General features: G+C 67.3%; 43 protein-coding genes (1 of these 43 running past the window's edge). 19 read left to right on the top strand and 24 right to left on the bottom strand.

Translation table 11 applies throughout. The features are described from left to right. Positions 1-3,318, bottom strand: the 5' portion of a protein-coding gene (gene hrpA / locus ACE3SS_RS00760) for an ATP-dependent RNA helicase HrpA (protein ID WP_374590253.1). It extends 582 nt beyond the left edge of the window; 3,318 of the gene's 3,900 nt are visible here — the first part of the coding sequence; its start codon is at positions 3,316-3,318; its stop codon lies off the left edge, out of view. A gap of 213 nt (positions 3,319-3,531) precedes the next feature. Between hrpA and ACE3SS_RS00755 the strand changes: the two genes are divergently transcribed. The 3 genes from ACE3SS_RS00755 (at position 3,532) to ACE3SS_RS00745 (ending at position 6,843) form a co-directional block, all read left to right on the top strand. Continuing rightward, positions 3,532-5,016 (top strand): amidase, encoded by a 1,485-nt coding sequence (locus tag ACE3SS_RS00755; RefSeq protein ID WP_374590251.1) that lies wholly within the window; start codon positions 3,532-3,534, stop codon positions 5,014-5,016. Positions 5,017-5,113: 97 nt separating this feature from the next. Next, positions 5,114-6,463, top strand: coding sequence for an amino-acid N-acetyltransferase (argA, locus tag ACE3SS_RS00750; protein WP_374590249.1), 1,350 nt, complete (start codon positions 5,114-5,116; stop codon positions 6,461-6,463). A gap of 104 nt (positions 6,464-6,567) precedes the next feature. Beyond that, complete coding sequence (locus ACE3SS_RS00745; protein WP_374590247.1) at positions 6,568-6,843, top strand: oxidative damage protection protein; 276 nt, start codon at positions 6,568-6,570, stop codon at positions 6,841-6,843. A gap of 7 nt (positions 6,844-6,850) precedes the next feature. Here the strand turns inward: ACE3SS_RS00745 and ACE3SS_RS00740 are convergent, their stop codons facing one another. From ACE3SS_RS00740 to ACE3SS_RS00710, 7 genes are all read right to left on the bottom strand, one after another. Further along, positions 6,851-7,807, bottom strand: coding sequence for a PA2778 family cysteine peptidase (locus tag ACE3SS_RS00740; RefSeq protein WP_374590245.1), 957 nt, complete (start codon positions 7,805-7,807; stop codon positions 6,851-6,853). Positions 7,808-7,814: 7 nt separating this feature from the next. Then, positions 7,815-8,225, bottom strand: coding sequence for a PA2779 family protein (locus tag ACE3SS_RS00735; protein ID WP_374590243.1), 411 nt, complete (start codon positions 8,223-8,225; stop codon positions 7,815-7,817). A gap of 118 nt (positions 8,226-8,343) precedes the next feature. Continuing rightward, positions 8,344-9,309 carry an alpha-E domain-containing protein gene (locus ACE3SS_RS00730; protein ID WP_374590241.1) on the bottom strand — a complete coding sequence of 322 codons (966 nt, stop codon included), beginning with the start codon at positions 9,307-9,309 and terminating at the stop codon, positions 8,344-8,346. A gap of 112 nt (positions 9,310-9,421) precedes the next feature. Beyond that, on the bottom strand, positions 9,422-10,864 hold the full coding sequence (locus ACE3SS_RS00725) for a circularly permuted type 2 ATP-grasp protein (RefSeq protein ID WP_374590239.1): 1,443 nt from the start codon (positions 10,862-10,864) through the stop codon (positions 9,422-9,424). 59 nt (positions 10,865-10,923) lie between these two features. Next, the gene (locus tag ACE3SS_RS00720; protein ID WP_374590237.1) at positions 10,924-11,892 is read right to left on the bottom strand and encodes a transglutaminase N-terminal domain-containing protein; all 969 of its coding nucleotides are present in this window, start codon (positions 11,890-11,892) and stop codon (positions 10,924-10,926) included. Positions 11,893-11,906: 14 nt separating this feature from the next. Then, the gene (locus ACE3SS_RS00715; RefSeq protein ID WP_374590235.1) at positions 11,907-14,432 is read right to left on the bottom strand and encodes a circularly permuted type 2 ATP-grasp protein; all 2,526 of its coding nucleotides are present in this window, start codon (positions 14,430-14,432) and stop codon (positions 11,907-11,909) included. 111 nt (positions 14,433-14,543) lie between these two features. After that, the gene (locus tag ACE3SS_RS00710) at positions 14,544-17,120 is read right to left on the bottom strand and encodes a DNA internalization-related competence protein ComEC/Rec2 (protein ID WP_374590233.1); all 2,577 of its coding nucleotides are present in this window, start codon (positions 17,118-17,120) and stop codon (positions 14,544-14,546) included. A gap of 90 nt (positions 17,121-17,210) precedes the next feature. Between ACE3SS_RS00710 and ACE3SS_RS00705 the strand changes: the two genes are divergently transcribed. Genes ACE3SS_RS00705 through pabB form a run of 3 tightly spaced genes read left to right on the top strand, consistent with a single transcriptional unit; the run spans position 17,211 to position 20,043 of the window. Then, positions 17,211-17,669, top strand: coding sequence for a RidA family protein (locus tag ACE3SS_RS00705; RefSeq protein ID WP_374590230.1), 459 nt, complete (start codon positions 17,211-17,213; stop codon positions 17,667-17,669). Position 17,670: 1 nt separating this feature from the next. Next, positions 17,671-18,159 carry a disulfide bond formation protein B gene (locus tag ACE3SS_RS00700; RefSeq protein ID WP_374590228.1) on the top strand — a complete coding sequence of 163 codons (489 nt, stop codon included), beginning with the start codon at positions 17,671-17,673 and terminating at the stop codon, positions 18,157-18,159. Between the two features lie 33 nt (positions 18,160-18,192). Then, a complete protein-coding gene (gene pabB, locus ACE3SS_RS00695) occupies positions 18,193-20,043 on the top strand; it encodes an aminodeoxychorismate synthase component I (RefSeq protein ID WP_374590226.1) in 1,851 nt (616 codons plus the stop codon). A gap of 48 nt (positions 20,044-20,091) precedes the next feature. Here pabB and ACE3SS_RS00690 read toward each other — a convergent pair whose 3' ends face one another. Beyond that, positions 20,092-22,083 carry a FimV family protein gene (locus ACE3SS_RS00690; RefSeq protein WP_374590224.1) on the bottom strand — a complete coding sequence of 664 codons (1,992 nt, stop codon included), beginning with the start codon at positions 22,081-22,083 and terminating at the stop codon, positions 20,092-20,094. Between the two features lie 273 nt (positions 22,084-22,356). Between ACE3SS_RS00690 and ACE3SS_RS00685 the strand changes: the two genes are divergently transcribed. Then, positions 22,357-23,148, top strand: a complete 792-nt coding sequence (locus tag ACE3SS_RS00685) for an oxepin-CoA hydrolase, alternative type (protein ID WP_374590222.1) — start codon at positions 22,357-22,359, stop codon at positions 23,146-23,148. A gap of 3 nt (positions 23,149-23,151) precedes the next feature. Here the strand turns inward: ACE3SS_RS00685 and ACE3SS_RS00680 are convergent, their stop codons facing one another. Then, positions 23,152-23,913, bottom strand: a complete 762-nt coding sequence (locus tag ACE3SS_RS00680; protein ID WP_374590220.1) for a hypothetical protein — start codon at positions 23,911-23,913, stop codon at positions 23,152-23,154. 62 nt (positions 23,914-23,975) lie between these two features. Between ACE3SS_RS00680 and ACE3SS_RS00675 the strand changes: the two genes are divergently transcribed. Then, positions 23,976-24,668: a glutathione binding-like protein gene (locus ACE3SS_RS00675; RefSeq protein WP_374590306.1), complete on the top strand. Its 693-nt coding sequence runs from the start codon at positions 23,976-23,978 to the stop codon at positions 24,666-24,668. A gap of 19 nt (positions 24,669-24,687) precedes the next feature. Here the strand turns inward: ACE3SS_RS00675 and ACE3SS_RS00670 are convergent, their stop codons facing one another. Genes ACE3SS_RS00670 through ACE3SS_RS00660 form a run of 3 tightly spaced genes read right to left on the bottom strand, consistent with a single transcriptional unit; the run spans position 24,688 to position 32,214 of the window. Next, the gene (locus tag ACE3SS_RS00670) at positions 24,688-29,136 is read right to left on the bottom strand and encodes a translocation/assembly module TamB domain-containing protein (RefSeq protein ID WP_374590218.1); all 4,449 of its coding nucleotides are present in this window, start codon (positions 29,134-29,136) and stop codon (positions 24,688-24,690) included. Positions 29,137-29,149: 13 nt separating this feature from the next. Further along, positions 29,150-31,045 carry an autotransporter assembly complex family protein gene (locus ACE3SS_RS00665; RefSeq protein ID WP_374590216.1) on the bottom strand — a complete coding sequence of 632 codons (1,896 nt, stop codon included), beginning with the start codon at positions 31,043-31,045 and terminating at the stop codon, positions 29,150-29,152. Beyond that, the gene (locus ACE3SS_RS00660) at positions 31,042-32,214 is read right to left on the bottom strand and encodes a VWA domain-containing protein (RefSeq protein WP_374590214.1); all 1,173 of its coding nucleotides are present in this window, start codon (positions 32,212-32,214) and stop codon (positions 31,042-31,044) included. Before ACE3SS_RS00660 ends, ACE3SS_RS00665 begins: the two co-directional genes overlap by 4 nt. Before the next feature lie 108 nt (positions 32,215-32,322). On the opposite strand from ACE3SS_RS00660, the gene ACE3SS_RS00655 reads away from it, so the two are divergent. Beyond that, positions 32,323-33,519, top strand: coding sequence for a GGDEF domain-containing protein (locus ACE3SS_RS00655; protein WP_374590212.1), 1,197 nt, complete (start codon positions 32,323-32,325; stop codon positions 33,517-33,519). Positions 33,520-33,549: 30 nt separating this feature from the next. Here ACE3SS_RS00655 and ACE3SS_RS00650 read toward each other — a convergent pair whose 3' ends face one another. The 4 genes from ACE3SS_RS00650 to ACE3SS_RS00635 all read right to left on the bottom strand — a co-directional run bounded on the left by ACE3SS_RS00650 (position 33,550) and on the right by ACE3SS_RS00635 (position 41,305). Continuing rightward, positions 33,550-34,392: an AAA family ATPase gene (locus ACE3SS_RS00650; RefSeq protein ID WP_374590210.1), complete on the bottom strand. Its 843-nt coding sequence runs from the start codon at positions 34,390-34,392 to the stop codon at positions 33,550-33,552. Positions 34,393-34,511: 119 nt separating this feature from the next. Further along, positions 34,512-34,943 (bottom strand): DUF1841 family protein, encoded by a 432-nt coding sequence (locus ACE3SS_RS00645; RefSeq protein WP_374590208.1) that lies wholly within the window; start codon positions 34,941-34,943, stop codon positions 34,512-34,514. A gap of 54 nt (positions 34,944-34,997) precedes the next feature. Beyond that, positions 34,998-36,560: a diguanylate cyclase gene (locus ACE3SS_RS00640; RefSeq protein WP_374590206.1), complete on the bottom strand. Its 1,563-nt coding sequence runs from the start codon at positions 36,558-36,560 to the stop codon at positions 34,998-35,000. Further along, positions 36,557-41,305: a DUF4347 domain-containing protein gene (locus ACE3SS_RS00635; protein WP_374590204.1), complete on the bottom strand. Its 4,749-nt coding sequence runs from the start codon at positions 41,303-41,305 to the stop codon at positions 36,557-36,559. Before ACE3SS_RS00635 ends, ACE3SS_RS00640 begins: the two co-directional genes overlap by 4 nt. 55 nt (positions 41,306-41,360) lie before the next feature. On the opposite strand from ACE3SS_RS00635, the gene ACE3SS_RS00630 reads away from it, so the two are divergent. Next, a complete protein-coding gene (locus ACE3SS_RS00630; RefSeq protein WP_374590202.1) occupies positions 41,361-42,323 on the top strand; it encodes an IS5 family transposase in 963 nt (320 codons plus the stop codon). A gap of 101 nt (positions 42,324-42,424) precedes the next feature. Here the strand turns inward: ACE3SS_RS00630 and ACE3SS_RS00625 are convergent, their stop codons facing one another. The 5 genes from ACE3SS_RS00625 to ACE3SS_RS00605 form a co-directional block, all read right to left on the bottom strand. Beyond that, positions 42,425-42,622, bottom strand: a complete 198-nt coding sequence (locus ACE3SS_RS00625) for an LEPR-XLL domain-containing protein (RefSeq protein ID WP_374590200.1) — start codon at positions 42,620-42,622, stop codon at positions 42,425-42,427. A 3-nt stretch (positions 42,623-42,625) separates the two neighbouring features. Continuing rightward, positions 42,626-43,591 (bottom strand): efflux RND transporter periplasmic adaptor subunit, encoded by a 966-nt coding sequence (locus tag ACE3SS_RS00620; RefSeq protein WP_374590198.1) that lies wholly within the window; start codon positions 43,589-43,591, stop codon positions 42,626-42,628. A 101-nt stretch (positions 43,592-43,692) separates the two neighbouring features. After that, positions 43,693-45,792, bottom strand: a complete 2,100-nt coding sequence (locus ACE3SS_RS00615; RefSeq protein WP_374590196.1) for a hypothetical protein — start codon at positions 45,790-45,792, stop codon at positions 43,693-43,695. Positions 45,793-45,817: 25 nt separating this feature from the next. Next, entirely contained in the window at positions 45,818-48,001 is a 2,184-nt protein-coding gene (locus ACE3SS_RS00610; RefSeq protein WP_374590194.1) for a biotin/lipoyl-binding protein, read from the bottom strand. Positions 48,002-48,013: 12 nt separating this feature from the next. Next, complete coding sequence (locus tag ACE3SS_RS00605) at positions 48,014-49,423, bottom strand: HlyD family efflux transporter periplasmic adaptor subunit (protein WP_374590192.1); 1,410 nt, start codon at positions 49,421-49,423, stop codon at positions 48,014-48,016. Positions 49,424-49,580: 157 nt separating this feature from the next. Here ACE3SS_RS00605 and ACE3SS_RS00600 point away from each other — a divergent pair, with 157 nt between their 5' ends. The 5 genes from ACE3SS_RS00600 to ACE3SS_RS00580 all read left to right on the top strand — a co-directional run bounded on the left by ACE3SS_RS00600 (position 49,581) and on the right by ACE3SS_RS00580 (position 54,553). Continuing rightward, the gene (locus tag ACE3SS_RS00600) at positions 49,581-51,149 is read left to right on the top strand and encodes a malonyl-CoA synthase (protein ID WP_374590190.1); all 1,569 of its coding nucleotides are present in this window, start codon (positions 49,581-49,583) and stop codon (positions 51,147-51,149) included. Positions 51,150-51,361: 212 nt separating this feature from the next. Continuing rightward, positions 51,362-51,979: an AAA family ATPase gene (locus ACE3SS_RS00595; RefSeq protein WP_374590188.1), complete on the top strand. Its 618-nt coding sequence runs from the start codon at positions 51,362-51,364 to the stop codon at positions 51,977-51,979. An 85-nt stretch (positions 51,980-52,064) separates the two neighbouring features. Next, positions 52,065-52,580, top strand: a complete 516-nt coding sequence (locus tag ACE3SS_RS00590) for an N-acetyltransferase family protein (RefSeq protein ID WP_374590186.1) — start codon at positions 52,065-52,067, stop codon at positions 52,578-52,580. Between the two features lie 89 nt (positions 52,581-52,669). Further along, positions 52,670-54,004, top strand: a complete 1,335-nt coding sequence (locus tag ACE3SS_RS00585) for a ferric reductase-like transmembrane domain-containing protein (RefSeq protein WP_374590184.1) — start codon at positions 52,670-52,672, stop codon at positions 54,002-54,004. Between the two features lie 234 nt (positions 54,005-54,238). Continuing rightward, positions 54,239-54,553 carry a hypothetical protein gene (locus tag ACE3SS_RS00580; RefSeq protein WP_374590182.1) on the top strand — a complete coding sequence of 105 codons (315 nt, stop codon included), beginning with the start codon at positions 54,239-54,241 and terminating at the stop codon, positions 54,551-54,553. A gap of 74 nt (positions 54,554-54,627) precedes the next feature. Here ACE3SS_RS00580 and ACE3SS_RS00575 read toward each other — a convergent pair whose 3' ends face one another. Beyond that, the gene (locus tag ACE3SS_RS00575) at positions 54,628-54,813 is read right to left on the bottom strand and encodes a hypothetical protein (RefSeq protein WP_374590180.1); all 186 of its coding nucleotides are present in this window, start codon (positions 54,811-54,813) and stop codon (positions 54,628-54,630) included. Between the two features lie 72 nt (positions 54,814-54,885). Between ACE3SS_RS00575 and ACE3SS_RS00570 the strand changes: the two genes are divergently transcribed. Both ACE3SS_RS00570 and ACE3SS_RS00565 read left to right on the top strand, forming a co-directional pair. Continuing rightward, positions 54,886-55,521 carry a hypothetical protein gene (locus ACE3SS_RS00570; protein WP_374590178.1) on the top strand — a complete coding sequence of 212 codons (636 nt, stop codon included), beginning with the start codon at positions 54,886-54,888 and terminating at the stop codon, positions 55,519-55,521. Between the two features lie 76 nt (positions 55,522-55,597). Continuing rightward, positions 55,598-56,215, top strand: coding sequence for a class I SAM-dependent methyltransferase (locus tag ACE3SS_RS00565; RefSeq protein WP_374590176.1), 618 nt, complete (start codon positions 55,598-55,600; stop codon positions 56,213-56,215). A 25-nt stretch (positions 56,216-56,240) separates the two neighbouring features. Here the strand turns inward: ACE3SS_RS00565 and ACE3SS_RS00560 are convergent, their stop codons facing one another. Then, entirely contained in the window at positions 56,241-56,594 is a 354-nt protein-coding gene (locus ACE3SS_RS00560) for an FKBP-type peptidyl-prolyl cis-trans isomerase (RefSeq protein WP_374590175.1), read from the bottom strand. Positions 56,595-56,787: 193 nt separating this feature from the next. Between ACE3SS_RS00560 and ACE3SS_RS00555 the strand changes: the two genes are divergently transcribed. Then, positions 56,788-57,135: a zinc ribbon domain-containing protein YjdM gene (locus tag ACE3SS_RS00555; RefSeq protein ID WP_374590173.1), complete on the top strand. Its 348-nt coding sequence runs from the start codon at positions 56,788-56,790 to the stop codon at positions 57,133-57,135. 22 nt (positions 57,136-57,157) lie between these two features. Beyond that, positions 57,158-57,610, top strand: coding sequence for a DUF4124 domain-containing protein (locus ACE3SS_RS00550; protein WP_374590171.1), 453 nt, complete (start codon positions 57,158-57,160; stop codon positions 57,608-57,610). The last annotated feature ends 61 nt before the right edge of the window (positions 57,611-57,671 follow it).

Here is a 57,671-nt window from a genome sequence, read left to right as displayed (position 1 = left end):
CAGCGTCATGTAAGCCATCGCCATCTTCTGCAGATCGGGGATGTTTTTCTCGAGGTACTTCAGCGGCTCCTTGATCTGCAAGGCGACCAGGCGACGCAAGCCCGCTCGGTGCTTGCTGGCCGCCGCCTCGGGTTCGTCGAACACCTCGATCTCGACGTGCGCGCCCTTGTCGATCAGCGCCGGAAAGCCCACCAGCGTCTGGCTGCCCTTTTGGATCTCCATCAGCTCGGGCAGCTCGCCGAACGTCCAGTCGGTATAGGTGGCGGCCGCATGGGTCTTGGTTGGCGATGCACTGGCAGGCGGGTTGGACTTGCCCGAGGCGACGCGCGCAGCGCCGCTCGTTGCGGCTCGCGGCGCCTCGACAGGCTCGCTTGCCGGCTCAGCCCGCACCGCACCTTTCAACGCCGCCAGCGCCTGGAACGCACCCCGGGCTTGTGCGCCCAGCTCGGCCTTCAGGCTCGCCAGGTTGCGCCCCTGGCCCAACTGGCGGCCGTGCTCGTCCACCACGCGGTAGTTCATGAACAGGTGCGGCTGCACGAGTTCGAGCTTGAAGTCAGCGCGCTTGATGTCGAGCTGGGTCTTGTCTCGCACGGCCTTGAGCAGCGCGTCGAGCAGGCCGCCGGCCTTGACGTAGTCGTCGAAGGGCTGGGCCGCGATGAAGCTGTCCACGTAGTCGGGCAATGGCACCAGGCGCGCACGCGGCTTCTGGTGCAGGCTTTTCACCAGCGCCAGCACCTTGTCTTTCAGCATGCCGGGCACCAGCCATTCGCCGCGCTCTTCGCTGACCTGGTTGAGCGCGTAAATGGGCACCGTCACGGTGACGCCATCGCGCGGGTCTCCCGGCTCGTGCAAATAGGTCGCCGCGCAGTCCACGCCGCCGAGGCGGATGGTCTTCGGGAAGGCCGCGCTGGTGATGCCGGCCGCCTCGTGGCGCATCAGCTCGTCGCGCGTCAGCATCAAGAGCTTGGGCTCGCGCTTGCTGGCCTCGCGAGCCCAGCGCTCGCAGCTGGCGCCCGACACCACGTCGGCCGGCAACTGGCTGTCGTAGTAGGCGTAGATGAGTTCATCGTCAACCAGCACGTCTTGCCGGCGCGATTTGTGTTCGAGCGCCTCGACCTGCGCGATCAGCTTGCGGTTGTGGGCGACGAACGGCAGCTTGGTCTCCCAGTCGCCATTCACGAGCGCCTCGCGGATGAAGATCTCGCGCGCCTGCGCCGGCTCCACCAGCCCGAAGTTCACACGCTTGTTGTTGTAGAGCACGATGCCGTAGAGCGTGGCGCGCTCGAAGGCCACCACCTCGGCGGCTTTCTTTTCCCAGTGCGGCTCGAGCAACTGCTTCTTGATGACGTGCGCGGCGATACCGGGCAGCCACTGCGGGTCGATCGACGCCAACCCGCGGCCGTAGAGCCGCGTGGTCTCGACCAGCTCGGCGGCCACCAGCCAGCGCCCGGGTTTTTTCGACAAGTTGGCCCCGGGGTGGCGCCAGAACTTGATGCCCCGCGCGCCGAGGTACCACTCGTCTTCATCGCTCTTGCAACCGATGTTGCCCAGCAGACCGGCCAGCATCGACAGATGCAATTGATCGTAGGTGGCGGGCTGCGTGTTGAAACGCCAGCCGTGCTCGGCCACCACGGTGTGCAGTTGGGCGTAGACGTCGCGCCATTCGCGCACACGGCGCGGGTTGATGAAGTTCTCGCGCAACAACTGCTCTTGCTTGCGATGCGAGAGCTTGTGCTCGGGCGCTGCCGCCCCGCCTTCGGCTGACTTGCCCCGCGCGTGCTCTAGCCATTTCCAGAGCTTGAGCGTGCCCATGAACTCGGACTTTTCGTCATCGAACTGCTTGTGCTTCTGGTCAGCGGTCTGGGCATGCTCGGTCGGCCGATCCCGCACGTCCTGCACGCTCAAGGCCGACGCGATTACCAACACTTCGCTGAGCGCGTGGCGGCTGCGCGCTTCCAGGATCATCCGGCCGACGCGCGGGTCGAGTGGCAGCTTCGACAGTTCGGCGCCGATGGGCGTGAGTTCGTTTTGTTCATCGACCGCGCCCAGCTCGGCCAGCAGTTGGTAGCCGTCGGCAATGGCCTTGCGCGGCGGCGGTTCGATGAACGGAAAGTCGTCCACCAACCCCAGATGCAGCGCCTTCATGCGCAGGATCACGCCGGCCAGCGACGAGCGCAAGATTTCGGGGTCGGTGAAGCGCGGGCGGCCGGCAAAGTCCTTCTCGTCATACAGCCGGATGCAGATGCCGTTGGCCACCCGGCCGCAACGACCGGCGCGCTGGTTGGCGGCCGACTGGCTCACCGACTCGATCTGCAGCTGCTCGACCTTGTTGCGGTAGCTGTAGCGCTTGACGCGTGCCGTGCCGGCGTCGATCACGTAGCGGATGCCCGGCACCGTGAGCGAGGTCTCGGCCACGTTGGTAGCCAGCACGATGCGGCGCGCGCCGTGCGGCTCGAAGACGCGGTCTTGCTCCTGCTGGCTCAGGCGAGCGAACAGCGGCAGGATCTCGACGCCCGCGTGCTGCTTCTTGCGCAGGTGCTCGGCCGCGTCGCGGATCTCGCGCTCGCCGGGCAGGAAGACGAGGATGTCGCCCCCACCGCCCGCGCCACCTTCGCGCCACAGCTCATCAGCCGCGTCGGCAATGGCGTCGTTCAGGTCGTACTCGCGCGACTCTTCGAACGGCCGCCAACGTTGCTCGACGGGGAACAGCCGCCCCGACACCATGATCACCGGCGCCGGGCCCTTGCGACTTTCGAAATGGCGGGCGAAGCGATCAGCGTCGATGGTGGCCGAGGTGATGATCACCTTCAGGTCAGGCCGACGCGGCAGCAACTGCTTGAGGTAGCCGAGCAGAAAATCGATGTTCAGGCTGCGCTCGTGGGCCTCGTCGATGATGAGGGTGTCGTAGGCGCGCAGGTCGGGGTCGCTCTGGGTTTCGGCCAGCAAGATGCCGTCGGTCATCAGCTTGACGCTGGCGCCGGGCTGCAGGCGGTCTTGAAAGCGCACCTTGTAGCCCACCACCTCGCCCAGCGGCGAGTTCAGCTCTTCGGCAATGCGCTTGGCCACGCTGGACGCGGCAATGCGCCGCGGCTGCGTGTGGCCGATGATCTGGCGCCGCTGCCCCGGCTCGCGCGGCTGACCCCAGCCGCCGCGCCCCATCGCCAGCGCGATCTTGGGCAACTGCGTGGTCTTGCCCGAACCCGTTTCGCCGCAGACGATGACGACCTGATGTTCGCGCAAGGCCGCTTCGATGTCGGCCCGCTTGCCGCTGACGGGCAGCGATTCGGGGAAGGTGATGGGAGGCAAAGAGAACGACACGCTGCTGAATGACCGATGAAGGCTTGCTCGCCAAACCGGCCATTATCTTTTGATGTCCAGGTAGCCCGCATCAACCCCAACTCGCCACACCGCCCTCCGTTGGTACATTGGCGTACCAGCCAGCGAGTCTGGCATCGGGGAGTACCCGGGCGGCGTCCACGGCGGTATCCATCACGGCAGAACCAGCCTTTCGGCTGGCGGAGACAACATTACATGCGATTCGACGAATACGTCCACTACGACGCGCTGGGGCTGGCTGATCTGATACACCGCCGAGACGTCCTGCCGCTTGAACTGCTGGAGCTGGCCATCACCCGCGCCGAGCAAGTCCAACCCCGGATCAATGCCATGGTCCTGCGGATGCACGACGCCGCCCGGGCGCGCTGCACCCAGCCTTTCCCGGCCGACGCGCCCTTTGCCGGCGTGCCCTTCTTGCTGAAAGACCTGTTTCAGGACGTCGCCGGCCTGCCCACCTCGTGCGGCAACCGCGCGCTGGCGCGCTTGCCCATGCCCACCACGAGCGACACGGTGCGCCGCTGGCAAGCAGCTGGCCTGGTGATCTTCGGCAAGACCAGCGCCCCCGAGTTCGGCTCGCGAGCCGTCACCGAGCCTCGCGCATTCGGCCCCACCCGCAACCCCTGGAACACCCACCACACGCCGGGTGGCTCATCGGGCGGCTCGGCTGCCGCCGTGGCGGCGGGCATCGTGCCGACAGCCGGCGCCAACGACGGCGGCGGCTCCATCCGCATCCCGGCGGCCTGCTGCGGGCTGTTCGGCTTCAAGGCCGGGCGCGGGCGCGTCTCGATGGGCCCGGACGTCGGCGAAGCCCTCAGCGGCGCAGCCGTGCAAGGCGTGCTCACCCGCAGCGTGCGCGACAGCGCCGCCATGCTCGACGTGCTGCAAGGCCCCGAGCCGCACGCGCCCTACTACATGCCGCCGCCCGAGCAGCCCTATTTGCAGGCCATCCAGCAAGCCCCGCGGCCGCTGCGCATCGGCTTTTCGAGCGCGTCGCCGATCGGCACGCCGGTCGACCCGGAGGCTGTGCGCGCAGTTGAAGACGCTGCCAAGCTGCTCGAATCGCTGGGCCACCGCGTCGAACCGGCCAGCCCGCCGGTGGACGGCCAAGCCCTGGCGCACGACTTTCTGACGGCCTGGTTCGTGGCCCAGAGCTACCTGATTGATCTGGTGCGATCCGAAACCGGTTGCGGCCTGGGCGACTTCGAGCCCGACACCCGCATGCTCGCCGCCATCGGGCGCAGCATGTCGGCCACCGAGCTGATGAAATGCGAAGGCCGCTGGCAAGAACATGTGCTGGCGTTGAGCCAATTCCATTCCACCCACGATCTGTGGCTGTCGCCCACCCTGGCGGCCCCGCCCGTGCCCATCGGCACCTTCGACACCCCGCCCGCGCTCAGCATCGGCAGCGAGATCATCGCCCGCCTCGGCATGGCCGGCTGGCTGGCCCGCAGCAGCATCTTCAAGCGCATCGTCATCAACAACCTGGGCTGGACGCCCTACACCCAGCTGGCCAACCTGACCGGGCGCCCGGCCATGTCCGTGCCGCTGCACTGGACGGCCGCCGGCCTGCCGCTGGGCGTGCAGTTCGTGGGGCCGCTCAACAGCGAAGCCACGCTGCTGCAACTGGCGCGGCAGCTCGAAGAAGCCCGCCCCTGGTTCAACCGCCGCCCCGCGCTGTAAGCCACCCGCGCTTGATTCAGCCCAGGCGTGCGGTCAATGCCCTTACCATTGCGGTTGGTTCTCGCATCGCCCTCACCCTGCACTGACTCTGCCGCCCATGGATCTGGTTTTTCCGCACACCTTCGTCCCCTGGTTTCGCTCGGTGGCGCCCTACATCCATGCACACCGTGGCAAGACCTTCGTGGTGGCCATCTCGGGCGACCTGATCGCCGCCGGCAAGCTCGCCACCTTCGCGCAAGATCTGTCGCTGCTGCAGGCGATGGGCATCAAGGTCGTGCTGACCCACGGCTTTCGCCAGCAGGTTGAAGAACAGCTGCGCGAAAAGGGCCACGTCTCGCGCTACTCGCACGGCATGCGTATTACCGATTCGGTCGCGCTCGACTGCGCGCAAGAAGCCGCCGGCCAGCTGCGCTACGAGATCGAAGCCGCGTTCTCGCAAGGCCTGCCCAACACCCCGATGGCCGGCGCGCAGGTGCGCGTGCTGTCCGGCAACTTCATCACCGCCCGCCCCGTGGGCATCGTGGACGGCATCGACTTCATGCACACCGGCCTGGTGCGCAAGATCGACGCGGTCTCGATCCGCCGCGCCATCGACGCCGGCTCGATGGTGCTGCTGTCGCCCTTCGGCTTCTCGCCCACCGGCGAGGCCTTCAACCTGAGCGTGGAAGACGTGGCCACCGCCGCCGCCATCGCCCTGCAGGCCGACAAGCTGATCTTCGTGACCGAAGTGCGCGGTTTGCCCCAAGACCTCTCGCAGGCCGGCGAACCCGATTACGAGATCGACCAGGAACTGGCCCTGGCCGACGCCGAGCGCGTGCTGGCCTCGCTGCCCAACCCCACGCAACCCACCGACACCGCCTATTACCTGCAATACGCCGTGAAAGCCGGCAAGAACGGCGTGGAGCGCGTGCACATCATTCCGTACAAGCTCGACGGCGCGCTGCTCATGGAAGTCTTCACCCACGACGGCGTGGGCACCATGATCGTCGATGAAAAACTGGAAAGCTTGCGCGAAGCCACGGTCGACGATGTGGGCGGCATCCTGCAGCTGATCGAGCCGTTCGAAAAAGACGGCACGCTCGTGACACGCGACCGCACCGAGATCGAACGCGACATCGACCAATACACCGTGATCGAGCACGACGGCGTGATCTTCGGCTGTGCCTCGCTGCACCCCTACCCCGAGGCCAAGACCGCCGAGATGGCCGCACTCACCGTGTCGCCCGCCGTGCAAGGCTCGGGCGACGGCGAGCGGATCTTGAAGCGTATCGAGCAACGCGCCAAGGCCATGGGCCTGGACAGCCTCTTCGTGCTGACCACGCGCACCATGCACTGGTTCATCAAGCGCGGCTTTGCCCAGGTCGATGCCGACTGGCTGCCGGAAGCCCGCAAACGCAAATACAACTGGGATCGCCGCTCGGTGGTTCTCGTGAAGCCGCTCAAATAGGGCGCGCCCGAATAACCCGGCCCACCCGCAGTCACGGCCGACGTGGCATAACTGCTCTAGCCCCCTCTTCGACTCCACCGCATTCCAAAAGAAAGGACTCCGCCATGGCTCGCACCGTGCAATGCATCCACCTCAAGAAAGAAGCCGAGGGCCTCGACTTCGCCCCCTACCCCGGTGAACTCGGCAAGCGCATCTATGAAGGCGTGAGCAAGGAAGCCTGGCAGATGTGGCTCAAGCACCAGACCATGCTGGTCAACGAAAACCGCCTCAACCTGGCAGACGCCAAGGCCCGCCAATACCTGGCCCGCCAGATGGAGCAGTTCTTCTTCGGCGCTGGCGCCGAGCAAGTGCAAGGCTACGTGCCGCCGAGCCAAGCCTGACAAGGGCTCAGCGCAAGGCTTGAGCGGTCTCCTGGAGCGCATCCAGCCACTGCGGCTCGCTCTTTCGGGCTCGCTCAATCCCCCGCTCCACCGCCGCCCGGGCACCGTCGCGGTCACCGAGGTTGTCGAGCGTCTGCGCCAGATTGTTCCAGGCCGCCGCGCTGTCGTGCCGTTGGGCCGCTTGCGCAAAGGCGGCAGCGGCGCCCTTCCAGTCGCCCATGGCAAAGCGGGCATTGCCCAAGCCCATCCAGGGCAGCAAGGCACCGGGCCAGCGCTGCGTCAGCGGCGTCCAGGCCCTGGCAACCAAGCCGGGCTTGGCGACGCGCTCGAACCCCAGCACCGCCTGGGTGGCGTCGGCCTCGGTGGCTTGCAAGGGCAGCTCGCCCGGCTGGGTGACCACGAAAGCCCAGCGATCAGCGCGGGCCCAGGTGTATTCGAACGTCGCCAGCGGCATCAGCTCGCGCTCGGTCACGCCGCTGCGCAGCACCAGTTGGTCGGCGTCGAGGTCGTAGCCGACCAGCACGGCGTAATGCCAGCGTGGCAACCACGCCAAGCCCAGATTGAGCAGCACCACGGGCGGGTGCCCGGCAGCCACCTCGCGCAGCAAGGCGTCTAGACGTGGCGGCAGCCGGGTCGCCACGGCGCCACGGCGCCGAGCCGCAGCCAGCATTTCGACCTGCAGGCTGCCTTCGCGAGCCGGCAAGAACACATCGCCGGCCAATTGATCGGGTGCCGATGGCAAGCCCACCTGCGTCAGCACCGTGGCCAGCGCCGCCGGCCCGCAGTGATACGGCGTCTGCGGGAAGAACGGCACCTCGCGCAACTCGGCGCGGTGCGGCAGATCGACCGGCGCGGCCTCATGCAACGCCGCGGTCTGCGGCGGCGGCAACCACGCGGCGCAACCGCTCAACGCGAGCGCCACGCAGCCGGCCACCAGCCCGCGCCGCAGCGATGAGGCCTGCACGACCCGATCAGTGGCGAATCGAACGCGTGAACGGGAAGACCTTGGTGAAGCCGAGGATGTCGGTGACGAGCAGCACCAGGAAGACGAAGACGATGGTGCCCAGCACGTCGCCACCCGCCGGGGCCTGGTCGATCTGCGCGGCCACGGCGGTGGCTTCGGCGTCGGTCAGGGCGGCCACGCGGGCGCGGGCTTGTTCGACATCGACCCCACGGGCCTGCAGCGCGGCTTGCACGTCGACCCGGTCAAGCGTGGCCACCAGCAGCGCACGTCCCTGGCCGGCTTCAGCCGACTCGGCGGTTGCCTGAGCATCTGCCAATTGCTCGGTGGAAATCATGGTGGCTTGCACGCCGGACAGCAGCCCGGAGTACAGCAGCGAAGTGGTGACGACGTAGGCGATGGCGCGTTTGGCTCGGCTCATGTTCAGTCCTCGACAGCAGGTGATGTGAAACGGGCAACGATGATAGCCAGCCCCTCCGCACCAAGCCAATCGGCGTTGTGTCGGAGTGCTTCTGGCGCCGCGCACGACCTCGTCGCACTCAGCCGCCCACCGGCACCAGAAAGTCGCGGCTGATGCCGTAGCCGAGGCCGCCCACGCGATCGAGGAACTGCGTGAGGAAGGCATGCAGCCCCGTCGCCAGGATTTCGTCGATGCGACCGAATTCGAGGTCGGACCGCAAACGCCCGGCGCGGCGCAGCGTCTCGCCGCTCTGGTCGTTGGCCACCATCGCCAGGTTGGTGACGACCTCGTTCATGCAGGCCAGCAGCGAACGCGGCATGTCGGGCCGCAGGATCAGCAGCTCGGCCACCTTCTCGGGGCGGATCACGTTGCGGTAGACCTTGCGGTACACCTCGAAGCCCGACACGCTGCGCAGCACCGCCGACCAGTGATAGAAGTCCACCTCGTAGAGCTGCTTGGCGGGGCTCACGCCGAAAAAGTCGCCCTTCATCGACTGGAACTTCACATCGAGCAGCCGCGCGGTGTTGTCGGCACGCTCCAGAAAGGTGCCGATGCGCAGGAAGTGAAAGGCCTCGTCTTGCAGCATCGTGCCCAGCGTGACGCCGCGCGAGAGGTGCGAGCGAAATTTGACCCACTCGAAACACTCGGCCGGGTCTTTCTGAAAGGCCTTGGACTTGAGCAGCTTGTTGAATTCGAGCCAGGTCTGGTTCGAGGTCTCCCACACCTCGGTGGTGAGCGCGCCCCGCACGGCGCGCGCGTTTTCACGGGCGGCACGCAGGCAGCTGCAGATGCTTGAGTAGTTGGTCTCGTCGCTCACCATGAACTCGATGACGTTGCGCGCGTTGACCTCGTCGCCGTAGCGCTTCTCGAACTCGTGCGACAGCTCCGAGATGCTCAGCAAGCCGCGCCACGCCTGCTCGGCCGACGCCGCCGACTGCGGCAGCAACGACGTTTGATAGTTGACGTCGAGCATGCGAGCGGTGTTTTCGGCCCGCTCCATGTAGCGAGCCATCCAGTAGAGATGGTCGGCGGTGCGCGAGAGCATGTTGGACTCCTGGTGTGTCTGCGGGCGCAGGCCAATGGCCATGCGTGATGAATCGTCTGGGTTTGCGGGCTTGCCTGTGCCGCGATTGCCGGCGCGTCTCGCGCCGCCGCCTTCAGCTTTCGAGCACCCAGGTGTCCTTGGTGCCGCCGCCCTGACTGCTGTTGACCACCAGCGAGCCCTCTTTGAGCGCGACGCGGGTCAGGCCGCCCGGCACCATCTGCACGGTCTTGCCCGACAGCACGAACGGCCGCAGGTCGATGTGGCGCGGCGCAATGCCGCTTTCAACGAACGTGGGGCAGGTGGACAGCGACAGCGTGGGCTGGGCGATGTAGTTGCTGGGGTTGCCGAGCACGCGGGAGCGGAAGTCTTCGATCTCGGCCTTGGTCGAGGCCGGCCCGACCAGCATGCCGTAGCCGCCCGCGCCGTGCACTTCTTTGACCACCAGATCGCCGAGGTGATCGAGCACGTATTTGAGATCGTCCTTCTCGCGGCACAAGTACGTGGGCACGTTGTGCAGGATGGGTTTTTCGCCGAGGTAGAACTCGACCATCTTGGGCACGTAGGGGTAGATGGACTTGTCGTCCGCCACGCCGGTGCCGATGGCGTTGGCCAACGTGATGTTGCCGGCGCGGTAGGCGTCGAGCAGGCCGGCGCAGCCGAGCGTGGAGTCTTTGCGGAAGTAGTTCGGGTCGAGAAAGTCGTCGTCCACCCGGCGGTAGATCACGTCGATGCGCTTGGGGCCACGCGTGGTACGCATGTAGACGAAGTTGTCCTCGACGAACAGATCTTGCCCCTCGACCAGCTCCACGCCCATCTGCTGCGCCAAAAACGCGTGCTCGAAGTAGGCCGAGTTGTACATGCCCGGCGTGAGCACCACCACCGTGGGTTCGTTGATGCTGGCGGGCGCCACGGCCTGCAGGGTGTCGAGCAGCAGGTCGGGGTAATGCGCCACCGGCGCCACGCGGTGCTCGGCGAACAGCTCGGGGAAGAGCCGCATCATCATCTTGCGGTTCTCGAGCATGTAGCTCACGCCGCTGGGCACGCGCAGGTTGTCTTCGAGCACGTAGTAGGTGCCGCTGCCGTCGGGGTTGGCGGCGCGCACGATGTCGATGCCCGAGATGATCGAGTAGATGTCGCCCGGCACGTTCACGCCCATCATCTCGGGGCGGAACTGCGCGTTGTTCAGCACCATCTCGGCGGGGATCACGCCGGCCTTGATGATTTCCTGGTCGTGATAGACGTCGTGGATGAAGCGGTTGAGCGCCGTCACGCGTTGGCGCAGGCCCTTTTCCATTTCGCGCCACTCGCTGGCCGGGATGATGCGCGGGATGAGGTCGAACGGAATGAGGCGCTCGGTGCCCGAGCCGTCCTCGTCCTTCTCGCCATAGACCGCGAAGGTGATGCCCACGCGGCGAAAGATCATCTCGGCTTCGTCGCGCCGGGTACGCATCGCTTCTTGCGGCTGCTTGGCCAGCCAGCGGTCGTAGTGCGCGTAGTGGTCGCGCACCTGGGCGCGGTTGACGCTATCGGCGTGCATTTCGTCGTACATACGCATCGGACCTCGTTTTGTGTCTGCTCGTCTCAGCGTGGATGCAGGGAATGTGCCAACCCTGGTCAACCGGCGTCCGCTGGTTCGTGTTGCGCACCGTCAGCCGGCTGGGTGGTCACGCGCACCAGAACAGTGTGCTCGCCTCCGCCTCGGATCACCCCGCGCAGCGGCGTCACGTCGCCGTAGTCGCGCCCGATGGCCAGGCGCACATGGTCGGTCTGGGCCAGGCGGTCGTTGGTTGGGTCGAGTTCGAGCCAGGGGCCGGCAACCGGCGCGAAGCCGGGGTCAAGCGGCGGGCAGTAGACGCTGACCCAGGCGTGCGAGGCGTCGGCGCCAATCAGACGCGGCTGCCCAGGCGCCGGGTGCGTGAGCAGGTAGCCGCTGACGTATCGCGCCGCCAGCCCGATGGCGCGCAGACAGCCGATCATCACGTGGGCGAAGTCCTGACAGACGCCGTGGCGCTGCACGAAGGCGTCCAGCGCGGGGGTGGACACCTCGGTCGCGGTGGGCTCGTAGACGAAGTCCCGATGGATGCGCTGCATCAGCTCGGTGGCCGCATCGGCCACGCCTCGCCCAGGCGTGAACGAAGCCAGCGCGTAGTCGCGCAATTCGGCGTGCAGCGGCACGCAGGGCGAGGCAAACGCGAACTCGGACGCCCGCTCGAACGGCGCGCCAGCCACGTAGCGCAGACGCCGCCGCACGGCCTCCCACGGCATGCCGGGGCCGGGCTCGATGGTGCGAGGCGCGAGCCGGACGACGCTGCGCGCCACCACGCGCAACTGCTCGTGGGGCGCGGTGATCGAGAAGCTCGTGCGGTGGTTGCCGAACGCGTCGCGCTCGGCGCGCTGGTGGGCGGGCGTGGGCTCGATCGAACAGTCGAACAGCTCCACGCGTTGCGCGCCGTCGTCGAGCGGCCGCAGGTGAGCCAGGTGGTGCGCCTGCTCCACGGGGCTGTCGTAGTCGTAGCGCGTTTCGTGCTCCACGCTCAGGGTCACGGTGCCAGGCTCGATGGGGTGGACGATGACGTCGCTCATGGTGGCCAACCGGGTCAGGAGGCCAGCAGGCGATCGGGCGCCGTGGCATGCGAGAAGTAACACCGCCCGATCTCGTTGGACAGACGCGCCGCCGCCTGAGCCAGTTGATCGGTCAGGCGCGGAATGGGGTGCGCGGCCGCATCGACCTGCCACAAGGGTTCGCACAACTCGGCCAGCGAAACCCCCACGCCCTGCTCGGGCAAGATCGCCAGCAGACCCGCCACCGTGTCGGCACCGGCGTCGTCACGGCGGGGCAGCTTGCCCAGCTCGGTGCGCAGCCGGCGCAATATGCAGGCCAGGGCGCGCGGGTTGGATTCGTCCATCACCACCAGGTCGAGCAAGGCGGGCAATTCGAGCCGCCGCTGAAAGCGCGCCCGAAAGGTGATGGTGCTGTCGAACAGTGCCAGCAGCACGTCGAAGCCCTGCGGCTGCGCGGCAGCCGGCCGCTCGAAGAAGGCGCGCAAAACGCCGGCGTAGGCGATCAGGCGCTCGATGTAGCGGCCCACCGTGAGCAGCCGCCAGCCGACGTCGCGCGTCATGCGGTCGGCTTGCGAGCCGGTCACGGCCGCGAGCTGCACGCCCAGCCATTCGAGCGCCGGCACGGCCTCGGCCTCGCTGAGCAATTCAGGGGCAGCCTGCATGCGCTGGCTGAAGTCTTCGCTCATGTCGCGGATCAAGCGCCAATGCTCGGGCGACAGGCGGTCGCGCAGGGCACCCGCCGTGCGGGCCAGCGCCTGCAGGTTGTAGCCGACGCTGTAGGCGCCGGGCTTGGGCAAGGCCTCGATCAAGGCGCGCTCGAACAGTCGAGCCGATTGCGTCAGACTGGGCACGCCTGGCGGCACCAGGCCGCTGGAAACCGCCAGCCCGTTGAGCGTGTCGAGCACGTCGGGGCTGGCCTGCTCGTCTTCTTCGCCCAGCACGGTGAACAAGGTGCGCGCCAACCGGACGTTGTTTTCGGTGCGCTCGGTGTAGCGGCCCATCCAGAACAGGTTCTCGGCCGTGCGACTGGCCACCGGCCGCTGCTGCTTGACCAGATCGTCAACATGCAGAGGCCGCGGCAGCATCGAGAAGGTGTCGACCGGCCCATCGGTGAGCACCCAGGTGTCGAAGCTGCTGCCGCCGTATTGCATCGACACGGCAGCATGCGTCTCGGCGGTGCGGCCCATGCCGCCGGGCATGACTTGCCAGCCGCCATGGCCGTCTGCCACGGCAAACACGCGCAGCGTCATGCCGCGCGGCTGCACGGCGCCGCCAGACCACACCGGCGTCTGCGAGAAGGCGAACGCCCCCTGCACCGTGTGGCCAGCCGGGTCGCTCGCCACGCGTTCGCACCAATCGGCCACGGCGTCCGGCTCCACCTGCTGGGGCTTGAAGCCAGGGCGCAAGCCGCGCGAGGCACCCAGGCCGAACGGCGCGGGGTAGCTCGGGTGCATGATCTTGCCCGCCAACTCGGGCTGCACGGCCTGCCAGGCGGCCTCTTCGCCGCACCACCAGGTGGGCGGCGAGGGCAGCAGCAGGTCGTGCCCCAACCATCTGCGCGCCATGGCCGGCAGAAAGCCCTGCACGCCCGGCGACTCCAGAAAGCCCGTGCCCAAGGCATTGGCCATCACCACATTGCCGGCTCGCACGGCCTGCAACAGCCCCGGCACGCCGAGCGTGGAGTCGGGCTTGAGCTCCAGCGGGTCGCAGTAGTCGTCGTCGAGCCGGCGCAGCAGGCCGTGCACGGGCTCCAGGCCATGCACCGTCTTGAGGTAGACGCGCTCGTCCCGCACGATGAGGTCGCCGCCCTCAACCAACGGCAGGCCGAGGTAGCGCGCCAGATAGGCGTGCTCGAAGTACGTCTCGTTGCGAGGCCCCGCGGTCAGCAGCGCCAGCCGGGGCGGCTCCCCTTGGGCGCAGGGCGCGGCCAGCGTCTGCAAGGTATCGACCAGGCGGCGAAAGCCCGAGGCCAGATGCTGCACGTTGAGCTCGCGAAAAGCCTGCGGAAACAGGCGCGACACGGCCAGGCGGTTTTCGAGCACGTAACCCATGCCGGACGGCGCCTGGGTGCGCTGCGCCAGCACGCAGAAGCGCCCATCGGGCCCGCGTGCCAGGTCGAACGCCACGATGTGCAGATACAACCCACCCGGGGGTTGCTGCCCTTGCAGCCCGCGCAGATAGCCGGGGTGGCCCAACACCAGCGCCGGGGGCAGCAAGCCGTCGCGCAGCACGCGCTGCTCGCCGTACACGTCGGCCAGCACGCTGTTGAGCAGGGCGGCGCGCTGGGCCACGCCTTGCTCGATCTGGCGCCAATCTTCGGGCTCGATCAGCGCGGGCAGCAGCTCCAGCGGCCAGGGCCGCGACGTGCCGCCGGCGTCGCTGTAGACGTTGTAGGTGACGCCGTCTTCGTGGATCTGCCGCGCCAGCAACGCGGCCCGGCGGTCGAGGTCGGCCTGCCCAAGTGGCCCCAGCCGCTCGAAGAAGCGCCGCCAAGGCTCGCGCAGCGGTTCGACGCCGCCAGCCTCGGCGCCGGCGTCCGGCGCGCCGTCAAACGAAAACATCGAGCCCGACACGCGTCACCCGTTCCGCAGACCATTCGCCAAATCGATTCATGGCTTGATTGTGCGGCCTCCCCGCGCCGATCCGCCATCCGCAGGGTTGTTCAGCCCCGCTCAAGGCGACGGCGGCGAGGTGCGCCAATAGTGCGCGTCGCGGCTGCGTTCGCACCCCGCTGGTCGGCGCGATGACGACGACGCAGCGGCCGATTCGCTGGCCCAGGTAAACGCGCCGCAGGTGGGACTGTCGATCAGCGGGACGGCGTGGTCGTGATAGCGCGCCGCCACAACAGGCGCCGGGTGGCCGTAGCGGTTGCGATAGCCCGCCTGGATCACCGCCACCTGCGGATGCACCGCATTGATGAACGCGTCGGTGGACGAGGTCTTGCTGCCGTGGTGCGGCACCACCAGTACATTGGCGCGCAGATCGGCGCCGAGCGCGTCCACCAAGGCCGCTTCCTGCTCGCGCTCGATGTCTCCCGTCAGCAAGGCGCGGGCCGGGCCGTTGACTTCGCTCACCCGCAACACGCAAGACAAGGCATTGGGCCGAAAGCGCCCGGCCTCGCGCTGCCCGCCGCGCCGGGCCCGCAGCGCCTCGTCTTGCTCGGCCAGCTCTTGCGGCGCGGCGGGCGGCGGCTGCAGTACCTCGAACCGCACGCCGTCCCACACCCAGCTCTGCCCCGCCGCGCAGCGGGTGGTGCGAGCCCCGGCCTCGCGCGCGGCTGCCCACAAGGGGTGACTGGGCTCCAGCGAGCTGATCAGTTCGCCTGGCGGCAACTCGCGCATCAGGGACGCGGCGCCGCCCACGTGATCGGTGTCGCGGTGACTGAGCAGCAGCACGTCGGGCGCCCGCTCGCCCCGCGCATGCAGCAACGGCAGCAGCACCTTGCTGCCGGCATCGCCACCTTCGCCATGCAAGCCATAGATGGGCCCCGCGTCGTAGACCAGCGAATGCGTGGCGGTGCGTACGAGCACGGCAGTACCCTGGCCGATGTCTGCCGCGAGCAGCTCGAAATGCCCCGGCGCGGGTCGGTCGATGGTCGGGCACAGCAAGGGCAGCACCAGCACCGCCGCCGCCAGCCGATGCGGCCAGCGTCGCGCCGTGACCAGCAGCGCCGCCCCCAGCAAACCCAGCGTCTGCGCCCACAGCGGCGCCACGGGGGCGTTCCACGTGGCCCAGGGCCAGCTCGACAACCAGGCCAGCCATGCGACGAGTTGCTGCACCACCCAGGCCGCCAGCGACCACAGCGGCGCCCACACAGCACCCAGCAGCGCCAACGGCGTGATCACGAAGCTCACCACCGGAATGGCTACCAGATTGGCCAGCAGGCCCACCAGCGAGATCTGCTTGAAGAACACCAGCGTCAACGGCGCCAGCCCGAAGGTGGCCGTCAACTGCGCGCGCACCCCGCCCCACGCCGTCGCCCGCAAGCGGCTCAACCAGGTCGACGGCGCCCGCCCCGCCCCAAACGACGAAGCCTCCCCGCCACCTGCCGAACCCGATGCCATCAACAGCCCCACTGCCATGAACGACAGCCAGAAGCCCGCCTGCAAGCACGCCCAGGGGTCGAACAACAGCACCACCACGGCCGCCGCGCCCAGCACCATCGGCCAGGGCCACAGCACCCCGGCGAGCTGCAAGGCTGCACTCACCGCCAGCATGATCACGGTACGCTGCGCCGGCACGCCCCAGCCCGCGAAGACGGCATAGCCCCACGCCAGCAGCACGCCGCCCACCTGCGCAGCCTGCGGCGCGGGCCAAGCCAGCATCAGGCGCTCGCTGCGCCGCCAGGCCCGCCGCAACAGTCCCTGCGCCAGCCAGGCGAACATCGTGATGTGCAAACCGCTGATTGAGACGAGATGCGCTACCCCGGTGCGGCGAAACACGCCCCAATCGTCGCGGTTGATGGCGCCCTGGTCGCCCAACGACAGCGCGGCCAGCACGCCGGCCGAGCGAGCATCGGGCACATGTGCGAACAAGGCATCGCGCAAGGCTTGGCGCCAACGCGGCACGGGGGAGCCGGCATGGTCGCTCAACAAGACGGGCGCCATCCGCCGTGCCCGCACCGTGCCCACCGCGCGCACGCCTTGCTCGAACCACCACAGCTCGGCATCGAACCCATGGGGGTTGACCAGGCCGTGAGCGAGCTTGAGGCGGGCACTCAGGCGCCAGCATTGCCCGGCTTGCACGCCGAGGCCGGCTGGCTCGTCGGGGTCTTGCGGAGTCTCTTCGCCCGCGGCGGCGGGGGTGTCGTACCAGCTCAACGCGATCAGGCTGGGCACCTGACTCGGCACCGCCATAGGTTGCCCGGCGAACTCGGCCGACTGCACGGCAAACAGAAACGAGCGCCCATCGCGCCGCAGCTGAGGCAAGTCGGTCACGCAGCCGGTGAGGATCAGGTCTTGCCCGACCAAATCGGGCGCCAGGGCTTCACTCAAACGCTCGCCGGCACGCCAGCCGGTCAGGCCGAACGCCAGCGCCGCCGCGCACGCGGCCATCGAGGTAGCGATCAGGAGTTGCTTCGGGTGCCGTTCGCTCTGAAGTATCCAGGCAGCCGCACGCACGGGCCACAGTCCGACCAGCAGGCCGACCGCCCCCACCAGCACTGCAACGAGATAGGCGCGCGCGTCGCTCAACGCGGCCTGCTGCATCTGCGCAGCCGCGCCAGCCAGCACGCCCAATCCCGCAGCCATGACCCTCCCTGCGCTGCGCATGAGGGCCAGTGTAGGATGCCGTCTTCACCGAATTCTCCTGGCCCGCACACCCTGATTGGGGCACCCATCATGTCGATTCAAGACCGTCTCACCGCCCTGGGCATCACCCTGCCCCCCGTGGCCACTCCGGCTGCCGCTTATGTGCCGTTTGCCCGCACGGGCAATCTGGTTTTCTTGTCCGGCCACATTGCCAAGCAAGACGGCAAGGTCTGGGTCGGCCAACTGGGCAAGACCATGACCACCGCCGAAGGCCAGCAAGCCGCGCGCGCGGTCGCTGTCGATCTGCTCGGCACCCTGGCTGTGGCGGCCGGCGGGCTCGACAAGGTGACCCGCATCGTCAAGGTCATGAGCCTGGTCAACAGCACCAGCGAATTCACCGAACAGCACCTGGTGACCAACGGCGCATCCGAATTGCTGGCGCAGGTCTTCGGCCCCGAGATCGGCCCGCATGCCCGCAGCGCCTTCGGCGTGGCGCAGATCCCGCTGGGGGCCTGCGTCGAGATCGAGCTCATCGCCGAGGTCCGTTAAGGTGATCCGCCTGTTGCTGCGCCCCCTGCCCTTGCTGGCGTTGATGGCGTTGGCGAGCCTGGGCTCGGTCGCCGGCGCCCTGGTGGCGCAGTACCACTTCAACATGCAGCCTTGCCCGTGGTGCATCCTGCAGCGCGTGCTGTTCATCGTGATCGGGCTGGTCGCCGTCGTCGGCGTGCTGGCCCCGGTGGTGCTGCTGCGACGCCTGCTGGGCGGGCTGATCGGGCTGCTGGCGATGGGTGGCGGCGCAGCGGCACTGTGGCAGCACTTCGTGGCCGCCAAGTCGGCCTCGTGCGACCTCACGCTGGCCGACCGCATCGTCAGCGGCCTGAAACTCGACGCCACGTGGCCGCAGCTCTTTGAAGTGCGCTCGTCATGCGCCGACGCGGTGGCGTCGATTCTGGGGGTGCCGTTCGACTTCTGGAGCCTGGCGTTGTTCGCGTGTTTGCTGTTGGGAGGTTGCTGGCTGGCGTTTGGCCGCAACCGTTGAAGGCTGGATGCACTGCCACCCCGGCAGGCCAAGATGAGCCTGTTCGCACTCGTTGACTTTCCGTTGGAGCCAGGAGCGTCGCGCTCGCTCGATGCCCCTCGCCAGCGATTGGCCTTCGGCGCCCCCCGGGAATGGATCGTGGCGCGCGAGCTTTGCGAGGTTCGCGTCGCACTCAATGCGGCGCAACGGGCCGCGCAGGCTGGCGCCTGGTGCGTCGGCTACGTGCGCTTTGAAGCCGCCCCGGCATTTGACTCCGCCTTGCGCACCCATGCCCCAGACGGCCCGCTGGTGTGCTTCGCCGTCTTCGATCGGGCGCAGGCATGGCCGGAGTCGTCGGCTGCCCACCTGGAGCCGCCCTACTCGACCGCTGATTGGTCGAGCCCGCTGTCGAGCACCGACTTCGAGCAAGGTATCGCCCGCATTCACGACGCGATCCGCGCTGGCGAGGTCTACCAAGTCAACTACACCACGCCGCTGCACAGCCTGCTCAGCGGCGACGCACTGGCCTACTTTCACGCGCTGCATCGCAGTCAACCCAACGGCTACGCGGTCTACCTCGACACCCGCCAGGCCACGGCCGATCTGCCCGGCGAGCGTGTGCTGAGCGTGTCGCCCGAGTTGTTTTTCGACTGGCACGGCGACCGCATCACCACGCAGCCCATGAAAGGCACGGCCGCTCGCGGCTTGACGCCCCGCGCCGACGCTGACGCCGCCGCCACCCTGCGCGGCAGCGACAAGGAGCGTGCCGAGAACCTCATGATCGTGGACCTGCTGCGCAACGATCTGGCCCGCATCGCCCGCACCGGCAGCGTGGCGGTGCCCGCGCTGTTCGAGCTGCAGGCGCTGCCCACCGTCTGGCAAATGACCTCCACCGTGACCGCGCTCACCCGCGACGGTCTGAATCTGGCCGACGTGTTCGGCGCACTGTTCCCGTGCGGCTCGGTGACGGGGGCTCCGAAGGTGCGCGCAATGCATCACATCGCCGAACTCGAACGTGCGCCTCGCGGGGTGTACTGCGGCGCGGTCGGCGTGATCGCGCCAGGCGGGCGAGCGACCTTCAACGTACCGATCCGCACCGTGACCTTGCATCAACAGGGTGGCTCCACGCTTGCGCGCTGCGGCGTCGGCAGCGGCATCACCATCGATGCCCATTCCCGGCATGAGGCACAAGAATGGCGCAACAAGCAACGCTTTCTGGAGCGGGCTGCCCAGCCGTTCAAGCTGCTCGAATCGCTGCGACTTGAAGACGGCCTCATCTGGCTGTTGCCCGAACACTTGGAACGACTGGAGCGCAGCGCCGCCGCCTTGAACGTGACCCTCGACGAAGCGGCCATCCGCGCCGCGCTGCGACAGGTGGCCCGGCAACACCCGCGAGGGGTCTACAAGCTGCGCCTGCTGGTGGCGCACAACGGACACATCGAGCTGGAAGCGCAACCACTGCCAGGCACATCGATGCCTTTGCGATTGAACCTGGCGACGCAACCCATCGAGGTGCGCGGTTGCTTGCATGCGGCACTGCCCAGCGATTTCGTGCGCAACAAGACAACACGGCGTGAAATCTACGCGGCGCACGCCCCGCAGGACGGCGCATTCGACACGCTGCTCTGGAACGAAGCCGGCGAACTGACCGAATGCACGATTGGCAACATCGCCTTGCGCGTCGAAGGCCTGTGGCTCACGCCGCCCAGCGCGGCCGGGCTGCTGCCTGGCACCTACCGCCAGCGTCTGCTCGCCCAAGGTGCGCTGCAAGAAGCACCGCTGACCCGCGCCGACTTGCTGCGCGCCGACGCGGTGGCGTTCTTCAACAGCGTGCGTGGTTGGTTGCCTGCTGATCTGCCGAGGCTGCAAAAGCAGGCCCGCGCGGCATTGGCAACGGCGGACTGAGGCCTGCTTCGCTCGAACCCGCCAAGCCGGGCCAATCAGCCCAACGGATCAACTCTTGGCTGGTGCGTCCACCGGCGGATCGAAATCGATCGGCCCGACTTGGCTGGCGTGCTGAGCCACAGAAGGGCCCGGGGCGATTACGTCGTCAAGGGTCACGTCCACCGTCAGCGGCGCCGGGCGGGTGCTGCGCGCCTTGTTGGGTCGAGTCGCCAGCAAGGGCTCCACCTCGGCCGACGATGCGTCGTCAATCGGCAGCAGCAGATCGACAGGCCGCGTCGCCAGGCCGGACGGTTGCCGAGCCTCGCCGTGGTCGTGATGTTCATGCAGGTCGCGCGCCACCGAGTACAAGAACAGCAGTTCGCGATAGGCCGGCAGATCAAAGGTGTCGGCATCCGGGTCGCGCCGCAGCAAGGTGGCCTGCAGCACTTCCATGGCGCGCTCGGGGGTGTCCCACAAGGTTTGCAGGCGCTCGACGACGCCCGCGTAGTCAACCAGCACGTTGCCTTGTTGGAGATCTGCCTCCCAGGCTGGCGCGTGCGCGTTGAAACGGCTGTTGAAACGTGCGCGGATGCGTTCATACGCCTCGCGATCGCCCACCCGCTGATAGACCTCGAGCAGCTTGAGATACGGCAGCGGGCTGCCGCCCTCGGTGCTCTCGATGTGCCCTTCGAGCAGATCGATGGCGGCGGCGTCCTGGCCCAGCACCATGAAGAATTCGGCCTGCTGCTCCAGATCGATCAGCTCCTCGACCGACACCTCGCGCAACGCGGGCCTGGCTGCCGCAACCGGCGCCACGAAATCGGGCGCCGCCTTGGCAGTAGGCGGCACGACCGGCTGCGCAGAGGCAGACGTGGCCTCCGGCGTCTTCAGCAATGCCGCCGACGCCACCGGGGTCACCTGCAAACCAACGCCCGATCCGGTCGGCGCGAACTCCGACGTGCGCCGCGACGACTCGTCGGGCTCCGGCGCAGGCGGTTGGTCGGCTGACGGGTTCCACCACTCACCGCGCAAGGCGCGACGCTGGCGCATCAGCAAGCCGCCCAGCACCACTGCCAGCGCCGCGCACAAGCCGGCCAGGCCCAGCATCAAGGGGCTGCTCGAACGCCGCGACTGGGCCTGCTCGACCTGCGCGCGCAGCAGCTTCACCTGCTCTTGCGCCGCACGGCTCTCGGACTGGATCAGCGCCAGACGCGTTTCGAGCTCCTGCATGCGCTGACGGTCGTGCGCCAGTTGCTCCGGCGTCGCATTGAGCGAGCGCCACAGCGCGGCAGCGGCCTCGCGGCGTTCGCGCACCGCCTGACCGGCGGCGCCCGCGTCGTCCTGCACGGGCGACAACTCGGTCGACAACCTCAGCTCCGGCGAGACCAGCATGTCGCTCTCGACCGGGTCGAGCACCAGGCGAGATTCCTCGGCATGCGCTGCCGGCGCCTCCTTGCCCTTGCGACCCGCCGATTTGCCGCGCCGGACGACATGGTCGCCGCGGGCATCCAGGCCGGCTACCGCCACCGGAGTTTCGCTGCTGTCGGCGCGCCGCTTGACGGCCCGGCGCGAAGCCTTGTCGCGCTTGCCGGCCGACGCAGCCACCCGGCTGTCGGTCGCTTGCCCGGCAGCCCCCCCGGCGCGGCCGGGCAAACCGCCCGCATCGACATCGATGCCGCGAGCCGTCGCCGGTTCACTCGCCACGCCACCTTGATGGCTCACGGGCGCCTCGAGCGCGGGCAAAGTCACGGGCGCTTCAACCAGCGACGGAGGATCGGCAAAGGCCACGAACTTGCGCGTGACCTTCGATTGGCAACCGGCAATCAGGTAGAGCGTGACGACCGGCTCGTTGACCCGGGTCGTGGTGAGCACGCGCAATACCCGCTCCGACGCGACCCCTGGTTGCCCCTCGATGCGAACCTGCACCATTTCAGGCAGTTGTCTGACATCACCGAAGTAGACGTCGGCCGCCAGACAGGCCGGGTTGAGATCCTCGCCCACTTCCAGTCGAACCGGAATAGCGAGATTCAGGCTTTGCCCGAGAACGGCCGTCGTATTCAAACGGCCAAAACCCAACGCCCAAACGCTGCCGGATAACCCGCACAGCGCCGCCGCAATAGCCAGCCGGGATCTTGTCAGTCGGAATGCTGCCAACTTGGGAAATGGTCGTTTCATGCCTGTCGTTATGCCGACCCTGAAAGGTAATTGGGTTCTGACGACCCATTTTCGGGGCACTCTAGCATGAAGTCTGACAACGCAAAGCCTCCGAAATAGAGCAAATTCACCGTGTCAGAATTCAGCATGCCTATTTGCCGCTAAAGGGGACGTAATTTCATGACCGCCGAGTTGCAAGCCGAGCGCCGCGACGCCACCCTGATTCTGACGATCAGCAACCCCGCGCAACGCAACACCCTGTCACCCCAGGTCTTCGACGCCGGAATCGAAGCCTTGAATGTGGCCGAGTCCGATTCGACGCTACGTTGTGTCATTTTGACGGGAGCCGACCGGCAGTTCTGCGCGGGCGGCGATCTGCGCCGACTGGCCGCCAACCGACACGCCACCGCCGATACCGGCCTCGCCGAGCAAACTCGGGCCGTTGAGCGCTTTCATGACTGGATCGAGGCGTTGCACACCTTCCAGAAGCCAGTGATCGCCGCCGTGGAGGGTGCGGCCGCCGGCGGTGGCTTCTCGCTGGCGCTGGCGTGCGACCTGCTGGTGGCCGCCGACAGCGCACGATTCTCGATGGCCTATACCCGAGTGGGCCTGTCGCCCGACGGCGGCTCCAGCTGGCATCTGATGCAGGCCCTGCCCCGCGCGCTGGTGTTGCGCCTGCTGTGGCTGGCCGAGCCGCTCACCGCACGCGAACTGCATCTGCACGGTCTGGCCTATCAGGTCTGCGGCGACGGCGAAGCCTTGCAGACGGCCCTGAAGCTGGCCGAACGTCTGGCCGCCCTGCCCGCGCAGGCCGTGGCCAGCATCAAAGAGCTGGTCAATCAGTACCCCACGCCCGGGCTGCGCGCGCAACTCGACCGTGAACGCGATCAGTTCGTTGAAAACCTGATGGGGCCCGACGCAGGCGAAGGCCTGCAGGCATTTTTCGACAAGCGCGAGCCGCGCTTCGGTTGACGCTCACCCTCGCGGGTTGAGATCCGGGTCGCCGATACCCGATGCGTGCGACTGCCACGCGGTCGCCGAGGTTGACGACCACCCCCCCGAGGCAGCACCGGCATCGGTGAGCAGATCGCCCAAGCTCCTGGCGCGACGACCAGCCACCTCAAACAGCACGTTGGTGGCGTCGAGCAAGGCTTCGTCCACGGCCGGAGCCTCGAGCCGCAGATAGAGTCGACCGCGCAAGGCCATCAACACGAAAGATGGATCGCTCGCCAGGAAGCCGCCCAACGCGGCTTCGAGCGCCTGCGCCACCTCGCCCTGCAACCACGCCTCGGCAGCCGGCGCCAGGCTGCACAACACCAGCAGCTTGGCCCGCAAGGGCTTGAAGGCGCTGAGATTGACCTTCGGAAACATGGCCAGCCAGCGCATTTCTTCGGGCATGTTGTTGTCGATCTGGGTTTGCATCGCCTCGGTGAAGCGCTCAAACACATCAGATTCCAATTGCTCGGCCAATTTGCGCGAGATCACCAGCATTTGAAAGTCGGGCGACAAGCCAAGCTCTTCGCGCAAGCGCAATTCGGAGCCCTTGATATAGCTGCGCTGGGGTTCGCCCCATTCGATGCGCCACTGGCGGTTGTCGGTTTCGCACTCGACCACGCCGCCGCGCTCGTCGCGCACGGTCTTGAAAACCTGATTGTGTTGCTGAGCCCAGTTGGACAAACCACGCACGTCTGCCGCCACGGGCTGACTGGACATCCAACGTTTGAGGTTACCGAGCATGACGCCTCGTCTTGGACTAGAGTCTGCCTCACCCAAACACAAACCACCCGATGAGGCCAATGATGATTGAAGTGTATTCCTGGGCGACTCCCAATGGACACAAAATTCACATCATGATGGAGGAATGTAACCTCGCTTATCGAGCGATTCCGGTAAATATTGGCACCGGCGAACAATTCGCCCCGGAGTTTCTACGCATCAGCCCCAACAACAAAATACCGGCCATCATCGATCCAAATGGGCCCGACGGAAAGCCTATTTCATTATTTGAGTCTGGCGCGATTCTGTTATATCTCGCCGGCAAAACCGGCAAATTCATGCCCAGCAGTACACGCGGCAAATATGAAACGCTCGAATGGCTGATGTTTCAAATGGCCAGCCTGGGCCCGATGCTGGGGCAGGCACACCATTTCAGAATCTACGCGCCCGAGAAGATCGAATACGCCATCAACCGCTATACCAACGAGGCCAAACGGCTGTATGGGGTGCTCGACAAGCGCTTGGCGCAGTCCAAATATCTGGCGGGCGACGAATACACCATCGCCGATATCGCGGTATTTCCGTGGCTGCGCTCTTGGAAGAACCAGGGTATCGACTGGGCCGATTACCCGCATCTCAAGGGCTGGTTTGACGAAATCGCCGCCCGCCCGGCCGTGCAGCGTGGCGTGGAGGTATTGACCGATCTGCGCGCGCCGCTCAACACCGACCGGGCCCGCGAGGCGTTGTGGGGAGCCGAGCAGTACAAGCGGCGCTGACCAAGCCGCGGCCGGCGGGTCAGTTCCAGCGCCAGACCCAGATGAGGTCGAGCGAGTTGTCGAGCCCGGTCTGGGCGCGCACGGTGAAGCGCTGCGCCAGGCGGTAGATGAGCTGCCACGTACCGGCCGTGGCATTGAGCCCCCGCTCGTAGCCCAGATACCAGCGTCGCGACAGTTGCTTGCCCACGGTGAGCACGGTGTCGCGCGAACCGCTGTCGGTCTGCCGCACTGACATCTCGTCGAGCCCGATCGCCTGGATGAGCCCGCCGTTGAGGCTGCTCGCGTCGTCGCCCAGCAGGGCACTTGCCGCGCCTTGCAGCAGGGCCAGGTCGGCGCCGCCCAACCCGCTCGATGCGTGCCCCAGGATCAGCCACGACAGTTTGTCTGTGTCGGACATTTCGGGGTCGGAGAACAACCGGATGCGCGGGTTCTGCGCCGTGCCGGTGATGGTGACGCCGACACGCACGTCGGCATCGGCGGTAGTGGCCGTGAGCGAGGCGCTCGACGCCATGCGCGACGGCGGCCGCGTGGCTTGGATGTCAAGCGTCGGGTTGTCGGGGGCGCCGTTGAAATGGATCGCGCCGCGGTCGATGACCAGTTTCTGCCCGTAGGCGGCAAAAGTGCCGTCCGCCGTCCGGATGGTGCCGCGCAGCGTCGGCTTGTAGGCAGGCGGTGCGCTGGTCAGCTTGAGTTGCCCGGCCAACCGGGTATCGAGCCCGTAGCCCCGCAAGCGCAGTTTCGAGCCGAGGTCGAGCAGCATGTCGAGCTCGATCTTGCGCGTGGCGTGCCCCGGCGAGCCGGCGACTTGATCGTCGTCGCCCACCACGTCGTCCACTCCGGCGCGGCGCACGTCGTCGTCAAGCGCGGGGGCGCCCGACTTGCTGATGTCGAACAAACCTTCGTCGGCGCTGAACTGGCCACGCGCGGTCATGCTGTCGGCCAGCAAGCCCAGGTCGGCCTGGCCGCTCAGCACGAGTCGGCGATCCACCCGTTGCAGCACGGCAAAGCGCTGCAGGACGAGGTTCAGATGCGCTTCGGGGCGGGTGTCGAAACGGGCGTCGCCGCTCAGCCGCAGCTCGCCGGCGCCGGCATGAAGGCTCAGCCCGTTGAGCCGCGCCTCGGTGCCCTGGAAGCTCAGATCGAGCGCGCCGCGATCGAAATCGACGCCTTCGAGAACGTTGCGCAGGCCCAGTTGCTGCCCCCTGAGCTGCCCGCTGACCTGGGGTTGTTGCAGCGATCCGTGGACAGCCGCCTGCCCTTGCAATGCGCCGCTCAAGCGCCAGCCCGGAGGTACCCACAAGCCCCACAGGCGCAAGTCGGCGATGTCGATGTTCAACTGCCCCTCGACCGGCGCGCGCGCGTCGGGCCACGGCGCGGCGGCATCGGCCAGCACGCGCAGTTGCCCGCCCAGCGAACCCAGACGTCGGCCCGCGATCTGCTGCTCCAGCTGCCACACGCCATCGTGTGCCGACAACGCAAGCCGCAGGGCGTCCAGGCGCAGCCTCATCACCGCGCCGCCCTCGGCCGCCGCGTCGGTCAGGCTCAGGTCGCCTCCGCGACGGGCCAATTCGGCATCGAGGCTCAGGGGGGCCTGGGCACCCGCCGCCCGGTGCACGCGCACCGAGCCGCCCACGGTCAGGTCGCCACCCCAGCCCATGTCGGGCTGCAGCGCGGCCAGCACGCGCGCCACCGGCACGGGTTCGAGCTCGGCGTCGAGATCCAGCCCACCGGGTGCGCCCCCCGTCGGCGAGCCCGCCCAGCGCAGTTGCCGCACGTTCAGCACGCCCCCGATCGCGCTCAGACGTATCGGCGTGGCCGCTACCTCGGCGCCGCTCGGGCCCTGGCCCCAGGTCATCTCGAACGGCTCGACACGCAACCAAGGCTGATCGCCCAAGGTGTTGCCGGCCACGCTGGCAGCGTCCGGTTGCAGCAAGAGACGCTGCCATTGGCCACGCCACGACCACGCCGACTGCCGCGCGTCGACGTGCGCCTGCCCTTGCAGCTCGAACTGCCCCGCCACCTTCAAGGGCGACTGTGCCGCCTGCCGCTTCAACAGGGGTTGCAAGGCCGCGGCCCAGGCCGGCGGCAGCACCGCGTCGAGCGACAGGCTGGCGTGGTGCTCGCGCGCCGCGCCGGTGGTCTGGGCGCGCAGCCGGCTCACTTGCCAGCCGTCGGTCGACGCGCCCGCCGATTCGGTGCTCAAGCGCAGGCCGTCGAGGTCGAGACGCGTCTGCGTCGGGGCGGCGGCGTCCGCCCAGATCGCACCCCAGATCCAGTCGGCCGACGCGGTGTCGAGCGTCAGTCGATGCGCTTGCGCCCCGTCGTGCCAGCCCAGCGCCAAGGCCTTGGCTTGCAGGCGGCCCTCGGTGCGCAGCGCCGGCCAGCGACCCGTGCCGTGCGCCGACGCATCGAGCGCCCCTTGCACGGTGGCGATCTGCAACCAAGGCGCGAGGGGGGCGAGCTGCCGCAAGTCGCGCAGGCTGGCGTCTACTTGCCATTGATCTTGCTCGGGGCGTGTCGGCGCCCAGCTGCCTTGCAGGCTCACCCGGTTGTCGGCCAGTTCCAGGGTCGCGTCGACCGAGGTGCCGGCCGACCGGGCCGGCGTGCGCAGATTGACCCGCGCCGCCAGCGGCACGCCGCGCAGCCGGCTGCGTTCGAGCTGCACGCTGGCCTCGCCACCCAGGCTGGCAAGCACGTCGGCCAGGTGGGTGCCAGCCGAGCCCGAGGCACGCCAGGTGACGTCGGTTTCGAGCTGCCCATTGAGATCATTGCCGGCCCCCGGCGCGGCGCGGTCGACAAACCAGGCTGGCCACCAGAGCTGCGGGTCGAAATGGCTCCACGCGCCGTTGGCACGCACCCGCCAAGCCTCGCCTTCGGCCGCCGCGCGTTGCGCCGAGCCGCTGAGCTGCAGCGTCGCCAGGCCGGCCTGGGCCTGCAAGGCCTGGACTCGAATCTCCCGGGGTTCGACCTCGGCTTGCAGCTTGGCCACCACGGTGCGTTGCGGCCCGGGGGCGTCCACGCGGCCGGACAGCTCGGTCCGGATGGCGATGCGCGCGGCGGCCAGTGTGTCGCCCCGCAGATCGAGCGGCCCGCTGACGATGAGGGGCGGCGCGGCGGCATCCAGCGCGGCCAGCCGCAGTTGCTCGAACACCGCGTTCAACGCCCAGCCGCCGCTGGCGGCGCCGCACGCCGCCGTTTGAGCGCAAGCGCGCAGGCCCCATCGACCGCTCAGCTGCAACTGGCCACCCGCCGACGCAGGTGAATTGCCGCTGCCCAGCTCCAGATGCAATTGGGTGAGCTGCCCCACCCGCCCATCGCGTGCCGCCACCTGCCCGGCCCATTGCAGCGCCCGCACGGGCAGGCGGCCGTCGCTCCAGCGGCCGGCGGCATCGTTGCGCCAGGCGCCGCGCACATCGAGCAGGGGTTCAGCGTCGGCCATCGCATGAGGCGCCGGCCGAGGCGCGGCTTGAGGCGTCGATCGGGCCGGCGCCGCCTGCGCCGCGCTGGGCGGGGGCTGCAGGTGCAACTCGCCGCTGAGCAGGGTTTGCGGCGCGCGGGCATCGAACAAGGCCAGATTGAAGTGCTGCGCGGCGACGTCGAGTTGCTGCAAGGGCTGGCCGGCGAACGGGTTGACGACGGCGTGCAGCCGCGCCTGCTGCCCTCGCGCCTGGGCCGTCGTCCGGGCATCGAGGCGAGCCAGGGTGCCGCCGAGTTGCACGGCAACCTGCACGCCGTTGTCGCTCGCGCCCGGCGCCGAGGTCGATTGCAGCGCCAGCGACGCATCCAGGCCAAACGGCTGAGCGCTGGCCACCCCCAGCCCCCCCGATGCCTGCCAACCCCGCCAGTGCAAGCTGAGGTCGTCCACCCGGTGCTGCACGGTCGAACCCACCCGGTGCTGCGCGCTCAGCCGCAGTCGCACATCGGTGATCGGCTCAGGCCCCAGCGCCGATACACGCAGGCTGCCCAGACGCAAGGCCTGAACCCGCACGCCCAGCGGCAGCGCCAACGATGCGGGCAGACGCGCCGGCTCGGCGCTGGGTGCCGAAGCAGGCAGCTCGACGACCACGCCGCGCGCGCTGAGCGTGTCGAGCGCAAGCCCCCAGGCGCTCGATGCCTCCGGCACGCGCTCGATGCGCAGGCCGCGCCAGGTCAGATCGTCGATTACCACATGCGGCCCGGACTTGGCGCCGGCCGCGCCGTATTCGACGCGTCGCGCCGAAAAATCGCGCAGCAGCGAACCTTGCGGCTGCACCACGGTGAGCCCCGGCACGTGCCGCAGCGCGAGGCGCGTCCCCCATGGCGACAAGGTTGCGCCCAACAGCAACGCCAAAACCCCGACCAAGGCCACGACGGCGCCGAGCAGCCCCCACGCCAGGCGCTTCAAGCGCCCGCGCCAACCAGCACGGCGCGCGGCCCGGATCGGGGCTGCGTCGGGCGACTCGGGTGGGTCTTGCGGGCGCGGCGTCATGTCGTCGGCCCGGTCAGAACGCCATGCCCAGGCTCAGGTGAAGCTTGGTCTGGTGCACGTGCTGCCCATACGCCAGATCGACCCGCAAGGCCCCGACCGGGCTACGCCAGCGCAGACCCACGCCATAGCCGGTACGCATCTGCAGGTTCGAGACGTCATCCACCGCGTCGCCGGCGTCGGCAAACACGGCCCACAGCCACGCCGGCCGATTCGCCCAGATCGGATGCGCCAGCTCCGCGCTGCCGGTGACCAGGCTGCGCCCGCCCACGGCCACGCCGTCGCGCGTGGGGCCGATGGAGCGGTAGTCGTAACCGCGCACCGAATCGTCGCCCCCGGCGCGAAAGAGCAAGGTGTCTGGCACGCCCACGCCCGGCCGGGCCTGCACGCGCCCCAGGTCGAGCCGGCCGCTGGCAAACCACAAACCCGGCAACGGCTGGTAGACCAATGTGCGCCACAGCAGGCGTCCGAACAGGCCGTTGCTCTGGTCGGTGGCGAACGATTCGCCCAAGGCCACGTCGATGGCCGTGGCAAAGCCCTGGGTGGGCGCCATCACGTTGTCGAGCTGACGGCGCACCCACTGCATGTTGCCGGTGACGGCCGAGGCCTCGGTCGAGCGGCTGTCGCTGCCCACCACGCGTGCACGCTGCCATTCGACGTAGAAGGTGCGGTCGATGCGTTCTTCGTCGCGGCTGCGGCCGACCTTCAGGCTCTGGCTTTGCGTGGTGGCGCCGGCGGCCTCGAGGTGCTCCACGGCCACCGAGAACAGGTTGTGCCGCAAGCCCGGCAAGGGGTGCGAGGTGAAGTCGGACTTGAAGGTGCTCTGGTGGCTGCCGAGCTCGATCACCGTCTTGGCCTGCCAGTCCCAGCCGAACACCTGGCGACTCACCTGCTCGAGCGACACGCGCGCCCCGGTATTGGCGCTGTAGCCCACGCCGAAGGTCGATTGCTGCATCGACTGCTCTTTCAGCCGCACCACCACCGGCGCACCGCCTGCCTGGGTCTGGTCGGGTTCGAGCGACACCGCCACGCTGCTGAACAACCCCGACTTCTGCAACCGGTCTTGAAAGTCGAACAACTGCTTGTCGGTGTACGGCGCGCCCTCGCCGAACCCGGTCAAATTGGCCACGGCTTCGGGCTTGATGCGTTCCAACCCTTCCACCCGCAGCGCGCCGAAGTGGTAGAGCGGGCCGCTGTCGGCGATCAGGAAGAGGCTCACCGCCTGCGTCTGTTCGTCCACGCGCGCCGAGGTGCCGCTCCAGCCGGCGGACAGATACCCCTGCGCCCGCAGCGTGGTGAGCAAGGCCGACTTGGCCGCCGCCCATTTCGACTGGCTGAAAGCGTCGCCCGGAGGCAAAGGCCAGTCCGACTGCAAGCGACTCGCCAAGGCGCGCGCAGCCGCATCCTGCTGATCGATAAGGCGATCGAGTTCGCCCTGGAAGAGCAGCACCACCGAACCCACCCGCGCCTGCTGGCCGGGCTCGACGTGCACCCGCACCTCGGCCTCGTCGTCTGGCGCGCCCCCCGGAGTGAGCCGGGCCTGCACCTGCGCCGCGAAGTAGCCCTCGGTTTCAAGCAACTGCCGGGCCTGCGCCGGCGTGGCAGCCACCAGGCGACGCAATTCGCCCAGCGTGATGGACAGCGCGGCACCCGCGTCGCCGGCCGGCGCGACCTCGGCCGACTGGGCCTGCGCCTGCTTGCGATACCGCGCCACGTCGAGATGCTTGAGCAGCAGCTCGCGCAACTCGCGCGGCGCGTCCACCTCCACGCTCCACGACACCGCCTGGCGCAAGGGCCGCGCCGCCATGGCGGCATCGACGGGCGCCTCCTGGGCCCGCGCCGCGCCGGCCAGCCCGCACAGCCCCAGCAGTCCGCCGCGCCACGCCGCGCCCCACCCCGTCGATCGCGTCATTTGCTCAGCAAGCGCATCGCCGATTCGAGCCCGGCCACGGTGAGCGGAAACATGCGTTGATTCATCAGATCCTGAATGATGGCAATGCTCTGCCGATAGCCCCACACGCCTTGCGGCTCGGGGTTGATCCAGGCGAATTTCGGAAAGGTATGGGTCAGCCGCTGCAACCACGCCGCGCCCGGCTCCTGGTTGTTGTACTCCGAGCTGCCGCCCGGCTGCAGGATCTCGTACGGGCTCATGGTGGCGTCGCCCACGAAGATCAGCTTGTAGTCCTTGTTGTACTTGCGCAGCAGGTCCACCGTCTGCAACCGCTCGCTGCCGCGCCGCAGGTTGTTCTTCCAGACGAAGTCGTAGACGCAGTTGTGGAAGTAATAGAAATCGAGGTGCTTGAACTCGCTCTTGGCGGCCGAGAACAGCTCTTCGACGCGGTGGATGTGGTCGTCCATCGTGCCGCCCACGTCCATCAGCAGCAGCACCTTCACGTTGTTGTGGCGCTCGGGCACCATCTTGATGTCGAGCATGCCGGCGTTGGCGGCCGTCGAGTGGATGGTGTCGTCGAGATCGAGTTCTTCGTGGGCGCCTTCGCGGGCAAACCGGCGCAGCCGGCGCAAGGCCACCTTGATGTTGCGCGTGCCGAGTTCGATGCTGTCGTCGTAGTCGCGGAACTGGCGTTGGTCCCACACCTTGACGGCGCTGCGGTGACGCGAACGGTCTTGCCCCACGCGAACGCCCTGCGGGTTGTAGCCATAGGCCCCGAACGGCGAGGTGCCGCCCGTGCCGATCCACTTGTTGCCGCCTTCGTGGCGCTCTTTCTGCTCTTCGAGCAGCTTCTTGAGCCGCTCCATCATTTCGTCCCAACCCAGTTGCTGGATCTTCGCCATTTCTTCGGGCGAGAGGTGCTTTTCAAGGCGCTTGCGCAGCCAGTCGAGCGGAATGTCCTTGGTCAGGTCGGCCAGCGATTCGACGCCTTTGAAATAGGCGGCGAAGGCCCGATCGAACTTGTCGTAGTGGCTCTCGTTCTTCACCAGCGTCATGCGCGAGAGCTGATAGAACTCGTCGATGGACTGCCCGATCAGCCCATGGCGCAACGCCTCCAGCAAGCCCAGATACTCGGGGATCGTGACCGGCAAACCGGCCGAGCGCAGCGTATAAAAGAAGTCGATCAACATGAGAATCCTCACTCTTTCAAGCGTATTGTCGCCCGCCACCCCGTTTCGCGCGCTCGCCGCGCCCGGAGTGATCGACAATGCGAAGTCTGGAGTCGAAGTCCGCCCGCAATGACACTGAGCGACCTGTTGCTGCTGTTTGCCCTGCTGACGCACGCCGTCATCGTTGGCGTCTGGTGGGCCGCTGGTTCGCAGCTCAGCCTGTCGAGCAAGGCAGCCGGGCACTGGATGCTCGGCGCCATGGCGCATGGCACGGCGCTCATTCTGTATCTGCTCGACGACCGTCTGCACGGTTCGGCCCACAACATCCTGGCCGACGCGCTGGTGGTGATCGGCTTCGTGGCCATGCGGCGCGGCCTGCAATGGTTCTTGCGCAAGGAGCGCACCGACTCCGAGCACCTCGTCACCGGAGCGATGCAGGCGGCGCTGGCCGCCGCCGTGTTCGTGCCGCTCGACTGGCCCGGCGCCAGCGCGGTGCTGAGTTCGCTGCTCGTCGGGTGGGTCTGCCTGCGCGCCTCGCATGAGGCTTACGCCATCATCCATCATGAATTCGGCAGCAAGGCGCCATGGGTCGTGGTGACGCCGCTGGTGTCGGTGGTGACCATCATGGTCGCCCGCATCGCATATGTGTTGTTCAGCCTGGGGCAACCTCACCCGCTATGGAAAGACAACCCGGTGACCCAGATCGTGCTGATCCTGGTGTTCCTGTTCCTGGCGATCACCCTGAACTTTGCACTGGGCTACGCGGTGGTGATTCGCCTGGTGCGCAAGCTGCAGCATTTGTCGCAGCACGACGGCCTCACGGGGCTGCTCAACCGTCGGGCCATGGAATACCTGCTCGATCGCGAGGCCCAGCGTCTGCAACGCTTTGGTCAGCCGTACGTGGTGATGTTGATCGATATCGACCATTTCAAGCGCGTCAACGACCAGATGGGCCACGCCGTGGGCGACGCCGTGCTCGCCAGCGTGGCCCGCACGCTCAGTGAACAGGCCCGCGAGGTGGACCGCGTGGCTCGCTTCGGCGGCGAAGAGTTCTGCGTTCTGCTGCCGCATACCCAGCGCGAAGGCGCCCTGCTCGCGGCCGAGCGCTTCCGCGAAGCGGTGCGCCAACATCCGGTGCCGTGGGGCAACGAGTCGGTCACGGTCACGATCAGCGTGGGGGTGGCCGCCGCCAGTGACCCCACCGAAACCGTCGAGGCCCTGCTGCACCGCGCCGACCAGGCCATGTACCGCGCCAAGGCGCAGGGCCGCGACCGCGTGATCCTGGCGCCGCCGGTTGCGGTGGGCGACGCCTTGCCGGTACTGTGAGGCGCACGCTGCGGGCGACCCGCCGTGGCGTCAGCGGTGGTGCTTCTGCATGAAGATGAGCTTTTCAAACAGGCTCATGTCCTGCTCGTTCTTCAGCAGCGCGCCAACCAGCGGCGGAATCACGATCTGGTCTTCCTTGCTGCGCAGCGCCTCGATCGGAATCTCCTCGGCCAGCAGCAGCTTGAGCCAATCGAGAAATTCGCTCGTCGATGGCTTCTTTTTCAGGCCGGGCAGATTGCGCACGTCGTAAAAGCTCTTGAGCGCGGCGGCCAGCAGTTCTTGGCGCAGCCCCGGGAAGTGCACGTCCACGATGGACTTCATCGTGCCGGCGTCCGGGAACTGGATGTAGTGGAAGAAGCAGCGACGCAAGAAGGCGTCGGGCAGGTCTTTCTCGTTGTTCGACGTGATGACCACCAGCGGACGGTGCTTGGCGCGGATCAACTGGCGCGTCTCGTAGACGTAGAACTCCATGCGGTCGATCTCGCGCAGCAGGTCGTTCGGAAATTCGATGTCGGCCTTGTCGATCTCGTCGATCAGCAGCGTCACGGGCTGGTCGGCCTCGAAAGCCTGCCAGAGCACGCCCTTGACGATGTAGTTGTGGATGTCCTTGACGCGCTCGTCACCGAGCTGGCTGTCGCGCAGGCGGCTGACGGCGTCGTACTCGTACAGCCCTTGCTGCGCCTTGGTGGTGGACTTGATGTGCCACTGCAGCAGCGGCATGTCGAGCGCGGCCGACACCTCTTCGGCCAGCATCGTCTTGCCGGTGCCGGGCTCGCCCTTGATCAGTAGCGGGCGCTTGAGCGACAAGGCGGCATTCACGGCCAATTTCAGGTCGGCGGTGGCAACGTAATTCTGTGAACCTTCGAATTTCATGGGGATCCTGATTGATCGAGACCGGGGCGCGTAAAACCCGTCATTTTGCGCCGCCGTGGCGGCCGGGCCGAATGCAAGACACGCAAACGACGTTGCGGTGAACCACCATCTCGACGCGATCAGCGCGTGGCGCGGCGGCGCACGGCGTCGAGATAGGCATGGCCATCGGGCGGCAGGCCCGTGCGCTGCGACGTCCAGACCATCTCGCCCAGGCATTCCATGACCTCGTGATGCGCCTCGTGCAACGAGCCGCGCCTGGCGGCCAGCAACTCGACCGCCTGCCGGATGCCGTGCGGCTGGTCGATGCTGACCTGCTCGGTGATGGACAAGTGCATCGACAAATGCAGGAACGGGTTGGTGCGCCCCTGCTCGACGTCGTAGCGGCGCGCCACGGCCGCCTCGGCGTCAGCCAGCTCGTCGTGGTATTCGGGATGCTCGGCCACCCAGTCGGCGGCGAGGGCTTCGATGGGCGTGAACGGCTCGCCAGCAAGGCGCTTGCGCTGCACCTCGCAAAAGAAGCGGCGAACGTCGTGGGAATTGGGCGTGAACATGCCGAGATTGTCGCCCGAGGCCCAGACCCAGACAGGCTGCGTCCGGCAAAGCCCTCAGGCCTCCTCGGCCAGCACCGTCTCGGCGAACCGGGCATCGAGGCACTGCACCTGGTTGCGGCCGCCTTCCTTGGCGGCGTAGAGCCCCTGGTCGGCGCGCTCGATGAGTTGCGCGATGTTGTGCGCGTCGCCCAGGCCCAGTTGCGACACCCCGAAGCTGGACGTGATGCACAGACCCTCGACCGCGTCGACCCCCGGGCCGGCCTCGGTTTCGATGCGCGAGCGAATGCGCTCGGCAAATTCGAGCGCCTGCTCCTGGGTCATGCCCGGCAGCAGCGCGCAGAACTCTTCGCCGCCGTAGCGACACAGCACGTCCTGCGGTCGCATCGACGAGCGCAGGATCCTGGCCACCTGCTGGATCACCAGGTCGCCCACCGAGTGGCCGTAGGTGTCGTTGAAGGACTTGAACTTGTCGATATCGGTCATCAGGCAGCACAGCGGCTCCTGCGTCTGCCGCGCCTGGGCGTACAGCTCCTCGGCGCGCGCAAAGAAGGCGCGGCGGTTGAAGCAGCCGGTCATCGGGTCGCAGTTGGCAAGCAGTTGCAGCTCGTCGTTCTGCCGCTGGATCTGGTCGCGCGAGGCCTCCAGCTCGCCCATCGCCTTGCGCAACTGCAGGTTGACGCGGTCGAGTTCGGTGATGTCGTCGAGCGTGAGCAGGCAGCCGCGCGGGTTGCCGCCGGCATCGCGAATGGCCGCGCAGTTCATGAGCACGTGGCGCGGCTCGCCGTCGGCCACGGTGAGCTCCAGCCGCGTGCCCAGGATCGGCTCGCTCTGCGCCATCGCCTGCACCCAGGGTGGCGTGGCGTGCCGCTCCTTGAAGCCGCGCATCAGCCAGTCGAGCTGCTCGATGCGCCGCCCCAGCAGCGACTGTTGCGCCAGCGGGTGCATGCCGCGAAACGAGTTGTTGACCAGCAGGATGTGGCCGCGCGGATCGAGCACCAGCAAGCCTTCGGTCAGTGTGTCGAAGGCGGCCCGCACCCGGTCCGGAATCGCCTTGGACGGGTCGAGATGCTGCAGCACCCGACGCAGATAGAAATAAAACACCATGAACCCGGCCGACGACAGCGCCAGGATCAGGATCGACGCCGGCTGACGCAGCCAGTCGAGCAGCGTGCGCGGCACGGGGTCGGTGAACTGCACCTCCATCGAGCCCCACGATTCGCCGCTCCCGTTGTAGAGCGGCACCACCACCGCCGTCAGGGTGGACAAGCCGCCCGCCGGGGCCCGCCAGCTTTGCTGGTGCCCGCGCGTCGAGGCCATCAGCGCGCCGTCGGCGCGGCGCACGCCCACCGAGGCGATGTCGGACGCATGCGACTGAATCTCGCCCAGCATGGGCTCGAGCAGCGGCACGGCGTCAGGGTGGGCCAACACCGATTTGGTCTGCACCGCCAGATCGATGGCCGTGCGTTCGCGCGCCGCCTGCATCTGCGTGCGCGGGTCGGGCATCAGCTTGAAGATGAGATCGAGCACCAGCACCAGCACCAGGGTCAGCGAGACCAGACCCATGGCGATACGGGCGGTGGCGCCCAAGCGCATCCACTGCGGCAGGCGCCAGCTCATCGACCAGCCCCCCCGTTGCCAAGCTGACCCGCGGACGGCGCGCCATGCGCGAACAGATCGCCGGCCTTCGGACGAGCGCGCCGGCCCTTGGCCGCTTCGTGCTCGAAATCGGAGTCTTCGCCCGACTCGGTGGGGCCGAAGCCTTGATCGTCGTCGTCCGACTCGTCAGCCGTGCCGCCCAGGATGGGCAGCGGGTCGAGCGAGCGCCAGGCCGGGGTGCTGGCCATCAGGCCCGTCACCAGGCCCGACAGCCGCGTGGCCCACCAGACCATGCCCACCGAGACGGCCACGCCGCCGCTCTTGACCGAAGCGGCCACGCCTTGCAGGCTTTGCGCCTCGGACCCGTCGGTCCATTGCACGAGTTGCTGGCGCGCGGCCGTCGAGGCCACACCGTCGCTCGCGGTTTGCCGCTGGTTCTGGATCTGATCGAGCAGCCACTGGATGGGCGCGGGCTTGCCGGCCTCGGCCAGCCAATCGGCGGCGTAGCCGCGCCCGGTTTCGGCAAGGCCCGTGTTCGCATCGATGGCGTAGGCGGCCTGCACCACGTCCACGTTCAACGCCCGCACGGCGAACTCGCCAAAGCGCCCGCCGCCGATGCCGGCGTCGTTGGCAGGCTGGGCAGGCGCGGCTGCCACAGTCGCCACCACTTTGACGGCGGCGGCGCCGGCCTCAATGTGCGTATCGGCCAAAGGCGGCAGGGTCAAGGCTGGCACGGCCGAGTCGGGCGTGACGACGTTGATGGTGAGCGTGTGCACGGTGGCGTCCCAATCGACCCCGCCATTGGCGGTGCCGCCGTTGTCTTGCACCTGGAAGGTGAAGTGGGCGTAGGGCGTGCCGTGATCGTCGCCCGTCGGAGCGAACTGCAAATGGCCCGCCGCGATCTCGCTGGCCAGCACCACCTGCCCGGCTGTCACGGCGGCGCCTTGCAAGGTCAGCACCCCGGCGCTCGGCAGACTGACTACGCGGATGGCCTGCAGCGCGTTGGCCGATGGGGCATCGGTGACGTCGGTGAATCCGAAGTCCGCCACCTGGAAGGTGTAGGCGGTCTTCTGCATCGTCAGCACCGTGCCGTCGGCGGCCTGCGGCGCATCGTTGACGGCGGTGACCGACAGCGTCATGGTGCGCGGCGTCAGGTCGGTGTCGGCCCCACCGTTGGCCGTGCCGCCGTCGTCGCGCACCTGGAAGGTGAAGCTGGCATGCGCCGCGCCGAAGCCGTTGGCCTCGGGTGTGTAGACGAGGTTGCCCAAATTGGCCACCGCGATGAGGTCGCCGTCCTGCACCGCCACCCCGCTCACGGTGAGCGTGCCTGCGGCGGGCAGGCTGCTGATGACCACGCCGAGCAAGGCGTTGGGGGTTGGGTCTTGCGGGTCGGTGAAGCCGAAGTCGGCGGCGCTGAAGGTGTAGCTGGCGTCTTCCAGCATCGTCGCGATGGCGTCGGTGCCCTGCGGCGCGCTGTTGATGGCGGCGACGTCGATGGCGAGGGTGCGTGAGGTGAGATCGGTGTCGGCACCGCCGTTGGCCGTGCCGCCGCTGTCTCGCACCCGGAAGGTGAAGCTGGCGTAGCCCGCGCCATTGGCCGACGCCGCCGGCGTGAACGCGAGGCTGCCCAGGCTGGTGGCGGCAACGAAATCGCCCGCCTGCACCGCCACGCCGTTCAAGGCGAGCGTGCCGGCGCCCGGCAGGCTGTCGATGTAGACGCCGAGCAAGGCATCCGCTGGCGAGTCTTGCGGGTCGGTGAAACCGAAGTCGGCTGCGGTGAACGTGCGGGCGTGATCCTCGAACATGGTCACGGTGCCGCTGCTGCCTTGCGGGGCATCGTTCACCGGCGTGATCGCGATGGTGAGGCTGGCGTTGGCATAGAGATTCACGCCTGCGGGGTTTTGCGCCAGATCGTCCAGCAGCAGGGTCAGGTTGACATTGCCGTTGGCATCAGTCGCGCCTTGGTAGCCCACCAGGCCATTCGCGATGAAGGTATTCAGATTGTCCACGCTGCCCACCAGCACCAGCGTGCCCGCCACCGGGTTGCTGACCGTGACACCGCCACCGCTCGTGGCCGACAAAGTGCCCGCTCCCGCCGTCAGCGTGAGTTGAATGCTGTTGCTGCCGGCATGGGGGGCGGACACCGTCCAGCCCGTGAGCTGCGTCGGCGTGTCTTCGAGCGCAGTCAGGGTGGCGGGCGCGACAAGGCTGGGCGGAGTGAACGCCACGGTGCTGATGGCCGCGTTCCAGCTGACGGTCTGGGCGCCGCCCGAGCCGGTGTTGCCGCCATCGTCCACCGCCAGCTGCAGGCTGACCGACGTTGCACCGGTGTATTGGATGCTGCTCACCCCCAGGCTGGACGCGGCGATGAAGGCATTGATGTCCGAGACCTGGCCTTGCAGGGTCAAGGCGGCCGTGCCGTCGCCCCCCACCGTCACGCCGCCCGCGCTGGTGGCGTTGAACACGCCGCCTGCGGCCGTCAACGTCAAGGTCACCAGGCCGGTGCCGGCGTCCAGATCGGTGATCGTGATGCCGGTGATGTTGGCCCCGATCCCGACCGGAACGATCCAGACCGACGGCGCGCTGATCGTGGGCGCGTCATTGACCGGCAGCACGGTGATCGTCTTGGTGGCGACGCCGCTGCCGAGCTGCCCGTCGGTCACGCTCACGCTCACGGTACGCACGGCCGCGCTGGGGTTGTCGCTGGTGTTGGTGTAGGTGATGCTGCGCAGCGCCGTCTGGTAGCTGCTCACCAGCGCCACGCCGCTGAGCGTGAGCGTGCCGGTGCTGGCGTTCCAGCTGCCGGTGATGCCCAGGGCGTTGGTGAACGCCAGAACGTCTTCGCTGCTCACGTAGTTGCCGGTGATCTGCACCGTGGCGCCTTGCAGCGTGGAGTTGTCGGCATCGGTCAGCGTGGCGGCCGAGTCGAGCGCCAGCGCCCCGGCGTTCTCGGTGTAGTTGAGGTTGCTCGCGCCCAGGGTGGCGGTGGGCGCCTGGTTGGTGCCCACCGTGAAGCGCTGCGCGAACACGCCCGACGAATCGCCCGTGCCGTTGCCGTTCCAGAGCACCACGGCCCGGGTGCCGTTGACGGCCACGCTGGGGGTGGACTGCGCATTCGTGGTGGTGGTGTTGACGCGCTGGTCGTACAGGCCCGCAAAGCCGTCCGACTGGTATTGCCGCATGTAGATGCCCGTGCCCGAGCCGTCTTGCAGGTTGCTCTGCCACGCGATCACGAAGGCACCGCCGCCATCCACCGCCACGCTGGATGCCGTCTGGTCGTAGGCCGTGGTGTTGTTCACCAGAAATTCGCTGCCCACCTTGGCGCCGGCGTTGCTGAAGCGCTGGGCGTAGATGTCGCTGGTGCCGCCCTGCGTGCTCGTCCAGCTCACCACGAAGGCGCCGGTGCCGTCCATGCCCACGCTCGACTGCGTCTGCGAGCCGCTGGTGGTGGTGTTGACGCGGAAGTTGCCGCCCACCGCCACATGCGAGGCGTTGTAGAGCTGGCCGACGATCTCGGTGCCCGATTCCGTCCAGGTGACCACCGTGCCGGCCGTGGTGGTGCTGACCGAAACCTCGGTTTTCGTGTTGCTGTTGCTCGAATCATCGACTCGCGCCGCGCCGGTCTTGGTGCCCGAGCTGTTGTACCACTCGATATCCACCTCGCTGTCCTCGCGAGACACCACGGCGATGTTGCCGCTGGCGTCCATCGACACGGCCGAATACATCTGCGGGTCGCCCGAGAAAGTCAAAAAGGCCAAGTTGTCGAACACCTTGGTCACGCCCTGCGACACGCCCGCCGCATTGAAGCGTTGCAGATAGACCGTCCAGGACGGCAGCAAGATGCCGAACAGGCCCGGGTTGTATTCGTACCAGGTCACGGCATACGCGCCCGATGCGTTCATGGCCACCTGCGGGTTGTTGACGCTGTTGAACAGCCCGCCCGAGGTGGACATCTTGAATTCGCTGCCCACCTTGGCGCCCGTGCTGTCGAAGCGCTGGCCGTAGATGGTGGTGCCGGTCTGCCACACCGCCACCGAGTTGCCCGAGCCGTCGATCGCCACTTGCCGGTTGGTGGCGGTGGTCTGCGTGCCCGAGGTGGTGGTGTTGACACGTGTCTCGCTGCCCGAGGCGGTGAGCAGCAAGGTGCCCTGCCAATCGGCCTGCGTGGCGGCGTTGGCGGCCACCTGCGCGTTGATGGCGCCGTGGGCGTATTCGAGCGTCCAGTCGCCGCCCTGCGCCGCCGCGCCGGTCACGTTGGTGCTGGCGGCCACGTCGGCCCCGGTGAGCAGCCCCAGGTCGTCGGCCAGTAGGCGGCCGGTGGCGCTGGCGGCGAGGTCGCAGCCGTAGAGCAGCAGGTCGGCATGCGTGTTGAGCGACGCGCCCCAGCCTGCGATCTGCGCGGCGTGCTGCATGAGGTTGTCGGCGTTCAGCCAAGTGCTGCCGATCTGCAAGCCTTGCGCGTCGCCGTGGGTGATGAGGTGAACGGCATCGACCCCGCCCTGCCCTTGCGTGGCCTGGTAGCGGGCCAGCACGTCGCTGATCTGCTTGAGGCCGTCTTGCGCGGCATCGAGCGTGAACACGAGCAGCGTGCGGCCATCGCCGCGCTGCGCCTGCAGGTCGGCCACCAGATGCGAGGCGTCGGTCACGCCGCTGTCCACGAAGACGAGCTCGACGCGCTGCTGCGCGGCGGCGTCCGTCGTGGCGCTGCCGGCCTGCGCGGCCACCACGGCCGATTGCACGTATTGAGCGCTAGGGAAGGTCTGCACAAACCCCGGGCAAGTCAGCTACCGCGGCAGCTGAGCACCTGGGACGATGCGCAGCATGAAGCAAGCGAGTCTGGGCCTGGGCCAATCGAGCAAGCCGACGCGGCGACGTGTATTCCTTGAAGAGATGGATCGTGTCGTGCCGTGGGCCGAGTTGGTCGCACTGATCACGCCCTACATGCCCGAGGGCCGACGCGGCCGGCCGCCCTTCGCCGTCCAGGCCATGCTGCGCATCCACTTCATGCAGCAGTGGTTCAACCTCAGCGACCCGGCGATGGAAGAAGCGCTGCACGACATGGCGCTGTTCCGAGACTTCGCAGGCCTTGGCGGCTGGAACGACCGACAGCCGGACGAGACCACCATCCTTCGCTTTCGCCGCGTGCTGGAGAAACACAAGCTCGCGCCCAAGATCCTCGGCGTGGTCAACGAATTGCTCTCGCGCAAGGGTCTGCTGCTGCGCGCCGGCACTGTGGTGGATGCGACCCTGATCGCCGCGCCGAGTTCGACCAAGAACCAGAGCGGCGAGCGCGACCCCGAGATGAAGCAGAGCCAGAAGGGCCAGCAGTGGTACTTCGGCATGAAAGCGCACATCGGCGTGGACGCCGAGTCGGGTCTGGTGCACACGGTGCGCGGCACGGCCGGCAGCGTGAACGACGTGGTCGAGGCCAACTCGCTGTTGCACGGTGAGGAGACGCAGGCCTTCGGCGACGCGGGTTACCAGGGGGCGGCCAAGCGACCCGATGCCAAGCAGGGCGTGCGCTGGAACGTGGCGATGCGCCCGGGCAAGCGCAAGCAGCTGGACAAGACGCAGCCGCTGGGGCGCTTGATGGACGAACTCGAGAAGCTCAAGGCCAGCATTCGGGCCAAGGTGGAGCATCCGTTTCGGGTGATCAAGCGCCAGTTCGGGCATGTGAAGGTGCGCTATCGCGGGCTGGCCAAGAACACCGCGCAGCTGCACACGCTGTTCGCGCTGTCCAACCTTTGGATGGTGCGCGGCAAATTGAGCGCAGCGCAGGCATGAGTGCGCCTGCAATGCGCGAAATGGGCTGCGAAGGCGGCCGATGCGCGCTGAGAAGGCGCGAAGTCAGAGCGAAATGACGGCCGAAATCTAAAACCTTGACCTCAGCGCCGAGCGGGCACAGAAATGCTTGCTTTGTGCAGACCTTCCCTAGCCGTAGCAGTTGCCGAGTCGGCCAGCAGGCCCGCGCTCGACGTGTCCACCAAGGCCGCGAGATCCGCCGAGAACAGCACGCGCGGCTCCAGCTCCTCCACCCGGGGAGGCTCACGGCGCAGCGAACGTGGCGTCGGGCGGATCGGCATGCTTCACATGGCCTGACTGAGCTTGTTGATGCGCGCGGGCAAGGCGGGCACCACCGCCGCCGGCACACGGTAAGCGGGGCTGGCCGGGTTGGCCGACTGGTCGGCCGCCGGTTGCGGCGTGGCCTGGGCAGCCTGACCCGGCTTGGCCGCGCCGGCAAAGTCCACCTTGCAACGCAGGCCCGAGGGCACGGCATTGCCCGGGTTGGGCACCGACAAACGCACCCGGAAGCTGTTCGACGCCGGGTCGATCACGCGGTCTACCAGCGAAACGGTGGCTTGCAGCGCGCCGATCTGCTGCAGGTCGGGCTTGACCGCCGCCACCTGGCCCACGCTGATCTTGCCGAACTGCGCGGCAGGCACCAGCACCTCGACGCGCAGCGGGTCGATCTTGGCCACCCGCACGATGGCCTCGCGCTCGACGCGTTCGCCCTCGGTGCGGTAGCGCTCGACGACGATGCCGTCGAAGGGGCTGCGCACATCCCGCTGGCCCAGCTGGGCGGTAGACAAGTTCAGCTCGCGCTCGGCCACCTGGCGCGCCTCGCGGGCCTGCACCACGCGCTGCGCCGCCACGCGGGCTTCGGAGTCGGCTTGCTCCACGGCCAGCGTGGAGACGAATTCTTGTTTCAGCAGATCGCGCGCGCGCGCCAGCTTGCTCTGCGCCAGATCGTTGGCAGCCAGCGCGGCCTTGAGCTCGGCGTCGGCCTGGGCGCGAGCCTCGGCCACGGCCACCGAGGCCTTTTCGACCTGGGCGCTCAGGCGGGCCAGCAGCTGGCCTTCGTGCACCACGTCGCCGCGCTCGACCTTGAGCCGCGCGATGACGCCGATGGACTGCGTGCCCACCTCGGCGACGCGGTCGGGCTCGATCAGGCAGCCCAGCGGCTCGGCGCGGGCCGTGGCGATCAACGCAGACCATGCGCCAACCGCCGCAACCACGCGGACCAAAAGCATGCGCAAACGCGTGTCGATCACGAACTTCTCCTGAAATGACTCTGAGGCAACGCTGATGCTCGCCGATTACCCGCGCTCGAATTGCGGCAAATAAGCACGGATGCGGCGAGCACTTTGTGCGATCAACCCCAGGGGTGACCACCCGCCCAGGCGAGCCCTCGGGCCAGCCAGCTGTCGTGCTGCAGCATGGCCCAGCGGGCTCGCCGCTCGCGTGCCTCGAACACGCGCTGCGCCCACTGCACGCACAGAGTGGGTGTCACTTGCCCCAATATGCCCGTCATCGCCAGGGGCGAACCAAACAGGCGCAGCAGGGGCGCGGAATATGCACGACTAAACGGTTCGTCTTCGAGGCTGACGATGCGCTCGAAGCTGCCGCGCGTGCCTTGCCGGCCACAGCGGCCGTGCAACTGCCGGTCGATGCGCCGCGCCGCATGCAGGTGGCAATTGATCACGTGCAAGCCGCCCAGCTCGTTGACGCCCTCGCCCAGCGGGATGTCGGTGCCGCGCCCGGCCATGTGGGTAGACACGGTGATGGCGCCGCGCACGCCGGCGCGCTCGATCACCTCGGCCTCATGGCTTTCGTGTCCGGCATCTTGCGGGGCGTTTTGCAGCGCGTCTTGCCGGGCGTTCAGCACCCGATGCGGCAAGCCGGCGGCCTGCAGCGCGGCCGCGAGCCGCTCAGAATCAGCCACCGAGTCGGTGCCCACCAGCACGGGGCGGCCCAGCGCGTGCATCTGCCCCACCCGCTCGACCACCCGGGCCCACTTTTGCTCGGCAGACGGCAGCACCTGCACCGGGCTGCCCTGGCGCAGGCTGGGGCTGCGCAGCGGCACGCACACCACCGGCAGACCGTAAGTGGCCAGCAGCTCGTGCCGCGCCTCGTAGAGCGTGCCGCTCAAGCCGCACAGCCGCAGGTAGCGGGGGAAGAAGCGCTGGTAGGTCGTCTGCGTGAGGGTTTCGTTTTCTTGCGGCGGCGCCAGGCCCTCTTTGAGGGCGATGAGCTGGTGCAGCCCGCGCGACCACATGCGCCCGATGGCGATGCGGCCGGTGTTGGCGTCGATGATGTGCACCTCGTCGTCGCGCACGAGGTAGTGCACGTCGCGATGAAACTGGCGCAGCGCCGCCAGGGCCAGCGTGATCTGCTCGTCGCGCCAGCGCTGCATGGCCCAGGCGCCGTCCATGCGATCGCACAGCTGGGCCAGGCGGGCGCGACCGGCGTTGCTCAGGCGCGGGCCGGCGCCTTCGCTGTCCATCGTGTAGTCGGCCCCCTCGCGCAGCTGCCGGGCCAAAAACAAGGCCAGCCGCAAACGCTCGCCCTGCGCGCCACGGTGGGCCGGAGTCGAGAGGATCAGCGGCGTGCGGGCATCGTCGATGAGGATGCTGTCGGCCTCGTCCACGACGGCCATGCACAACCCGCGCAGCACCGGCTTGGGCGGCACGGCGCCCGGGGGCGGCGCCAGCGGCGAGGCTTCTTGCGCGGCCTGGGTGAGCACGCCGGCCTCGACCAGCGCGCAGCGGTCGCGCAGGTGATCGAAGGCCACTTCGCTGGCGGTGGCGTAGGTGAGGTCGCAGCCATAGGCGTTGCGGCGTTCGTCGGGCGTGGACTGGCTGAGCACGCACGCCACCGACAGGCCCAGCGAGCGATACAGCGGCGCCAGGCGCAGCGCGTCGCGCTCGGCAAGGTAGTCGTTGGCGGTGAGCACGTGCACCGGTATGCCGGCCATGGCGCCGGTGGCGGCGGTGAGCAGCACGGCCAGGGTCTTGCCCTCGCCCGTGGCCATTTCGGCCAGGCGGTTGCCCAGCATCCACCAGGCCGCCAGCAGCTGGGTGTGGTGCAGCGTGAAGCCGAGTTGACGGCGCACCTGCAAGGCGATGAGCGCGAAGCTCTCGGCCACGCGGGTGTTGGTGAAGCCGTCGATGGCCAGTCGCGTCTTGATCCAGACGGCCCAGCTGTCGAGGTCGGCCTCTGGCACGGTCTGCAGCTGGTTCAGGCAGGCCTGGTAGCGCGCCAGAAAGCGCTCTTGCACCCGGCGCGACGGCAGCCCTTCTACCCGCATGCGAGCACGCAGCCAGGCCAGCGTCAGGCTGTTGGGCAGCTCGGCGGCGCCACGCAGCGGATACGGCCCGAAGACGGGGCCCGGCCGCGGCACCACGCGGTGCGCCGGCAAGCCGCCGGGCAAGGCCACCGGCGCGAAATGGAAGACGTCGTGACCCTGCTGCAAGACCGCGCCCCTTGCCGCCGCGCGGCTAGCGTTGATCGGCAAAGTGCCGCAAGAAGATCTGCCGCGCGCGCCACGCCAGGCGCTGCCACAGCGTTTGCGGCGCGAGGTCGAAGCGCACGTAGACGCGCCCGCCCAGATGCGCCAGCTCGGCGCCGGGCAAGGCCACGTCGAACAGATAGACCGGCCCGGTGGTGCGCAGCATCTGCTTGTCGTCGGGGTCGGTGGCAAAGGGGCCGCCGTTGCGCTCGGCCAGCGCCGCGCCCGGCAACTGGTTGGCCGCCGCCGGCACCTCACGAATCACCTGGCCCGGCTGGCGCAGGCCCAGGGCCTCGTCGAGCTGCACCGATACGGCTCGCACGCGGGCCCGCACGGCGCCCACGTCCTGCTCGCTCACGGCGGCGCGCACCGTCACGTTGCCGGCATCGATCACGTAGCCGATGAGCGTGCCCTTGAGCACGTGGCGGTTGGCCCAGTCGTCGGCCTGCGGCAGCACGAACACGCCGTCGCGCCCGGCCCGCAGCGTGAGGTGGTCGGCCTCGGCCTGCTCTTGCGCCAGCGCCTGCTGGTCGCGCTCCAGGGCGGCTTGCGCGTTGCCGGCGTCCAGCGGGTTGCTCGTGTAGGCCGACGCCAGTTGCGCCTGCGCCACCTGCACACGGGCCTCGGCCACTTGCACGCGCATGGCGAGATCAGGGTTGCGCAGCACCACCAGGGGTTGGCCGGCGCGCACGGGATCGCCGTCTCGCACCAGCAGTTGCGCCACCTCGCCGTCGGCGGCGGCGCGCACCTGAGCTTGCTCGGTCGGCCAGACCACGCCTTGCGTCATCACCGAGCTCGACCACGGCACAAAGCCCACCAGCGTCACCACGCCCGCCAGCACCACGCCAGACACCGCCAGCGTCTTGCCCCGGGCTCGGCCCAGATCGGGGTCGCCATGCACGGCCGCCCAGCAGCGTTGCAGCGGCGTCACCACCAGGCTCAAACTGAGCCACACCGCCAAGGCCATGGCCAACAAGGCCGAATGCTCGGCCAACCACAGCACCAGACTGGCCGACAAGGCCGTGCGGTAGGCCCACGACAAGGGGCTGTAGAGCGTCCAGACCGTCTGCTCCAGGCCGTCGCCCACGGACGATTGGGACTCGGCCGCGTCGTCGCCCGACTTCGGCGGCTGGATGCCCAGCACGCGCTTGAACCCGCGCACCACCAGCGTCTGGCCATGCTCGGCGCTGCGCGTGGCGAGGTTGGGCAGATCGAGCACGTCGCACAGCAGGTAGTAGCCGTCGTAGCGCATCAGGGGGTTGCCGTTGAACAGCAGGGTGGACAAGCCGCCCAGGCTCATCACCGCGAACGCGAGGTCTTTCAACCAGCTCGGCTCCACGTTCAACCACACCAGCAGCGCCAGCGCCGCCAGCGTGAGCTCGACCATGATGCCGGCCGCGCTCACCAGCGCCCGCCGGCCGCGCTGCGAGAGGCGATGCGCGCTGGTGGCGTCGATATACGGCAGCGGCATGAGCAGCATGAAGCTCACGCCCACCTCGTGCGATTCGCAATCGAAGCGGCGCAAGGCCAGGCCGTGGCCCAGCTCGTGCAAGAGTTTCATCACCGGGTGGACCAGCCACACCCACAGCAGGCTGCGCGGCGTTTGCGCCAGCTCGCTGGCCTGTGCCGCCAACTCGCCGCGGTGCCCCCACGCCAGCCCGCCGGCCAGCAGCACCAGCGCCAACCAGAGCCAGAACATCGCGGGGCGAAACACCGCGTGCGCCAAGCCCGTGCAGCGCTCCAGCACGGCGGTGGGGTCGAACAACGGCAGGCGGAACGACAACGGATTGAGCCGCGCCCGCGCCGCCCGGCGCTCGCCTTGCTGACGCCGCGCCGACTGCGCCCGCACATCGGGCGTCACCTCGGCCTGCACCAGGCCGGCCTCGGTGAGCTGGCCCAGGATGCGGATCACCTCGCTCTGCGTGGGAGCGGCGTCGCCGTGCAGCTTGATCAGCACGCTCCACAGCTCACCCACGCTACGCTGGCCGTCCAGCCGGCCGATCAGCTCGTAGGCCCGTTCGTTGACGCGGTGAAAGCGCTGCCCCGCTTCGTTGTGCAGCACGTACCAGAGCTGGCCGCGCATGGTCTGACGGCGCACGCGCACATGAGGCCGCAACTGCGGGTGCAGGTTGGCGATGCGATACCAGTGCGGCGAAAAAAGCGACTCGCTCATCGCCCGCGCCTCTCAAATCCAGGCCCAGGCGGCATAGCGCAGCCAGCCCCAGGCTTGGCGGGCCCAGCGCCACGCCAGCGGCTCGGCCGGCAGGCTGATCTTGCCCACGCCCTGCAAGCCGGGGCGCAGCTGTTGCAGCGCCTGCTGCAAGGCGGGTTCGGGCAGCAGTTGCGCCTCGATCTCGTAATGCAGCGCGCCGTCGGTCAGCTTGGTCACCGGGGTGATGCGCGCCACCGTAAAACGCAAGGGCTGGTTCGGCAAGGCCGACAGCAGCAGGCTGCCGCCCTGCCCCACGCTCAAGCTCGCCACGTCCGCCTCGGCGGCCTCCAGCATCACGCGGTATTGCAGACCCGGGGCCAGCACCAGCAGCGTATCGGCGCGCTTGACGGGCGCCCCCAGCATCTGCGTGAGATCGCCCTGGATCACCACGCCGTCGTAGGGCGCCACCAGCTTGGTGTGCGCCAGTTGCTCGTCGGCCAACTCCAGCTGCGCGCGCGACTCGGCCGCCTTGGCCTGCTCCACGGCAGCCTGGGCGCGGTCGCCGCGGGCAAAGGCCTCGGCAAAGGCGTTCTCGTGTTGTGCCAGCTCGGCCTGCCGGGCCCGGCGGGTGTGCTGCAGTTCGTCGTCCGACAACTCGGCCAGCACCTGCCCGGCCTTCACCACGTCGCCGGGGCGCACGTGCACGGCGCGCAGGTAGCCGTCTTGCGGCGCGGTCATCACGCGCTGCTCGGCGCCGTCCAGATGGGCATGCGCCGCCACCCGGTGCGGCAACGGCACGACCAGCAAGCCCAGCGCCGCCAATGCGGCCAGCCGCACGCCCCAACGCAAGGCCACCTCGCGGGGGTCGTGCCAGCGCGCACGCAAGCGGTCGAGGCGACGCCACAGGCGCTCATGCCAGGGGCGCTCCAGCTCGCGCTTCAAGATCAGCAGCGGCGTAACCGTGCTCACCAGTTGTTCGAGCGCCAACACGTCGTCGGCGCGAAAAGGCTCGTCGGTGCGCTCGCACATGAGCGCGCCCACCACCTCGCCGTGCTGAGCCAGCGGCACCGTGAGCACGCCAGCCAGGCCGTCCTTGCGCAACAGCACCTGGTGCGCCTGCGTGATCAGCGGCAAGCCTTTTGAGTCGCTCGGCACGCACACGCTGGCGCGCTGCTGCACCGCCTCGAACATCGCCTCGGCCACGTCGGGCAAGGCGCCGCGCAACACGGCCTCGGCGCCGTGCGACAAGCCCATCACCCGCATCTCGTCGCCCAGCATCCAGCCCAGGGCCACGCGCCGGCAGCCGGCCAGAGCCGCCACCTCACTGGCAAATGCGCTCACCGCCTCGGCAAAATTCGCCGCCTGCAACACGCTCTGCATGCTGGCCTGACGCGCGTGCGCCATCCCGCCGCTGGCGTGCTTGGGCAAGGGTGCGTCGGTCATCAACATCGGGTGATCGGCATCAAAAGAGGCAGCAAGACTTTCCCCAACCGTCGAAACACGGGGGGTCGTCTACATTCTCTTTATCGGCCGCCGTGCTTATCTAATGAATAGCGCGCCTGGCACCTCGCAAATCCGTCGCAAATCACCGGAATTCGCCATGAACGTGTTCGCCGCCCTGCAAGCCGCCTACCCCGCCGACCGCTCCCGCGTCGCCATCGAAACCGACACCGGCCTGCTCTACACCTGGCAAGACATCGAGCGTGCCACCGCCATGCTCGCCAACCTGCTCACCAGCCTCGACCTGCACGGCCGCACGCTCGACGACGGCACCTATCTGCCCCCCGTGGTGGCCGCCCACACCGACAAATCGGTCGAAGCCCTGCTGCTCTACCTCGCCACCCTGCGCGCCGGCATGGTCTACCTGCCGCTCAACCCGGCCTACCGCCAGGCCGAGATGGACTACTTCTTGGGCGACGCCCAACCCGCCGTGGTGGTCTGCGCCCCGGCCGACTTTCAATGGCTGAGCCGCGTGGCGTTTCAAAAACGCGTGCGCCACGTCTTCACCTTGGGCACCGACCGCACCGGCACCCTGCTCGACCGCGCCAGCTTCATGAGCGACCAGCACCGGCCCGACGTTTTTGAGTCGACCAGCTTGTGCGCCATCTTGTATACCTCTGGCACCACCGGCCGCAGCAAGGGTGCGCTGCTCACCCACGGCAACCTGCTGAGCAACGCCCGCACCCTCATCAAGCACTGGGGCTGGCGGCCGGACGACGTGCTGCTGCACGCCCTGCCCATCTTCCACATCCACGGCCTGTTCGTGGCCTGCCATTGCGCGCTGCTGTCGGGCAGCAAGCTGCTGTGGCTCGGCAAGTTCGAGCCCCAGGCCGTGCTGCAGCATCTGCCCCAGGCCACCGTTTTCATGGGCGTGCCCACCATGTACAGCCGCCTGCTCGCCCAGCCCGGCCTCACCCGCAGCGCCTGCAACGGCATGCGCCTGTTCGTCTGCGGCTCGGCCCCGCTGCTGCCCAGCGCCTTTGCCGACTTCGCCCAGCGCACCGGCCACACCATTCTTGAGCGCTACGGCATGAGCGAAACCGGCATGCTCTGCTCCAACCCCTACCGCCCGGCCGACGGCCCCCGCCTGGCCGGCAGCGTCGGCCCCGCCCTGCCAGGCGTCGAAGTGCGCGTGGTGGACGACGCCGGCTCCCCCTGCCCGGCCGGCGCCGTGGGCCACATCCAGGTGCGCGGCCCCAACGTCTTCATGGGCTACCTCGGCATGCCCGACAAGACCGCCGAATCCTTCACCGACGACGACTGGTTCAAAACCGGCGACGTTGGCAAGATCGGCGCCGGCCCTGACGACAAGGGCTACGTCAGCATCGTCGGCCGCGCCCGCGACCTCATCATCACCGGCGGCTTCAATGTCTACCCCGCCGAGATCGAAGACCACCTCAACCAGCTCCCCGGCGTGGCCGAGTCCGCCGTGTTCGGCGTGCCCCACCCCGACTTTGGCGAAGGCGTGGTCGCCGCCGTGGTGCCCCAGCCCGGCGCCCACCTCACCGAAGCCGGCCTCATCGAGCAAACCAAGCAGCGCATTGCCAACTTCAAGGTGCCCAAGCGCGTGTTCGTGCTCGCCGAGCTGCCGCGCAACGCCATGGGCAAGGTGCAAAAGAACCTGCTGCAAAAAGAGCACGCCGCGCTGTTTGGGGCCAACGCGGGCTAAGCCGGCGCGGCAGCCGCACGGCCACCCCGCAGCCATGAGCCAAGCGGACCACGCCGCGCCCCAACCGCCCGCCAAGCCGCAAAAAACAAGGCTCCGCGCGCAGACCCCAAGCGTTTTCTATCGTTACCGTCGTTAACATAGAACTCGCCCCAAGGACATGGCTGCCGCGCCTCCTGCAGCGCCGCAGCCGCACTGCAGCACAAGGAGCCTCTATGCCCGTGATCGTGGTTGCCAACCCCAAAGGGGGCGTCGGCAAATCGACCGTATCCACCCAAATCGCCGGCTACCTGGCCCACAGCGGCCACCAAGTCATGCTGGGCGACATCGACCGCCAGCAATCCGCCCGCACCTGGCTCACCCTGCGCCCGCCCGAGCTGCCGCCCATCCAGACCTGGGAGGTGGAACGCGACCACATCGTCAAGCCGCCCAAAGGCACCACCCACGTGGTGCTCGACACCCCCGCCGGCCTGCACGGCAAGCGGCTCGAAGAGGTGATGAAACTGGCCGACAAGGTGCTCATACCCCTGCAGCCCAGCATTTTCGATATTTACGCCACCCGCGATTTCGTTACCGAACTGCAAGCCCGCAAAAAAGGCCACCACGTGAGCATTGCCGCCGTGGCCAACCGCGTGAAAACCGGCAGTATCTCGGCCGACCAATTACGCACCTTCTTGCACACCCTGAATATTCCGGTGCTGGGTGAATTCAGAGATACCCAGAATTACGTGCATTTGGCGGCACGGGGTTTGACGCTGTGGGACGTGGCACCTTCTCGGGTGGAGAAGGATTTGGAGCAGTGGAAAGAGGTGATGGGGTGGTTGGAGGGGTGATGGATGGTTGGATCTGCATATATGAACCAGCTCCATATATAGACAGAAACCCAACCCGCCACCGCTCAACAATAAGTTAGCCACCATGACTATCCGCCCCGCCACCATCTGCGACGCAAAAGGAATTGCAGAAGTTCATGTCCACTCATGGCAGGCCGCATATCGGCAATTGCTCCCCGACGACTTTTTAGCTGCATTATCCGTTGAGAAGCGGGAGGTGATGTGGGGCAAGTTGCTTGCTGGCGGAAAGCCTTCCCTCTTGGTCGCCGAGTCCGCCGGCAAACTCGTCGGATTTTCAGCATTTGGCCCCTGTCGAGATGAAGGTGCCGAGTCGGCTGACTACGAGTTAGAAGCCATATATGTCGCGCCGCCACATTGGTCTTCCGGCGTAGGTCGTGAATTGTGGCTGTCTTCCCTCGATGCGTTGCTCGCAGTAGGTGCCAAATCAATTAGCCTTTGGGTTCTTGCTGGAAACGAGCGCGCCATACGGTTCTATCAGGCAGCGGGCTTCCATATCGATCATGGCATGGCCACTAAAGTATCAAGTCTAGGAGGAGTTCAAGTGCATGAAGTCCGCTATATACAGAGACATGGTGGCTAACCTCTCATTCCTCCGGACCTGCGCGAAAAACCGCGCAGGCCGATGAATTCAAACGTTAACCGCACACCAAATTGCACCAGAGGTGATTCATGAAACGCATCAAGCTTTCACTCCTCGCTGTGCTGATATTGCTGACCGCGTTATGGCTGGCCGCCGACACGCTATTACCCGAGCCGCTCACCTATTTCTCGTTTCGCTCGGTGTTCGTGCAATACAGCGGAGTGATCGCCATCGGCGTGATGAGCGTGGCCATGTTGCTGGCCTTGCGCCCCAAATGGCTGGAGCCGCATCTGGGCGGGCTGGACAAGATGTATCGCCTGCACAAGTGGCTGGGCATGACGGCGCTGGTGGTTTCGGTACTGCACTGGTGGTGGGCCAAGGGCACGAAGTGGATGGTGGGTTGGGGTTGGCTGGTCAGGCCCGCCCGCAAGCCGGCTCCGGCCGAAACCCTGGGCGCGCTCGAAGGCTGGTTGCGCAGCCAGCGAGGCTTGGCCGAATCGGTGGGCGAGTGGGCGTTTTACGCCGCCGTGGTGCTGATCGTGCTGGCGCTGGTCAAGCGCTTCCCTTATCACCTGTTCGCCAAGACCCACAAATATCTGGCGCTGGCCTACCTGGCGCTGGCCTATCACTCGGCCGTGCTCGCCAAGTCGGGCTATTGGGCGCAGCCGGTGGGCTGGGTGCTGGCGGCCTTGCTGCTGGGCGGGTGCGTGGCGGCGGTGTTGAGCCTGGCCGGCAAGATCGGCGCCGCCCGCAAGGTGCAGGGCACCATTGCCAGCATCACCGACTACCCGGCGCTGAACGTGCTCGAAACGGCCGTTGTGCTCAACGAGGGCTGGCGCGGCCATGCCGCCGGGCAGTTTGCCTTCGTCACCTCAGACCAGCGCGAAGGCGCGCACCCCTACAGCATCGCCTCGGCCTGGAACCCGGCCGACCGTCGGCTGGTTTTCATCACCAAGGCGTTGGGTGACCACACCCGGCGCCTGCGCGACCGCCTGAAAGTCGGCCTGCCCGTCACGGTAGAAGGCCCTTACGGTTGCTTCAACTTCGAAGATTCGCAACCGCGCCAGATCTGGGTGGGCGCGGGCATTGGCATCACCCCGTTTATCGCCCGGCTCAAGCAGCGGGCGGCCACGCCCGATGCCACGTTGATCGATCTGTTTCACCCGACGGCGGATTTCGACCAGAGCGCCATCGACCACCTCACCAAAGACTCAGCCGCCGCCGGCGTACGCCTGCATCTGCTGGTCAGCAGCAAAGACGGGCGGCTGAACGGCGAACGCATCCGCGCCGCCGTGCCCGAATGGCAGTCGGCCAGCATCTGGTTCTGCGGCCCGTCGGGGTTCGGGCAGTCGCTGCGCGCCGACTTTCTCGCCCACGGCTTGCCGCCTGAGCGGTTCCATCAAGAGTTGTTCGAAATGCGCTGATTCATTTTTTTCGATGTCATCCGCAAATGCAGACCACCGCTACGCTCGGCTCCGCGCCATCGATTTGGCCGGCGGCATTACGCACTGGGCATCTTTGCTTTCATTGGGGTATTTTTCATCGGCATTCAATGGGCGCTGGAGCGAGCAGACATCCGCCAGGCCCATTTAATATAGAAATTTACTCAGCAAGAATCGCCCGCCTATTGCCAACCGTAATAAAAATCCGTGGGTAACATGCAAACAAAAATCTTTGCCACCTCACTCGCCCTGATTGCCTCAACTCTACATTCTACCTATGCAAATGACTCACCAGATCATTATTCGTATTGGGTAGACAGATATCCATCTGAAAAATCACCCAACAATCAAATCGACCTGCTCAACCAGCCGGCGCTGAAGAAAACACTTCGCAATTTGCTGCCCCAGCAAGAGCTTCGATCCCTCTCAAAGTACACCATCGAAACCCCCGCAGAAAAGTTGAAAATTATTTGGTTGCAAACCGATGCCGCCCACATAACTGCTCAGCAGAAACCGCAACCATTGTCATAGACCTGGAAAGTACAAAAACCTGGGCTAGCTTCTTCACCCGCGAGGCAAATCGTGTAACGACCCGGTGGTATGGCTCAAATGAGGATTATTCCGTCCTCCCCGAATCCATCAAGAATGATTTCATAACCCGACACGGCGATTGAATAGCCAAAGAAAATCATGGGCATAAGCCCAGCCTTGAAAATGCACCCGCTGACGCAGAAGCCCGGCAGGCCGGAGTAAACGAAGCGCACCCAGAAATTTGAGCTTTGAGATACCATGCCGTGGTTTGCTGGTTCACCCCGGCAAACAGAAATCAAATCGACACAAACAAACAGTACCGGAGATAACCCATGCCCGCACAATCTGCATTGGACGCACTCGCCAGAGTGCGCGACACCAGCCATTTCTCGTGGTATGTCATCACGCTGTTGCTGGTCGTTCTTTATACCTATTCTCGAGAAATAGACAAAGGCAACTGGAGCCGCGTTCTTGCTGCGCTGGCATTCTGGGGGATGGATTTCTTCAATGAGATCTGGAACAGCCTGCTGTTTCATTTCACGCAATTTGCCCCGGCCTGGAGTGCGCCAGGCGACACCGCGTTTCTCATCTTCATCGGGCTGAACATCGAAATCAGTTTCATGTTCGCCATAACCGGCATCATCGCCACCATGGCCATTCCTGCCGACCGCAACATGAAGATTCTCGGCATCAATAATCGCCTATTCTTCGCGGTTATCATGTCTGCAATGTCGGTGATGGTCGAAATGGGCCTCAACCATATTGGCGCGCTGCGCTGGGAGTGGTCTTGGTGGAACCGCGGCACGCCCTGGCTGATTTTTCTTCTCGGATACTTGCCGTTCTATCTCGTCTGTTATTACGTGTACGACACCACCTCACGGAAGAAGCAAATCATCACCGTATCCTCCATTCTGGGGTTCGATCTGGCTTGCATGGTCGTATTTGGCGGATGGCTCGGCTGGATATGAACCAGCCACACCATATTCAGCACAACTGCCCGAAATATGAATATCACTTCGAGTTGAAAAACCTGAGCCCAATAAAGTGAACTTCTACGATCACCACATCCTCCCGTACCTCATTGACCTGGCTTGCGGCGTGCGCCCTGTGGCTAAGCAGCGCCAGAAGGTCATCCCCCTGGCGCAGGGCAAGGTTTTGGAAATTGGCATCGGCACCGGCCTGAACATGCCGTTTTATGCAAAAGACCGGGTCGAGAAGATCGTGGGCGTGGACCCGGCCTTGAAGATGCATTCGCTGGCGCAAAAGCGGGTGCAGGCGGCGGGCTTGCAGGTCGAACTGGTGGGCTTGTCGGCCGAGCGTTTGCCGCTGGCCGACGCGAGCTTCGACACGGTTGTTTGCACCTACACGCTGTGCTCGATACCCGAGCCGCTGGCGGCGCTGGCCGAGATGCGCCGGGTGCTGAAGCCGGGCGGCAAGTTGCTGTTTTCAGAGCACGGCGTGGCGCCCGACGAGGCCGTGCGGCGCTGGCAGAAGCGCCTGCAACCCATTTGGGGCCCGCTGGCCGGCGGGTGCAGCCTGAGCGCGGACATTCCGCAGTTGTTGGGCGAGGCGGGCTTCAGCACGCAAATGCAGTCCACCTATCTGCCCGGGCCGCGGTTCGTGGGCTACCACTATTGGGGCGAGGCCACGGCGCAGGGCTAGCGCGGTGGCCTGACGAGTTGGCGGCTTAAGCGCTCAACAGCTTCACCTCGAACATCAGCGTCGCGTTGGGCGGGATCACGCCGCCAGCACCCCGGGCGCCGTAGCCCAGATCGGGCGGAATGATCAGGGTGCGCGTGCCGCCGACCTTCATGCCTTGCACGCCTTCGTCCCACCCACGAATCACGTGGCCGGCGCCGAGCGGGAAGTTGAACGGGTCGTTGCGGTCTTTGCTCGAATCGAACTTGGCGCCCTTGACGCCGCCTTCAAAGAGCCAGCCGGTGTAGTGCACGGTCACGTAGGCACCGGCCTGGGCGACGGCGCCCGAGCCTTCGGAGGTGTCTTCGTATTGCAGGCCCGAGGCGGTGGTGATGATGGCCATGGCCGAATCCTTTCTGGGGTTGGGGAGCCGCTTGCCGCCCGGCAACCAGCTCATTTATCGATGTGGCGCGCAGTCTAGCCGCATGAACCCGGGTTGGTGGGTTGCCGCCGGGCGGCCCGGCGTTGCATGATCGGGCATTCAACGAGTGCCGACGCGGTGTCGGCGCCTGCCACCTACTTGCATTGAGCCCTTTGTGAGCGACACCCCCATCACCTGCCCCCGCTGCAACTCCACTTACGTCTATGAAGACGGCAACATGCTGATCTGCGCCGAGTGCGCCCACGAATGGTCTGCCGAGGCCGCCAGCCCGCCGCCGGCCGATGAAGCCGCAGTGGTGAAAGACGCCAACGGCAACGTGCTGCAAGACGGCGACACGATCACGGTGATGAAAGACCTGAAGATCAAGGGCTCGTCGTCCGTGGTGAAGGTGGGCACGAAGGTCAAGAACATCCGGCTCGTCGAGGGCGACCACAACATCGACTGCAAGATCGACGGCATCGGGCCGATGAAGCTGAAGTCCGAGTTCGTCAAGAAGGCCTGACGCGCTCCACCACCGCCGTGCCATGAAACGCCCCTCTTTGCCCCGACTCAGCCGCGTCCTTTGCTTGTTGGTTGGCCTGGCCGCCCCCGCGTGGGCGGCGGCCCAGGTCTACAAGTGGGTGGACAAGGACGGCAAGGTGCACTATTCGCAGCGCAAGGAAGATACCCCAGAGAGCGCCAAGCCGCTGGACATCAAGACGCCCCCGCCGGCCGCGCAACCGGCCAGCGAAGCCGCCAACGGCCGCAAGCCGTGGGACCCGGTCTGGCCCAAGCCCAGCAAACCCTTCGAGCCTGCGGTACCTGCGCCGCTGCGGCCCAAACCGCTCTCAAACGGGCGCGAAGACGGCAGCGACCAGTCGCGCTGCAACCTGGCGCGCGACGTGCTCAGCGGCGCGGTGCGCCACGGCAACGGCAAGGCCACCGACGCTTACGACCGCGAAGTGGCGCAGAACGACGTGCGCAATTTCTGCCACTGAGCCGATCGGGGCGGCGACAAGCGCTCGCGCTGCCGCCGCACGCCGATCTTCACGTTGACGG

This window comes from Aquabacterium sp. (genome assembly GCF_041915145.1).
Lineage (GTDB): Bacteria > Pseudomonadota > Gammaproteobacteria > Burkholderiales > Burkholderiaceae_C > Aquabacterium.
Note: the sequence above shows the minus strand (reverse complement) of the source record. Positions and strands in the feature narration are given on the sequence as shown.

Coding starts and splice junctions, on each gene's coding strand:
- ACE3SS_RS00755 (WP_374590251.1), top strand. CDS start 3,532: ATGCGATTCGACGAATACGTCCACTACGACGCGCTGGGGCTGGCTGAT.
- argA (WP_374590249.1), top strand. CDS start 5,114: ATGGATCTGGTTTTTCCGCACACCTTCGTCCCCTGGTTTCGCTCGGTG.
- ACE3SS_RS00745 (WP_374590247.1), top strand. CDS start 6,568: ATGGCTCGCACCGTGCAATGCATCCACCTCAAGAAAGAAGCCGAGGGC.
- ACE3SS_RS00735 (WP_374590243.1), bottom strand. CDS start 8,225: ATGAGCCGAGCCAAACGCGCCATCGCCTACGTCGTCACCACTTCGCTG.
- ACE3SS_RS00730 (WP_374590241.1), bottom strand. CDS start 9,309: ATGCTCTCGCGCACCGCCGACCATCTCTACTGGATGGCTCGCTACATG.
- ACE3SS_RS00725 (WP_374590239.1), bottom strand. CDS start 10,864: ATGCGTATGTACGACGAAATGCACGCCGATAGCGTCAACCGCGCCCAG.
- ACE3SS_RS00720 (WP_374590237.1), bottom strand. CDS start 11,892: ATGAGCGACGTCATCGTCCACCCCATCGAGCCTGGCACCGTGACCCTG.
- ACE3SS_RS00715 (WP_374590235.1), bottom strand. CDS start 14,432: ATGTTTTCGTTTGACGGCGCGCCGGACGCCGGCGCCGAGGCTGGCGGC.
- ACE3SS_RS00710 (WP_374590233.1), bottom strand. CDS start 17,120: ATGGCTGCGGGATTGGGCGTGCTGGCTGGCGCGGCTGCGCAGATGCAG.
- ACE3SS_RS00705 (WP_374590230.1), top strand. CDS start 17,211: ATGTCGATTCAAGACCGTCTCACCGCCCTGGGCATCACCCTGCCCCCC.
- pabB (WP_374590226.1), top strand. CDS start 18,193: ATGAGCCTGTTCGCACTCGTTGACTTTCCGTTGGAGCCAGGAGCGTCG.
- ACE3SS_RS00685 (WP_374590222.1), top strand. CDS start 22,357: ATGACCGCCGAGTTGCAAGCCGAGCGCCGCGACGCCACCCTGATTCTG.
- ACE3SS_RS00680 (WP_374590220.1), bottom strand. CDS start 23,913: ATGCTCGGTAACCTCAAACGTTGGATGTCCAGTCAGCCCGTGGCGGCA.
- ACE3SS_RS00675 (WP_374590306.1), top strand. CDS start 23,976: ATGATTGAAGTGTATTCCTGGGCGACTCCCAATGGACACAAAATTCAC.
- ACE3SS_RS00670 (WP_374590218.1), bottom strand. CDS start 29,136: ATGACGCCGCGCCCGCAAGACCCACCCGAGTCGCCCGACGCAGCCCCG.
- ACE3SS_RS00665 (WP_374590216.1), bottom strand. CDS start 31,045: ATGACGCGATCGACGGGGTGGGGCGCGGCGTGGCGCGGCGGACTGCTG.
- ACE3SS_RS00660 (WP_374590214.1), bottom strand. CDS start 32,214: ATGTTGATCGACTTCTTTTATACGCTGCGCTCGGCCGGTTTGCCGGTC.
- ACE3SS_RS00655 (WP_374590212.1), top strand. CDS start 32,323: ATGACACTGAGCGACCTGTTGCTGCTGTTTGCCCTGCTGACGCACGCC.
- ACE3SS_RS00650 (WP_374590210.1), bottom strand. CDS start 34,392: ATGAAATTCGAAGGTTCACAGAATTACGTTGCCACCGCCGACCTGAAA.
- ACE3SS_RS00645 (WP_374590208.1), bottom strand. CDS start 34,943: ATGTTCACGCCCAATTCCCACGACGTTCGCCGCTTCTTTTGCGAGGTG.
- ACE3SS_RS00640 (WP_374590206.1), bottom strand. CDS start 36,560: ATGAGCTGGCGCCTGCCGCAGTGGATGCGCTTGGGCGCCACCGCCCGT.
- ACE3SS_RS00630 (WP_374590202.1), top strand. CDS start 41,361: ATGAAGCAAGCGAGTCTGGGCCTGGGCCAATCGAGCAAGCCGACGCGG.
- ACE3SS_RS00625 (WP_374590200.1), bottom strand. CDS start 42,622: ATGCCGATCCGCCCGACGCCACGTTCGCTGCGCCGTGAGCCTCCCCGG.
- ACE3SS_RS00610 (WP_374590194.1), bottom strand. CDS start 48,001: ATGAGCGAGTCGCTTTTTTCGCCGCACTGGTATCGCATCGCCAACCTG.
- ACE3SS_RS00605 (WP_374590192.1), bottom strand. CDS start 49,423: ATGACCGACGCACCCTTGCCCAAGCACGCCAGCGGCGGGATGGCGCAC.
- ACE3SS_RS00600 (WP_374590190.1), top strand. CDS start 49,581: ATGAACGTGTTCGCCGCCCTGCAAGCCGCCTACCCCGCCGACCGCTCC.
- ACE3SS_RS00595 (WP_374590188.1), top strand. CDS start 51,362: ATGCCCGTGATCGTGGTTGCCAACCCCAAAGGGGGCGTCGGCAAATCG.
- ACE3SS_RS00590 (WP_374590186.1), top strand. CDS start 52,065: ATGACTATCCGCCCCGCCACCATCTGCGACGCAAAAGGAATTGCAGAA.
- ACE3SS_RS00585 (WP_374590184.1), top strand. CDS start 52,670: ATGAAACGCATCAAGCTTTCACTCCTCGCTGTGCTGATATTGCTGACC.
- ACE3SS_RS00580 (WP_374590182.1), top strand. CDS start 54,239: ATGCAAACAAAAATCTTTGCCACCTCACTCGCCCTGATTGCCTCAACT.
- ACE3SS_RS00575 (WP_374590180.1), bottom strand. CDS start 54,813: ATGGTATCTCAAAGCTCAAATTTCTGGGTGCGCTTCGTTTACTCCGGC.
- ACE3SS_RS00570 (WP_374590178.1), top strand. CDS start 54,886: ATGCCCGCACAATCTGCATTGGACGCACTCGCCAGAGTGCGCGACACC.
- ACE3SS_RS00560 (WP_374590175.1), bottom strand. CDS start 56,594: ATGGCCATCATCACCACCGCCTCGGGCCTGCAATACGAAGACACCTCC.
- ACE3SS_RS00550 (WP_374590171.1), top strand. CDS start 57,158: ATGAAACGCCCCTCTTTGCCCCGACTCAGCCGCGTCCTTTGCTTGTTG.